The organism is Waltera acetigignens (genome assembly GCF_025567015.1).
Taxonomy (GTDB): domain Bacteria; phylum Bacillota; class Clostridia; order Lachnospirales; family Lachnospiraceae; genus Acetatifactor; species Acetatifactor acetigignens.
Genome location: NZ_JAOQJO010000027.1, coordinates 1 through 43,791 on the forward strand (window position 1 = coordinate 1; position 43,791 = coordinate 43,791).

Genomic DNA, 43,791 nt, shown 5'->3' on the forward strand with positions numbered 1-43,791 from the left:
CTTATATGCTTGTAAGTACATAATTTTTGCAGTCATGACACAAGAAAAGCTCCCTCACAGGAAGGAGCTTTGTCTACAGTCTGAGGCCAGTGGATCAAAATCCACTGACCTTCTTGTATTCCTGTAATTTTTCTTTTGCTGCCGGGGTCAGATTCTTAGGCACCTGAATCTGGATCACGACATACTGATCGCCGTGGGCATTTTTATCCTTCATGGATACCACACCCTTGCCTTTCAGACGGATCTTACTTCCGGACTGCGTACCTTCCTTCACTTTGCACATGACATCGCCGTACAACGTGGGTACACGGATCTCGCCACCCAGGGCTGCGGTAGTATAGGGGATATTGACCGTGGTATACAGATCCTGTCCTCTACGCTCCCAGCCCGGCTTCTCCTGTACCGTCACCTTCAGATACAGGTCACCGCTCTCACCGCCGGAGTAACCTTCACCACCCTTACCTTTCAGGCGGATACTTTTACCGGTATCGATACCTGCCGGAATGTGCACCTGCACGGATTCGGACTTGCCGGTAACCGGATCTCTTAAGGTAAAGGTCTTGTCGCAACCATGCATTGCTTCGTCAAAGCTGATGGTGATGCCGGATTCCACATCCTGACCTTTGCTGCGGTAGTTCGCCCGGCTGCCCCGTCCGGAGCCTTTCTGTCCCTTGAAATACTGACCGAACAGATTGTCAAAAATATCCTCATCCCCGCCGAAGCTGCCGAAATCACCGGTACCGAAACCGCTTCCTCCGGTGCTGTAATGGAACGTGCCGTTGCCAAAGCCGCCGAATCCATCGGTGCCGAAGCCGCCGGTACCTCCATTGTAGTGGAAACCTCCTCCGTTCTTAAACTGCTCCTGATACTGTCTGGCTGCCTCCTCGTTAAATCCCTCCTGGAAAGCAGCAAAACCGTAAGTATCATATAATTTCTTCTTTTTTTCATCCCCCAGCACATCGTAAGCCTCATTGACTTCCTTCAGCTTCTCCTCTGCCACAGGGTCTCCTGCATTGGTATCCGGATGGTATTTTTTCGCCAGCTTCCGGTATGCTTTTTTTATCGCTGCGGCGTCCGCTGTCTTGCTGACACCCAGTACTTCATAATAATCTCTTTTTGTTGTCTTCGTCATATTCCCTCCATTCTGCCCAACCGGTGAGCCACACAACCAAGACGTTTTCCATGTAAAAATCAGCCACACAGTTTCCTGCGCGGCTGACCACTTCACATCTCTTTTCAAACAATTGTCTGCTGTTGCAGTCGCTTGTTCCTCTTACAGAGATTATATTATCACTACTGCTTAGCACTCGCAAGATGTGAGTGCTAAAAAATATATTAAATAATCATAAAATCCATAAACCGGCTATTACAGTTTACCACCCTTAGAACCGCCAAAGCTTGCGGAATTCAAGATGTTGGTATCAAAAGTAAAGGTCAGTCTCTCTTCGGTGCGGGCTCTCTTCAAAGACAGCTGGATCATACGGTCCAAAAGCTCTTTGTAAGGAACGCCCACCGGATCCCACAGATAGAAAGCCAGAGATCCGGGAATGGTATTGATCTCGTTAAAATACAGCTTGCCGTTGTCCTCGTCGATCATAAAGTCGATACGGGACACACCGTTACAGCCCAGTGCCTTGAAAGATCTGACTGCCAGCTCGCGCACCTCTTCTCTCTTCTCGGGAGACAGCTCTGCGGGGATCTTGCGGGATACGCTGGCCATGCCCTTGGAACCGCTGCCTTTGGCATTGCTGACATATTTGTCTTCATAGCTTAAGATATCTTTGGTATGCAGGGGTTCTTCACACTCAGAGGCGATGGCATCATTCTCATCTCCCAGTACGGAGCAGTTGATCTCACGTAAATTGGTGATGGCGTGCTCCACCAGCACTTTGGTCGCATACTTGAACGCATCATCGACGGAGTGGGTCAGTTCCACGCGGTTCTTTGCCACGCTGATACCTACGCTGGAGCCTAAGTTGACAGGTTTTACGATCACCGGATATCCCAGTCCTTTTTCCACTTTGTCGAGCAGAATCTCTATCTGCGCATAATCCGACAGCGTATACAGCTGCGCATCCAGTACCGGAACATCACACTCCTTTAATACAGCTTTCATGATGTATTTGTCCATGCCGATGGCAGATGCGGTCACATCACAGCCCACGAAGGGGATACCCATGGTCTTCAGGTAACCCTGGAAAGCGCCGTCCTCTACGTTGGTACCATGCACTACCGGGAAAGCCACATCGATCTCCACGGCTTTCTTTCCGCCGAACATCTTCACCGGGAACGGAGTCAGGAATACCTTGCCGTCCTCGTTGGTCATGATGACTCTCTGGGACTTTTTCAACAGTTCATCGATATTTTTGTAGGATTCGATCTTGCCGATCTCCTCACCGATGTACATTTCATTGCGCTTGGTCATATAGACCGGGATTACTTCGTATTTGTCAGTATCCATGTTCATGACAGCCTGGATACCGGAGATCACGGATACTTCGTGTTCTACACTCTTGCCGCCAAACAGCATTGCTACTCTTGTCTTCATTTATTTTCCCTCCTGAATTTTCCTACTCTCTGCCAACTATCCGGAACCTCTTTCACAAAATTGCCTCTGAATCTTCTAATAGTTATCCGTCAGGTCATTCTCTAATAAAATATACTTATGTCCCTGCCCTTTAATGGCATAGGCGTAAGATACAGCTTCCTCCAGCTTGTCGAATACCAGGCATTTCTCTTCCGGAAATCCCTTCTCCAGCACGCCCTCCCTGATGGGCTCGGTATGTCGTCTGCCCACTAACAGGATGTAATCGCAGCAATCCGCTGCGTAGTTACCGAATTTATGATTGTATTCCGCTTCCTTATCACCCAGCTCCACCATGCCCGGCGTGATCAGGATCCGGATACCGTCAAACATAGCCAGCGTCTCGACCGCTGCCCTGGAACCTACAGGGTTGGAATTGTAAGCATCATCGATGATCGTCACCAGACCGTGCTCCCGCATCTGCATACGATGGGGTACCGGCTCGATCCGGCGTACCGGGATCCGCAGTTCCTGCAGCGTCATACCCATTTTATGAGCGACCGCGATAGCCCCCACCACATTGATGACATTGTGGGCACCGATGAGACGCATCTGGAATCTCTCGCTCTCGCCGTCCGGGGTCACTACGGTGAACTCCGTACCTAACTGGGATACCTTCACATCTTTGGCACAGTATCCTGTCCCTTCCGTCTCGGAATAATAGAAGATCTTCTCCGGGGTCTGATCATACGCGGGAGAAGCTGCCTGCTGCTGAATATAATCGTTGTCACCGTTCAAGAACAGCATGCCGCCTTCCGGCAGGGCATCCGCCAGCTCGAACTTCGTCTTCTGAATATTCTCCATGTTAAAAAAGGTCTCTAAATGCTGTGGTCCGATAGATGTGATCACACCGTGATCGGGATGCACCATATCGCAGATCTCCTTGATATCGCCCACATGGCGGGCACCCATCTCACAGACAAAAATCTCTGTGGTAGGCTTCAGGGAACCGCGGATGGTCCGCACCACACCCATAGGCGTATTGAAACTCTCCGGTGTCACCAGTACATTATATTTTTCCTGCAATAATGTCTGCAAATAGAACTTTACACTGGTCTTGCCGTAGCTGCCGGTCACACCGATGACGGTAAGTTCCGGGACGCTTTTCAGCTTTCTCACAGCATCATTGATATAATGCTGATTGATCCCCGCCTCCATGGGATGATTGATGACATTCGCCACAATATCCAGAAACAGATTCACAGATACCAGAATCAGGCACAGTCCCGGGATCCGCTTCATTCCGCCCAATCCACACACCAGAGCGAATACCGCAGCCGTAAGGATCAGCTCCGTAGTGAGCAATCTCTTGACCCGGGCAGTATACACCAGCTTTTTCTTCGTATTCATCCGCTTCATGGCACGATATACCACGATGATCACGAACAGTACCAGATACTCGAAGATTTCAAGGGCAAGGTACGGAAACACACAGGTTACAATGCCCAGTGCCAGACCAAAATAGAGAATCCATTGCAGCCGGAACTTCTTCTTCAGCCAGTGAAGGTGTTCTTTATTCTTATAGCCGTTCTGCTGGAACATATGCATATTATACCGCATGGTATAAAAATATGCCGGAACAGCAAGCACGACCGCTATCAGCACACGTATGATCATTGCAAATATGCCTCCATAATTCCCCGGAACTGTGCCGGCTTCTCAAGGAAAGAAAAATGACCGGTTCCCGGGATCACTGCCAGGCCGCAGTTGGGTATCTTCTCTTCCATAATATGTGCATCCCGGATAGGAGTTGCCGTATCCTGATCTCCCCAGATCAGCAGCACTTCCTGACGGATCTTCGGAAGCAGCTCCGTCAGATCCTCATTCACCGCCTTCACCATACACTGACGCATCATGGGTGTCGCATTGCGGTAGTCTGCCGATCCCTGTCGGCTCCTCCAGTCATCGATCACCTCCGGGAACATAGCATAGATCAGCTTCATGTTCAGGAATTTCTTCAGGATCTTGTACTTGCGGATCTTCCATTTCTGTGCAGTAGTCCGCACCGGCAGGACACCGGCACTGTCGATCAGGATAATGTTAGTGATCTCAAAAGGGATGCTCTCTCTGGCTGCCAGCTTGATGATCACTCGTCCGCCGTAGGAATGCCCGATGAGGGTGGCCTGCTTTACCTGCATTACTTCCATAAATCTGCAGAAAAAATCCGCAAATCCGTCCACATCCCAGGGTTCCTTCGGTTCATCGCTGCCGCCGAAGCCCGGGAAATCAAACTGGATCACACGGTACCTGCTGCCGTCTATCACACCGGCTACGGAATCATACACTCCCAGATCCGTCCCCCAGCCCTGTAAGATCACGACTGTCTTATCGCCGGTACCGGTTGTTTTATAACATATATTATATCCGTCTACTACTATATTCATTGAAAACCTCAATTCAGTGTCATTGCTGTTACAATCTTTTATTATAATCGGAATCTGCTACAATGGCAACCGAAAACAAATCCGTTTATTTCCTCAGGTTTCGTCCTCCGTGTCCAGTCCCTGCATCAGAATACGATTCCATTCCGCATTATTACTTTCCAGTTCTTTCTTCTGCATAATACGATTGCGGTCACTTAAGATCGCCAGCATTTCGTCCGCGATCTCCTCCGGCGGCAGATCAGAATAATGACACAGATAACCGATCATACGGCTCGCCGTAAAATCCGTATTCAGATTCTTCGTCACCAGATCACAGAAGGACTCCGGATACCCGCGGGATAGGAGCATTTTATATAATTGCATACTTTGGGGAGATCTTGGTTTCATATTTATTCTACGCCTTCTTAATATGGAAGATCACGCCGCTCTTGGGGTAGATCCACTCGTCCTTGATCGCAATGTCATAGAGTCCGGCTCTCTGGATGCAGGCTCCGACATTGGCAGTGCTTTCCTTATTGAGATAGGAATACATAGTGACATCCATTCCATTCTTGTATTTCAGCTTGATATGGGGCTCCTTGGTCGGATCCACCAGAGTCACCTCGAAAATAGAGTTCCATACCCGGGGCATCTTGAAATAGATGCTGACTAGATGCTCCCCGCTTGCCTCGTTGCGGTCAAAATCCAACTTGAATTTCAGGATAAATCCGTTGCTCTTGCGTTCTACTTCAAACTGCGCTTCGTCGTCATTATCTCCGCTGTTGTCAATTCGCAAAATCGGCATGAACAGATCATTGATCACATCCCGGACCTTGTCCGCGGGAATACTGTTGATGAAGTCCACAGCCTCCGGTTTCACCACCAGATCCTCATTGAAAATGCTCTTGGTAAAATCCGCATCCTGTCCGGTCTCCAGCAATCCACCGTCCAGACTCTTTTTATCATAGGCAAATCCAAGTCTGATCACATCGCCCGTGTAGTTCTCGTCTGTTCCTCCCAGACATTTTACGCTGAACTTCAATTCCTCATCGATCAGGTAATACTTTCCGTCTGTGGCTCCGGGGAAACCGGCTTTCACATATTCCTCTGTCAGATTCGGCTCCAGATTGATCGTGTAATCGAACATTTTCCGGATCCTGGCGCCTCTTGCCCTGTCAAAATATTTCTCCATATTGGTAGAAAGCATATCCACCGCATCTTCATCCTTTATCATGGAGGTAATGGTGGATTTCAGGAAAGTCTTTTTATCTTCATCGCTGAAGGAATCCAGGATCTCCGGCTCCCCCATCAGCGTCTTGGTGATCTGCTGGGAGGTCTCTCTGGCGTAGGCATCCTGGGTCAGCTTGTTATTCAGTATATCGAATAACAGAAATGCCGCCAGCACACCGATGAGATTCCCCACGATATTGTCAATCAGGTCATCCAGCGTGTAACCGTTCTTCAGTGCCAGATAGGTATATCCCACAAACACCAGCAACAGTGCGATCAACACCAGTACCATAGTGGCGGACAAGGTGTCCATCACACTTTTTTTCTTCTTTTGTTTCTGATTATCCATGAATTTCCTCCCTCGTAAATACACCCTCATAGATGGCCGGCTGTTTCCTGTAATATGCCCAGAACCGGTCACCGTAATCATAATGCCACCATTCCGACGGCAGATTGGTAAATCCCGCATCTATCATAGCATAATAAAGCAGACGGCGATTTTCACGGACCTGCTCGTCCTCTGCCCCCTGTACATGCTCCGGTGCCTCAAAATACGCTGCACAGGTCTTATCCGTAAAAGCATCGAATCCACATCCCATAGGAAGCTCTCTGCCCTCCGGATCCAGAAGCGTCAGATCAATGGCTCCTCCGGTGGTATGGGCGGGAGGCACCTTTGTATCCGGTACCGGGTCCGAGACAAATTTGCAGATCGCAGCTCTCCTTTTTGCCTCCGGCAACTCTTCTAAACGAAAATCCCGGATGATGTCCACAGAATACTTTTCAAACAATTCATGCTGCAGCGCAAAGGGGCGCCAGGCATCCCAGATGCGGAACCGGTAACCATCCGGCAGATTCCCCGCCGCCTTCACCAGCCTCTCATACATCTCCTTACGGACGAAGCACTTCTCTTCCGCATGGTCCATATGCAGGATCGGATACAGCATTTTCACATCCCACAGATCACAACTTTTCAATTCTATAAACGCGGAATCCACAAACGCACTGTCTATATAGCGCTCCGGATCCCCGATCACCGGTATCGGCCTCATGGGATCAGCCTCCTTATTATTTATATTTATCATAATACCCCTTTTCCACTAAATATGGCAAGTGTCTGGTGCATCAAAAAAGAGACTGCATATCAAAATAGCAGTCTCTTTTTTATTTTCGTTTACAGATTTTCACCGTTCGATTCAATCACCTCGCGGTACCAGTATGCGGAGTCCTTAAGGATCCTCTTTTGAGTGGTGTAATCCACATAGATTAGTCCGAATCTCTCCGTATAACCGTTGTTCCACTCCATGTTATCGATAGCTGACCAGGCAAAATAACCCCAGATATCAGTTCCCTCCTCTGCCGCTTTTTTCAGGCAGCTTAAATAGCGGTGCATAAAGTCGATTCGCATAGGATCATGAACCTTACCGTCCAGGAATACCCAGTCGGGACAGGACAGTCCGTTCTCCGTAATTACGATGGGAAGTTTGTATTTTTCCTGCAGGAACTTCGGTACATAATACAGACTCTCCGGTGTCACCTGCCACTTCATTGCAGTCACCGGTGCTCCGCAGGGATTCTTCGCCTCGCGATATCCCCCCTGACCATCCGATTCCACTCGTCCGCTCTGGTAGACATTGATTCCCAGGAAATCCAACGGTTCCGAGATCAGTTTCAGGTCTTCCGGATTCCGTAACTCCTCCGGGCAATTCTCGCCATAGGCTTCCATGCCTTTCTCCGGATAATGTCCTAAAATGACGGGATCCAGCCACCAGGAGACTGCCCACAGGTCCTTCGTATCTTCCCACAGGGTGGCAATTCTTGCTGCTTTCACATCCTCAGGTTGGTCGCTTACAGGCACCGAACTTCCGAAGCAGAATGCCACACCGATCTCAGGCTTTTTCTTCGCATATTTTCGGATGACCTGCACCGCTCTGCCGTGGGCTTTCAGGTGATTATGGATTGCCAGCAGATACTCCGGCTCGGTGAGCCGTAACTTCGGAGCACAGTTTCCCTGCACATGTCCGATAATCAGATGGCACTGGGGCTCATTTAATGTCATCCAGTGGGACACTCTGTCGGAGAGTCTGTCCACGATTACCTTCGTATATTCTGCAAACCACTCGGGGCTCTCGGGATTCTGCCATCCCCCGCGAATCTGTAATTGCTGGGGAAAATCCCAGTGGAATAAAGTAACCCAGGGTTCAATTTCCGCCTCTAGCAAAGCATCCACCAAATCACTGTAAAACTGCAGTCCTTTTTCATTCACCCGTCCCGTACCGTCTGGCAATACTCTGGACCAGCTGATGGAAAAGCGGAATGCTTTCAGTCCCATATTCTTCATTCTCTGAATGTCTTCCTCATAATGATGGTAAAAATCACAAGACACATCACCTGTCTCTCCGTCTAAAATATTCTGTTTTCCTTCAGGGTTCTTACGCGTGTCATGGCAATGCACATCCCAAACGGATTCTCCTCTGCCGTCCTCATAAGCGGCTCCTTCAATCTGGTAAGCTGCTGTTGCCGCGCCCCAAGCAAAATCTTTGCGAAAGCTCATTCCGTTTCCTCCTTATTTATCCTTTTACTGCTCCGATGACAATACCTTTGACAAAGTACTTCTGGAAGAATGGGTAGACACACATGATAGGCAGTGCTCCCATAACCGCCACTGCCATACGAATGGAAATGGAGGGCATCTTCATGGTACTTGCTCCGGCTGCGGAAGCCTTTTTTATCATCTCAATATCATCCATCATCTTCTTCAGCAATACCTGAATACTGTACAGATTATCCCGGTTCACATAGTACAGACCATTCAGCCAGTCATTCCAGTAAGACAGTCCGATCAGCAGTACCAACGTCACGATAATGGGTTTCGACATAGGAAGTACTACTTTAGTGAGGATGTAGAGTTCTCCACCACCGTCGATCCTTGCCGCTTCGAGGACTTCCTCCGGGATGTTTGTCGTAAAGTATGTGCGCATCATAATGACATTAAATGCGTTTAACAACAAACCGGGAACGATCAGAGCAAATATCGTATTTTTAATATGGAACATCTGTGTCCACATCATGTAGCCAGGCACTAGTCCACCGTTGAACAACATGGTAAAGAAAATATAAAAGGCAAAAATATTTCTTCCTGGCAGATTTTTTCTGGACAGCGGGTAAGCGTATAAAGTAGTCAGCATCAGGCTCGTCAGTGTTCCCACAATTGTCACGAAAAAGGATATTGCGTAGCCTCTGACAATGGAGGTACTGTCCATCAGCAAATATTTATAGGCGGACAGGTCGATCTCCGTGGGCCAGAACCGGTAGCCTGTCTTCACCAGTGCCGTCTCTGAAGTGATGGAAGAACTGAGCAACAGTATAAACGGCATGACACACATCAGAGACAATATAATTAATACGGTATTGATTACAACCTGGTATTTTGTATCTTTTATGACCATAATCTCATCTCCTTAAAACAGTGCATTTTCACGGCTGACCTTGCGGACGATCATATTGGCGGTCAGTACCAGAATGAATCCAACGATGGACTGATAGAAGCCTGCTGCCGCAGACATACCCACGTTGTTCAGTGTTGTTAGTCCGCGATATACATAAGTGTCGATCGTATTGGTCACATCGATCAAGGCTCCGCTGTTCATGGGTACCTGATAAAACAGGCCGAAGTCTGAATAGAAAATACGTCCGATGGACATCAGCACCAGCGTGATGATTGTGGGTTTCAGACTGGATAGTGTCACATATCTGACCTGCTGCCATCTGGTAGCTCCGTCAATCACCGCCGCTTCATAATAGGTCTTGTCGATTCCCACCACCGTTGCGAAATAGATGATGCTGCTGTAGCCGAAATTTTTCCATAGATAGACAAATGTAATAATTAAAGGCCAATACTTTGGCTGTGAATACCAGGCGATGCCATTCTTGCCCAAAGGCTCCAAAATAGAGTTATTAATGAATCCGTTCTGTGTATTTAAAAAGCCATATACAATATAACTGACGATGACTGTGGAGATCAGATAAGGGATCAGAATCAGCGTCTGATATAGTTTTTTCTTCGTCTTGGATCTCACGTCATTTAACAGAATTGCTACCGTAATGGCCAGGATATTCCCCAGGATAATAAATATTGCATTATATAATAATGTGTTTCTGGTAATATTCAGTGCATCTTTTGTGGCAAATAGATAAGTAAAGTTGTCAAGTCCGATCTTCGGGCTCTTAAACATTCCCAGTTTGTAATCATATTTTTCAAATGCCATGATCAGTCCCGCCATGGGGATATAGTTGTTGATAAAAATGTATACAGCACCGGGGATCAACATGAGATATAAAGGAAGATAACGTCTCCATTTTACGAAAGTACTCTTCTTATTCATGAGTATTACCTGTTCCTTTCTTTTGAAAGAGGTCCCACCAAAGAACTGGCGGGACCTCTTTTGGCTTCAAAGCTTATATTTTAGGTTTGGACGATTATTTTTATGATTTGTAGTGCTTTAGTTCTGCTCTGCAAGCCATGCATCCAGCTGTGCCTGCTTAGCTTCGATAATGGTGTTGATACCTGCTGCATCCAGTTCCTGATTCATCTGGGGGATAGCTGTCTCAGGATCCAAACATCCGGTCAACAGACCTGCACGATATTTCTCTACTACATTGTTACATGCAGTTACTTCATTCAGTACTTCCGAATTATCCCATACAAATCCTTTTGCAGGAGAGGGCTGTGCATTCTTATTGAACTCACCCAGTTGCTCCCATACATCAGGATCATCACCTTCCCATACATAGGTAATCTGTTCATTAGGCCAAGCCCAACCTACGGAAGAGTATGAAGTATTGGAAGAATCCACACCTTCCGGATAGGTGATCACACCCTTGCTCTCATCTGCGAATACCCAGTTGTCGCCTTCGATACCGTTAACTAACAGGTTGGATACTTCAGGGTTGGTGTACATCAAATTCAGCATCTGCATTGCCTTTTCAGGGTTCTTGCTGTTATTAGCAATGCACCAGCTTGCATTTACCATGCTTGTGGTAGAATGGGGTGCACCGTTCTCCATCTGTACTACTACGATGTCTTTACCGCATTTTCTTGTCTCTTCTGCTTCAAATCCTGCCTTGAAGGAAGTGAAAGTACCAAAACCGACACCTGAGTTGAAGAATTCCTGATACCCTTCTGTGGTATTGACTGCATCCGGCATCATCAGACCTTCCTGTGCCCATTGGTATACCCACTTGCAATATTCCTTGAAGGAATCTGTATCGTAGAAATTCACTACTTGGGTACTGTCGGAAAGTGCATTTTCCAGTACGCCCAGATCATCACTCAGCACGTCACATGCCCATGCCGGATAGATCATTGTTCCGGTGTTGGGAACCAGGGGATACATATCCGGATATGCTTCTTTTACTTTTCTTAGATTGGCATCCAAATCTTCGTAAGTCCATGGAGTGGAGTAGTCGATTCCCAATTCATCCGCAATGGATTTTACCATTTCAAAGCCACGCCCCTGTGCCTTATCCTTGTTCATCGGTACTCCGTAGATACTTCCGGATACGGTAGAGCACCGCCAGTCATCCTCGGAGATACCGGACAATACATCCGGTGCATATTCTGCCAGCAGATCATCCATGGCAACAATCTGGTTTGTAGTTGCCATGGTGGACATGGATACCTGCCAAGGCATTGCGAAGAACAAATCCAGATCTTCTCCGGAAGCCAGTGCCAGATTCAGCTGCTCTGAGTTTACACCAGTCAGAAGGTTTACTTTTACACCTATGGCGGGCTCTGTGATCTCGCTTACTGCTGCCGCAACCTTTTCTGCAGCCTCCGTGGTGGAATTATTGAACGCGTAGATGGTAATGGTGGTCACATCATCATTTGACGCTGCCGTCTGTGTGCTTCCTGCCACACTGTCTGCGCCTGCACTCTGTGAAGCGTTGTTATCTGCGGTAGATCCGCATCCTGCAAGAGTCGTTACTGCCATCGCGGTAGCAAGTCCTGTTGCCAATAACTTTTTGATTTTCATAAGTTTCTTCTCCCTTCGTAGGTCTTCATTGATGATGAGTTCATTATAAAAAAATCCCACAATCGTATCTATCTGTTAAAAATGTTGTTTGTGTCAAAAAAATAAGTTTTTTTACTTTCCGCATTCCGGAATATCAAAAATGTCACATTCTATTGTAAAAAATGTGACATTTTGAAAATACTATTCGTTTGTGCGCCCGATCTCTTCCCGATCCTCCGTAGGCGAAACCCCGTTGATTTTCTTATAGCTTTGGGAAAAATGGGAAAAGTTGGTATATCCCACTTTCATGGCGATCACACTGATGGGTAACACCGTCTCTCGGACCATGTTCCGGGCAAGTGTCATTTTCTCTGAGATAATATATTCTTTTAATGACATTCCCGTTTTGTTTTTAAACAACACAGAAATATAATTGGCGTTCAGGTGCACCGCATCGGCAATATCATCCCTCTTGATATCCTCATCCATGTGGCTTCGGATGTATTGGAATATCTCATCGATCTGGGTCTCCTTCCCCGACTCCGTATTCCGCAGTTCATGCAGTCTCGCCGTCACATATTTTACCAGCCATAGCGTATCTTCCGTGTAAGCATAGGCAGACATGGCACGTTGCATGATCTCTTCCTCCGGGAACAACTGCTCCATATCCATATTTAATTTCTGGAGTACCAGATAGATTACACCCATAATCTTCTGGTAAAACCGCATCAAATTTTTGGAATTCAGTTGATCCTCCGCCGCCAATCTCTGCAAGGTATCCGAAGCGTCTTTTACCACGGTATCATACAGTTCATTTTCCAGAAGTTGTACCCAGTTCTCGCAGTAGTGTTCCTCTGCTTTCCGTTCCTTCTGCTTGCTCTCCTGCACATTGTAGATTCCTTCTTTGCGTCCAACATTGTTCTGGTCGGCTTTTTTCAGAATCCGCACTAGTTCCCAGACCGCCTGCCGATCCTCCAATGCACCGTAATATATGGCAACTCCACAGTCGAAAAATTTCTGAAAGGTAATCTGAAAACGCTCCATCTGATGATACATGGATTCTTCATTCAGTTCTGCTGCACTGTCGGTGCACAGAAGTACATAATAGATTCCCTTTTCCTGCTGGCAGAGAAGTGCTTTCCAGGCGTAAGGGTAGAACAGTTCTTCCAGCACATTGGAAATCGTATCATATAACAGCGTCTGATCCCAGTTCTCCAGTCCCTTTCCCCAACGAACCACATCCAGCAGGCTCAGTCTGGAATTTTCCGTCACACAGATTCCTATTTCTTCGAGGTTGTGCATGGCTATTTCCTTGTCATTCTTCTCCTCCGAGAACAGATCCGCCAACATTGCCCCCAGGACAACCCCCTTTTTATTCTTCAGCAGCTGTCCGTAGCGGGAATCCTCGTTGACCCGCTGTTTCATCCGGATCTTCTCCGTCGCTCTTCCCACGGCATCCTCGATCTCTTCATATCTCGCAGGCTGTAAAATATAGTCAAAGCTTCCCAGCGCCACAGCCTCTTTGGCATACAGGAAGTCCGCATGTGCCGTCAGGAAGATCGTCTCCACATCTATTTCCTGCTTTCTACACCATGCCAACAGGCTCAGCCCGTTTTCCACCGGCATTTCAATGTCGCACAGCATGATATCCACCGGCTTCTCCAACAGGACCTGTTTTGCTTCATAGGCATTATATGCCTTGTATATCTGCGAAATCCCCAGACGATCCCAATGCACCCCAAACATGACACCGCTTACCACATTGATCTGATCATCTACTATTAATACATTAATATTTTCCATAGGGTAAATACATCTCCACACAAGCTCCGTTCGAGTTGCTATATAATATTGTTGCTTTTTCCTCATAACGTATTTTAATACGTTTCCAGACATTCTGGATACCGATCCCCACGGTCTTCTCTTCTGCGAATTCTTCCTTGTTCAGAAAATGCAGTACATCTTCCGGAAAACCGGGACCGTTGTCCAGAATCGTAATACACACATAAGTATCCTCCGGCGTCTCTCCAGGGAGTAACGATACCCGAATACTGATGAGCAGTGTTTTTTGGGACTGTACACCGTATTTCACTGCATTCTCCACGAAAGTCAGCACCGACAACGGCAGGATCTGAAATTCTTCCAGTTTTTCGTCCACGGCAATGTTGTAATTCACCGGTACGGACAACCCCAGCTGTGACAGTTTCAGGTAGGATTCCACACTCTCCATCTCTTTCCGGACACTAATGGTATCTTCCTCATAAGTAATCACTTTTCTGAGGTAAGAAGACAGCGCCAGCGTCAGTTCCTGAATGGAGTGGTATTCCTTCTGCTCCGCCAGCGCATAGAAATTCTTCAGGCAGTTCAGAAAAAAGTGGGGGCGGATCTGAATCTGTAAATACTGAATCGTTGCATTCTGAATCCTGCGCTCCTGCTCATAGGCATCGATCTTCAGCTTCTGGATCTGATCCATCATGTGATTAAAGGTAGTCGCCATCAGACGGAATTCCTCCACATCACTGTTTTCCTCCGCATAGGCATTCAGATCACCCTCAGCGATCTCTTCCATGGTTGCTTTCAATCCCTCTAAGGGTGCCACGAAGAAACGATACATATAAAAATACAGAATCGGGATCAGCAGAATAAAAATAAAGCTGCAAAACAGCAGAAACCACTGCAAAGCTCCCATATAGTTCCAGAAGCTTCCGTAGGGACTGATGTAATACTGCACCAGATCACCGTAGGGCAGTTGCTCATGCACCACAAGGTATCGCTCCATTCCTTTCCCCGTGATGTAATAACCCTTGGAATTCTGTTTCAGTTCGATCTGTTTCTCTTCCAACAGATTTTTCTGATTCAGCGCCTGTCCGTCCTGCGTTGCATAGACCAGATAAGACGATCTTCCCTCAACTTCCGAGGAGGGCTTCATAAACTGGTCGAAATCCATGACCGCACCGATATACATCGAGCCGTATTTCAGAATCCGGATCAGGAAATAGTCATCCCCCACCGGAATCACATACCAGTCACTATTCAGTTCCCCCTGCTTCATCTCCTCATAAACAGCCCGACATATTCCAGACTGTTTGGTCTGCACATAGCGAGTACCCGTGGCATGTTTGATCCGGACCAGATCGTTACTCTCCGAATAAAATTCCAGTGCCACCAGTCCATCCACATCCGAAGTCAGATATTTTGTAAAATCTTCCAGAATGTTCTGCCCGCACAGATAAGCCTGTAATGACTCCAACGGATAATTGAGTCTCCTGAAATCATTTCCTACCATTTCCGAGATCATATAAGACTGGACCGTTTTAATACTTTTCTCATAAAATTGTTCGTAAATATAGCCGGTACCGGCTGCGCTCTGGGCAGCCTGCCGGTTCAGCGCTGTCATAGAATAAATATTATATATGATCAGTGTCACCGCAAGAGGCAGCACCATAGCGCATACGGTCAGCAATAAACGTTTTCTTACTCTTTTCATTTCTTTATAATGTTATACTTTCAGATTCTTATTACGGTCTGACCGGCGTACCAGCCGGCAGACGGCTGAACAGCCAACCCCGCTTCCTCAAAACCGGAGAATTCCTGGATGCCAAATATAGTCCAGCACCAGTTTAGCATAAGACCACACAAATAACAAATAAAATATTCCTGTTTGCCATTTCCCGCAAGGCTTGTTAAAATGAGGATATGAAAAAGAAAAATTTATGTAAAACGTTAGTAAAAACCATGTGTATCGTGCTGGGGATCCTCATCCTCGCACTGTTGGCTTACATCGTCTACCTCTATGCCAGTTATTACAGGATCGAGGACAATCAGGAACTGGTGGTGGAGGCACCGGTCGACGATACTACCACAGGTGCGGCTGCGGTGCTGGCTACGGATACGGAATATTCCGCAGTGACCTACAACATCGGTTTCGGTGCTTATCTGCCGGATTACAGCTTCTTCATGGACGGCGGTACCTCCTCCTGGGCGGAGAGCCCGGAGACCGTACAGTATGCCATAAACGGTGCGGGAGAGCTGGTGAAGTCATTAGACCCGGATTTTGCGCTGATCCAGGAGATCGATCTGGATGCCACCAGAAGCTATCATACGAATGAATACGAAATGCTGCGTCAGAGTCTGTCCGGGTACACTACGGTATTTGCACAGAATTATGATTCCGCTTTCCTGTTTTATCCGTTTACCCAGCCCCACGGTAGCAGCAAATCCGGTCTCGGCCTGTTTTCCAAGTACCCGGTGTCTTCTGCTCTGCGCCGAAGCTTCCCCATCTCCACTTCCTTCAGCAAGTTCTTCGATCTGGACCGCTGCTACAGCGTCTCCCGGATCCCGGTGGATAACGGGAAAGAACTGGTGATTTTCAATCTGCACATGTCCGCCTACGGCAACAGCGATGCCATCCGCCAGGGACAGATTGAGATGCTGTGCAATGATATGGCAAAAGAATACGAAGCCGGCAATTATATGCTCTGCGGCGGCGACTTTAACCACGACCTGAAGGCTTCCGAGGAAGATGCGGAAAACTGTGAGTCCTGGGCTTTTCCTTTTCCCAGAACCGAACTGCCGGAGCATTTTGCCTTCTGTCTGGATCTATTGAGTTCTGAGGAACAGGCGGCACTTTGGAACAGTGCCAGAAACGCAGATATGGAATATGTCCCCGGTGTAACTTATACCGTAACTTTGGACGGATTTATTATCTCCGACAATATCGAGTGCCTGTCCTATGAGAATGTAAACACCGGCTATTCCTACTCCGACCATGATCCCGTGAAGATGGAGTTCATGTTAAAATAGTGTCAAGATTTACAAAGTCTGTTGACAGTGCTTGTCCTTTTTTGTAGAATGAGGGCACAGTTAAGAGGGAGTAGTTCCCGGATGGTTTCTGATAGAATGGTAACCCAGAATGGTAACCGAATGATACATGAAGCTGTCCGGAATGATAATCGTCATCACGTCCGTCGGACCGGTTATTATTGTAAGTAACGAGACTTTTATCGATCATTTTTGATGCGGTAAAAGTCTCTATTTTTATACTTTTTTCTAAGAATACAGACGCTTGCTGCAGGAAAGGACAGCTTATGGAATACATATTGTTACTCGTAGGATTTATACTTCTGATCAAAGGTGCAGACTTTTTCGTGGAGGGAAGCTCCTCCCTGGCGGGGATCCTGAAGGTCCCCAGCGTCATCATCGGACTGACCATCGTGGCCATGGGCACCAGCGCGCCGGAGGCTTCCGTCAGCATCAATGCTGCCCTGGCTGGCAGTAATGATATCGCCATCAGTAATGTCGTCGGATCAAATATCTTCAATGGTCTGGTGGTGGTAGGTATCTGTGCATTCCTGCACAGCTTTATGCCCCACGGAGAGATCCTGAAGCGGGATATGCCGTTAAATATCCTGGTAACTGTCGTATTATGTCTGATGTTTTTCGATGGCAGCTTAAGCCGCATTGAAGGTGCTGTCCTGTTGCTGGGCATGATCGTATATCTGGGATTTATGATCTATTCTGCCCGGAAAAACAGAGAAGAGGGCGAACCCGGCAAGATTCTCTCTCTTCCCCGCAGCCTTTTGTATATTGCCGGAGGTCTGGCTGCCGTTATCTTCGGTGGGGATCTGGTGGTAGATAAAGCCTGCATCATAGCTACGAATTTTGGTGTCAGTCAGAATTTCATCGGACTGACCATTATCGCCATCGGCACCTCCCTGCCTGAGCTGGTGACCTCCATCGTTGCCACGAAAAAGGGAGACAGCGGGCTGGCGCTGGGCAATGCCATCGGCTCCAACCTGTTCAACATCCTGTTTATCCTCGGAATGTCCGCGGTAATCAGCCCTCTGCATGTCCTCGGAGAGTCCGTCATCGACACCGTACTGCTCCTTGGCAGTGCCATTCTGCTTTTCGTATTCGCCCGTACCGGCAGACGCATGACCCGCAGTGAGGGGGCTGTGTGCGTTCTTCTGTATGTTGCATATACGGCTTACCTCTTCGTGAGATAACAGTGTGGCTATAGACGCACTAAAAAAGCGCACCTGGGGGAGGTGCGCTTTTTTATCCTATTCAGGCTATTTGTGGCAGATATCTCTCCACTGGCAGTCTCCGCAGATGACCTTGCCATATCCCGGCTGCAGAATCTTCTCTTCCACGATCCGCTCAAATTCCGCAAAAGTCATTTCCTGCCCTGCCTTTAATCCGGTGTATTTCAATACACCCGCATCATACCGGTCTACCTTCTCCGCAGACTCGCAGCTGCCACCCTTATTATGGGGGCAGGCGCTGCAGATCTCATCCGTCGCTCCGACCAGCTGCAGGGATGCCAGTCCATTTTTCCCCAGAAGCCATTCCTTCACCTCCGCCATATGCTTAGTGAACCCTTCACTGTATCCCTTCCCTTCGAAAAAATACAGGCACATGCCGTGATGCGGACGGATCCGGTAAGTTGTTGTCACTTCCATATCCAGTGTATCCTTTATTCCTGTCCGTTCAGCTTCAGGGCCTTAGACAGTCTCTTGCTCAGTGTCAGTGCCAGTGCGATCTTCACCAGATCCGGAATGATGAAAGGAATAACGCACCAGCCCAGAACGGTAGCAAGGCCGACTGCACCGGAGTTCTGTGCGTATACCACCATGAACCACACCGTTCCGATAGCATAGCACACGATCAGACCCAGTACCATGGACACACCAAGCACCCATGTCTTACGTCCGAACAGCTTCTCGATCAGCCACATTACTAATGCAGAGAATAAAAATCCGACAATGTAACCACCGGTGTTACCCAGCAGAACACCGATACCACCGGAGAACCCGGCGAATACAGGAATACCTACTGCACCCAGTAAAATATAGATCAATACCGCAAGGCTTCCTCTCTTACCACCCAGTACGCCGACTGCCAGGAATACTGCGAAGGTCTGTAATGTAAAAGGAACCGTCATCGGGATGGAGATCCAGGAGCAGATCGCGATCAGAACCGCAAATACCGCAATGTACACCATGTCATAAGTCTTGCTACGAGTTGTTGTCTGTGTTGTCATAATAAAAAACCATGCCTTTCTGTCAGATGTCTTTTATAAAAACCTCTGTTAGAATAGCATGGTGTTTTTCAATTGTCAACCTTTTTATAATATGGTTAACAATTGAGTAGATTCTCTGGTCAGGACTGCTTCATCGCCTTCTTATTCCGGTACATATCCTCATCTGCACGCTCACGCACCTTCTCCGGATCCGTATCATCCGCCGTGAATACAGCATACCCATAGGCAATTCCCACAGGAACGGGAATGATGTTCTTATGATTCAAGATCTCTACATCCTGATCGATCTTATGCATCACACGTTCTATCTTAAAATATCTTCCCTTCGGAATGATACAGCAGAATTCATCTCCGCCAATGCGATAACATTTCCCATAGCGTTCACAATTGTCCTCTATGATATGTGCCGCGTTGATAATATACTCATCCCCTACCCTATGGCCATATTGATCGTTACACTGCTTAAGATTATTCAGGTCAAAGGTCACTATGACATACCCTTCAAAATCCTTCTCATTTTTCACAAAATAATCATAAGCATTTCGATTGTACATGCCGGTCATGGAATCATTCAGGGCAAACTGTTCCAGCTCCTCCACCCTGCGACCTTTTTTCAGCCGGGCAACCGTCTGTCTGGCGGATTCTATTCCCAGCACCACAATAAAGATCAAGAAAGAGATTCTGCCAAAGACACCTACATCATTGCTGGTTTTATAATAACCACTCACATCTACAATGGTAGCAAAAAATACAAGCAGCAGTGCCCCTACACATGCCTTCAGCCTCTGATCCAGCTGCCTTCTGGCAATTTTGCTACAGATGACCACCAGCAGGTATAGAATCATCAGAATGATCAACGCATGCGTCATCCACAGGCTTCTCCGGAACTCATATATCTCTGTTGCATTCAGTATATGCGTCAGGACGATCAATGCCAGATTAGCATTACAGATAATTCTACAAAACCGGTCATCCCTGATCTCCAGAAAGCTCTTCACAAACAGGATAAAGGACATCGGCAACAGCATGAGCGTAGCAAATGCCAGATAAGAGCATCCCTGCCTGTTGGCCAGGAGCAGCGTTGCCACATCCGTCTCATTGGCCGACCATGTTCCAAGCAGGATCGAAAAAATACCCAGATACAATAAGGTTCCGTCGATCCGGCTTCCGCAGCGGATAACGATCCAATAAATACTAATATACAATCCTATCAGTATCACCATCATGCTGATGAGAAAGGCAGGCATTGCCCGGCGCATCACCCAACGATAGATATTATAGCCGCCACCGATATAAAACGTCTTCTGCTGGCCTGCCGTTTCCGGATAACAAGGGGTGAACTGTACCTGCAAGCTGCTCACATTACTTGAAAACCTGACAATATTCCAAGTCCAGCCCGGAGTATTTCCCCATATGCCGGGTACAGCATCCAGCTGATAGATCAGCTTCCCATCTGCATACACCACAATCTCCTGATGTGTCGAATAAAACACGATCGAGTTCGTCTCATCATCGTTTTGATCCAATATAAAATCGTACAGCTCCCTGCCGTCATCCAAGACGCTGACTGCGTCCGGCGTACATGCCTGTAATGGCTTTACCTCCGGCACACTGTCTGAGGTGCAGATCATGCACAGAAGCACCATAGCAAATACGACTGATACAATTATAATAAGCTTTCCCTGTTCCTTCTCCATTACTTCCCTCAATATCCAACGATCCGTTTGGTACTATAGTACTAATTTTCTTATTATTTGTCAACACAGTATCGTATCTATCTCACGTTTGAAAATATTATAATTCTGCTCATCCCGGAGGGAACAATATATGGCCAGTTCTATGGTTTTAAAACATTTTCTGTAACGAGCGATCACATTGGAAAACGCAGCTGCCACAGCCTCCGGATCATTCTCAAAAGCTCCGCATCCGAACGCCCCCAGAATGACCACTTCATTGCCTCCCGCCACGGCCACATCCAGAATTCTGGTCAGACGCTTCTCATGCAATGCCTGCTGCTGTGCTCTCGTCATCTTCACGGTCTTATTACCGTCTCCGAGATTCATCCCATTGGCCGGGAGCAGACGCAGATTCGGTGCTGCACAGGTGATCACATTCACAGAATACCAATCTGATTCCGGAAGTGGTGCCGGTGACGCAGTATCGGATTTGAATACAATGACTTCCGGCGTATAGATGCAGTCATCATTGTGGATCGGATCCTGCGCATATCTGTGTGGAGAATAAAAGCCTGCCCACATTTCCTTCGTATTCAGACAAAAATACAGGGTGGAGCAGCGGCACAGGCATTCCTCCTGGGCAGAGCTTCCCTTGGTCACACCACCTCCGGGATTCGTCGCTGATGCAAAATTGTGAACACATACCCTTTCTCCCGGATACCCGGCAGCTGCCTCATAGCTTCGCTTCTTCGACACTATGATTTCCGCATCCTTCTCATATCTGTCACGATTCTGTGCAAGCTCCGGCATCAGGTCCGTGACTTCCATCATCTCCGGGATCAGCACCTGTTCTGCCACAGAGCGCTTCACTGCCTCTTGCAGCCCCGGATCTTCCTTTACCCGTTTTTCTGTATCCTGAAAAATTCTAACATTCTCATCCCTTGCCATGATCCGTTTCTCCTCCCATCTGTCCCGGCACTGGCACTGCAACTGCACTTTCCTTCTGTTCCAGCGGCAGTATCGCATAGTATACCAGCGTGTGCTTGTCATCCGGCTGACAGTCCCGGTGATAATGGCCGAAATACCAATGCCTGTAATGCAGCTTCTGTTCCAAAGACCCCAGATAGTCCGTCAGCAGATCCGGGGCACAGGAGCGTCCCGTCCCGGCATTGATCCGGTCCTGCAGCGTGCTGGCACAACAGTGTGTGATCACATAATCTACCTCGTAGTGATATCGTTCCAGATTGCGCAGGCCCTCCTGCAGTTCTCCCTCTGTCGGCAGCTCCTGGGGCCACCAGCTTTCCTGAAGGATCCGGTAGGGAAGATAATTCCGGTCTGCCCTGCGCTTCTGTTCTGCGAAATCCACCGTCTGACGATCCAGAATTCCTCCCTGAATGTCATGGGAAGATGCCCCTCCGAAAGTGAAAAAGGTCTTGCCGTCAATCTCGAAGACCTGTCCCCGTTCCAGCAATATCACCTTGTCCCGGATAATGTGCCGCGCTTTCCCGCCATGCCATTCTTCCAGCGGATATTCCCCGATCATATCATAGTTTTCATGGTTTCCCTGTACCCACAGAATGGTGTAAGGTTTCTCCGCAAAATTTTTACAATGATACTCAAAAGTTTTATCCTTCGCCCAGCACAGTCCAAAATCTCCGCAGATAATGATGTAATCTTCTTTTGTCAGTTCCATGCCGGTTCTCCGTAATCTTTTCGCGGAAAATTTTGTGAAATCCCCGTGGGTATCTCCCGTTATGTAAATCATACTGCTCTCCCTGTGCACCTTCTCTTCCATTCCGCACTATGCGGCATTTCCCCAGATATGACTAGAAGAGGGCACCAGGTCCTCTTCTACCAAAAGCTCCATCGGGCTTACACGATACAAAATAGCTAAAGCAATCAAATTGTCGGCCTGGGGAAAGCACTTTCCGGCTTCCCATTTATACACGGCCTGCGTAGATTCAAAGCCCATGTATTCCATGACCTGCTTCACGGAGATCTTCCGCTCCTGACGGATTGCTCTCATCCGTGCGCCGCTGGCCACAATGTCAAAATGCGGTCTTCCCATCATACGCCTCCTTCCGATGCCGTACAGCATCCAGTTGCATATCCGTCTTTCCGTAGACTTTTACTATAACACAAAGAATCTCTTTTGCCTATTAACCGTTGGTTAAATTATCACAAAATTTCCTACCAGTACTGTTCTCCCCAGTATCTGGTCAGAATCCTCTCCATGTTGGCTCTCCCACCGGGTTGGCCGTATGGATCTCCACCGGATAAAAGGTCTCACGTTCTGCCAGCCATAATTTCATAGTCCTCTCTCCCACATCATTTCCAGGTTATCTTCCGTTCCTGGCAACACTGCGCGTATCCTGTCCGGTAACAATATCACGCGTTTCCCGCACTGAGGGCATACTGCCGCATGGAATGTCTCTCCGGTCTCTACAGACCGGTATTTTTTGATCGTCGGTCCCTCTTCGACATCCATCCACATGAAACGATGGCTGCAGGAAGGACAAATCACTTCACGTACCTGCATTTTTGTTCCTCATCCTATGGGCTCTCTTGCTCTCTCCTTGCTGTAGGATAATATTAGCATACTGCATGGAAAGAAATACCGTTTCAGGTAAAGTTTACAGGAGTTATTCCAATCATTGTGTGTGATAAACTTCCATACCTGACTTGCCAATGTTATATCACCACACCACAACAATGATCTACTTCATGTTGGATGATCTGGGCTGTCCAGCCGGTGTATTTGCCATGCTGTTTCCTGAAATTGCTATCCAGGTAATCCACTTCAATCTCTTCGTATCTCGTGCAGGGTCTCACACCTTCCAGTGACAGACATCCTTCCTCTGTCTGGTACGGACGCAGCTTTTTCGTGATCACCGGATTGATCATGGCAAATTGAAACGGGCCTGCTGCCACTGCAATAATATTTTTCCGAACCCCTATCATATTTGCCGCCATTCCGACACAATGATCCAGATTCGCTCTCAGAGTATCCAGCAGATCTGTCACTACCTGTGCGTCCACCTCCGTGGCATTCTCGGATTTCTGTGTTAAAAACATTGGATCGCGTGTGATTTTCTTTATCATTTGTTTTACACTCCTTCCATATAAGCTTTACATTCCCATTTCTTCTATCTCTTTTAACATAAATTCTTCTAGCCTCTTCTTGTCCGGCAAATGCAACATATAAGTTGAAACAAATAATTGATTATCCATGCCAGATAATGCATACTCTACCATCTGAGAACCTTTCTCCGTACATAATAGTATTCCCACCGGGGGATTATCTCCTTCCGTCATTTCATTTTTCTTATAATACCCCACATAAGCATTAAGCTGTCCTAAATCCTCATGTTTGAACTCATCATTTTTAAGTTCAATAATAACATTACAGTGTAAAAGTCGATTATAAAAAACAAGGTCTATAAAATAGTATTTATCGTCTATTACAATTCGCTTTTGTCTGGCCTCAAAGCAGAACCCCTCTCCGAGTTCAAGAATAAATTCCTTTAAATGCTCCATAAGAGCTTGTTCTAAATCAGATTCTGACACGACATCCTTTGCATCAAGTCCTAGAAATTCAAATGTAAATGGATCTTTAATTGATAACATTGTGCCATTTGCATTTCCAACAGACTTTTTCAATAAAATTTCCGGATTTTTGCTTATTTCTGCTCTTACATAAAGATTTGTTTTTATCTGTCTGCGAAGTTCTCTTACATTCCAATTACACTTCATGCATTCTGTTTCATAAAAAAATCTTTCAAACGCATCATTCAGTACCATAATTTCTCGAATATGTGAAAACGACAAGTTATTAACTAATACATCCGGATTTGTCACAAATTCGTTCGACACCGTCGAACTTTTTCCCAAATCCGGTAATTTAAATTTGCTCGACACTGTCGAACCAATTTGTGGATATACCTTATAAAACTGCCTGCAAACCTTAAATAACGTTTCGTTCAGTCCCTTATAATCAATCTTTTTCTCCAGATTTTTCAAAAGATGAGAACCATATTCAGCTCTATCACTGCCATCCTGTTCATATTCAACTATATAATAACCAATCGCCCAATTTCGCAATGTCATAAGTTGGTTAACGGCACTTTTTGCTGCTGAACTTGCTTTTTCATTTATCTGCTTAATGCTATCTGCAAGAAGTTCAAATTTCATTGTCCTTTTCCTTCCGTCTGTAGGTATCTATTGTTGTCATTGGGTAACTAAGCAGGACTCTCTCTGAAATCACAGACATCAACTCTCACTGATATAGAAATTTTGAAATAGAAAAACTGCTTATGCATAGAGGATAGCAAACTGTGCCGGGATTGTCAACGTAGCATAATAGCCAAATTCAGACGGTTCGAATTTGGCTATTATTTTACGCTGTTTTAGAACTTTACAACTTCCGGTGCATGGGTGAAAGAGGAAAACGTAGATCTCTGCTTTCGGATTCGCATGCAGCTGCTTCGAAACCTCTTTTACTTTGCCGGAACATTCCGGTCTGTTCCATTATAAAACACCAGAAAGCTCGGGGTCGGAATCTTTTGAATTCCGGAGGAATATAGGGACTTTTCATCTACCAGATCCTGATATTCACTGGCTATGTAAAACAAATCTCGCAATGGAATATTGGGGTTATACGTAGACTGATGTTCATACAGGTACAATCCCATTTCCAGTACAAATGCCAGATCGTTCTTCATGCCCATATAAATGGCATTTTCCAGAGTCACGATCTCCAACTCTTCCGGGTTCTGATAATGTTTCCCTGTCACAGCATTATACAGAGATAACAAATTTTCGATTTGGGAAAATATCCATCGAAAAATAGTATCCTTGTATTTGCGGTTAGCAATAAGCAATTCGTAGCTGCATTTCTTCATAGTGTCCTCCTGTTCCCATAGCACTTGAAATCAAGAAGGTACACTTCGCCTGTCCTATCCACTTGTCATTCAACGTACTATGCTGTGCATGCATGGTTAATGTGGTATAAAAGCATAGAATTCATTGAAATGATATAGATGTGTGGATCAGCTCTCGCTGCCGGAATCGTAAGAATATATGCTTTGAGATTATAGTACTAACAATTCCGGCACTTGTCAACACAGCGCTTCCTATATATGTGAAAACAACAGACGTTGCAAATCCAGTTCTTTCCTGCCAATCTCCGATAAATGGCTGTACGCCTACTCCATGCACTTTCTGATCTTATCAATCAGTGTCACATCCGCCGGAAGCCACTGTACGGAATCCAGTTCTTCCTTCGTCAGCCACCTGGCGGCTTCCGCCTCAAGAAGCTTCAGTTCTCCCGACGCAACCTCACACCAGAAACAATCCATGGATAAATGGAATGCCGGGTAATCGTACTCTATGGTGTCTATCAGGTCTCCGACTCTGACCGTAGCATCCAGTTCCTCCCGGATCTCTCTGACAACCGCCTGCTGTGGAGTTTCTCCGGCTTCGATCTTCCCGCCGGGGAATTCCCAGCCACCTTTGAATTCTCCGTAACCTCTTGCGGTGGAAAATATTTTTGTTTTGTGCTCTATGGAATCGCAGATTACGGCTGCGACTACGCGAATGGTTTTCATACTGCTTTGTTCTCCTTTGAAATATTGCTCTGTAAATACCTTAACAAATCCTCGCGCACAGGATGATGCATCTTCATGGTCACCTTCGCGATCGGTTTCATTTTACCACTGTTGTCTTCTTTCTGGCTATCTACAGATTCTATAATATCAAATTGTCCCATATAATAAAAGCTTGATTCCGCATCACTCTTTTTCACCAATAGATGTTTTCTCGGTGCTGTCAGTACTTTCTGCATGTAAGGACTGCTATTATCCTTACCAATCTGGGAATCCCATTTAAAAATCAGATTATCCTCGAAAGCATCCGCATAATCAGGTTTTCCATCCGCGTAGTTCTTGCCCTCTTCGGCCTCTTCCTTATGATATGTAATAAAAATGAATACATCATCACCAATTCGACTCATTCCATACATTGTAGAAGACATATCTTTCCCACAATTCATCAAAAGGCTCACGTCTCTTCTGGAATATTTCTCATATAAGACAAACGGTGTTTGCTCTACTTTTCCATGAGCATACTTGTCCCGGTATCTTGCAAGTCCCACATTTATGATATCTTTAACCTGCGTATTAAATTCATTGTCCAACAGGCAATTTGCGTAGCTCGCAAAGCAACGCACACCCTGCTTTTCGTCATAATCCATAATCTCTATGGTATTATACTTCTGATATTCCTCGTCCTTACTAGTAAAACATCCCTGTAGAATTTTTACTGATTCACGCATTTCCAGATCCGTTATATTATAATCCAAGAGTCGTTTCAGTTCTTTTTGTACTTCATTCACAGAAAATGTCTTCTTTGTCAGTAATTTCTGCAAGAGGAACAACTCACTGGGTCTGACACCGCTTAAAATCGTTTTAGACAAGTAATCTAAGATCAGCTTTTCATGATCCGTTAATTTGCTGAAATACTTGCCCTTTTCCACCGCTTCCAGAAATTGCCAATACGTCTTATATTCTCTTATAATTACCAGCGGATCAATCTCTCCCTGTTCATAAAAATCAAACAATAACGGCGTCCTTCCAATGCGATTTTTCAGAGAAATATAGCTTTCCTTTATAATAGATCTCATTCCTTTGATTTTATCAATAGAATTGAAAATCTTCTCCTTAGCAATCTCATCAAAATGAACTGTTGATGCTCCAGGAATCGTATTGTTCCCCGAAATCACATATTTCCGAATGGTATCCGCATTATAAGTTCTATCTCCGGACAATGCCACTGGAATCATAAAATTATTATTGTAATTGCCGATGAAATCAAGAATTACCACATATTCCTTGTTCTCAGCTTTTCTAAGTCCTCTGCCAAGCTGCTGTATAAATACAATAGGAGACTGCGTAGGTCGCAGCATGATCACCTAGTTCACTTCTACGATATCTACACCTTCATTCAAAATATCTACTGAAAAAATGTAGTCCAAAGGCTGCATTTCATCTGTTGTATCCGCTTCATTCATTGCCAGACGTTCAAATGCTGCTTCTCGTTCACGATCGGTATTCTTGCCGCTTAGTGCTACGGTACGGTATCCCAGTCTATTGAACTTTGCAGACAGCTCCTCACATTCCCTATTCCTACTGCAGAAAATAAGTCCCTTAACACGATCACCGCTATATCCATAATATCTCGCCTGTTCGATGACATGTCTTACACGCTCGTCACTGGTTAATCTTCCAAAATATTCCTCCGAAACATTTCTCGCCTTCGTTTGTTCGTCCGTTATCATGGAAATATCACTAATTCCAAAATAATGAAATGGACATAGCAAATCCTCTTCCATTGCCTGCTGCAGCCTGATCTCGTAAGCGATTTGATAATGGAACAATTCGTATACATTCCTGGAAGCATCCCCATCATCCCTCTTATCCGGCGTTGCTGTCATACCCAGGAATAATTTCGGTTTGAAATACTCCATGACCTTCTGATAAGTATTCGCCGGGCTATGATGGGCCTCATCCAAAACAATACAATCAAACTCTTCCGGTGCAAACTTTCTCAGATTATCCTCTTTGTGAAGAGTCTCCACCATAGCAAAAATATAATCTGCCTCATAATCTGAATATCCTGCCCCAACAATGCCCATTGACTTCTTATCTTCAAATACTTTTCGGAATGATGTCAACGCCTGTTTCGCGAGGGTAGATCTATGTACCAGAATCAGAACACGCTTAAATCCTAACTCTCGCATGGCAAAGGCCGATGCATACGTCTTGCCTGTACCCGCTCGTGTCAAGGGTGTGAAGAGGATTTTTTTGTATTTTTTTCGGATAGGTTTTTATTCAGTTTTGGGATTCCGGATGGAATCGAATGCGGTGGTGGGTTATGACTCCCGCTTTGCAATCACCTAGGTTACACCGCAGTTTTATATTTTTAATAATTTATATTTTAACCCGAGATATATTCAATAGATGCATTAAATATAATATTAAATATTCTTCTTGCTCTAACAGGGCCAATTCCATATGCACGCTGCAAGTCATTTTCATTTCCTCTTAAAACATCGCCAACAGTAACAAAACCACTATTCTTTAATGTTTCCATTTGAAATCTTGTCAAATCCAACTTCTCTATTTTACTATCCAAAATACTAGCTAAAACGGAAGAAGATTTTTCATTATTACCATTTAAAACAATCCCCGTCACATTACCATATGCTGGTGAATTTTCTCCATATTCTGTATATAATTTCACTGATAAATGTTCAACAATTTCCTTATATCTTTTAACAGGTGTATCCTTGGATTCAGAAGCCAAAACTATACCAAAATTCAATTGATATCTATCAAGAATTTCTGTTCTAACCTTTGTTCCCTCAGTATGTAATGTAACGATTCCAGAATACTCAAGAATTTTCATTGCTTTCTTAACAGCTTCCGGAGCCTTCCGATTAATAGCAAAGAATATTGTCTGAGAATAATCGTCAGAACCAAGTCTTTTTTCATTCTTGCTATATGTTTCTTCTAAAACCTTATTCTCAATAAAATCTCTTCCCCAATCTATAAGCGGCTTGTAACCGGTATATATTTCCCCTAATTTTGTATGTTCATTCCATATATTAGTTCTATAAAATTGCTTAATTGTATTATTCGTATTTAACATATTTAAGCTTTTCAATTCATTACTTGCAACATATATGCTTTTTAACATCAATCGAGGATTTCCTGACGCCGCATAAATTAATGCATTAAAATTATCACCATTACTTTCAAATATTTTATATACATCTTCTCCGAGCTGATTTTTAACCATCTCGCGCATATTAGCTATATAATCTTTGTCCGATATATCTCTTTCTACTTTTCTTATTTCAGCATCATGAAATGCCTGAAACGTACCATATGATGTAATACCTGGATAAACTGCTGCCTTACAACTAATATAAGGTGTTCTCAAATCTCTAAAAAAAGTAAAAAATTCTCTTTGTTGAATAGGAATAAAGTTATGACATGCCTCGTCAAACAAAAGCACAACTCTCTCTATATCATAATATTCACACAACTCTTCAATTAACTTTTTAAAATAATCCACATCTGAAATCACACCTATTCGTTCTGGCTCAATTCCAAATACTTTTCGTAATCTCTCATTGGATTCATCGTCCTTCTTTCTCCACGTCTCTTCCATAACCGTAATAAAGGAACTCAGCTTATCCGATAACTCATCAACTTCATCACTACAGCCAAAGAGACTTCCAAAAATACTTGGTTGGCTCATTCCTATACCATGTTTTTTTAGTTTTACTCTCAATTCAAACAATATTTTAGAAAGCATCCACTGTTTAAAAAACAATATATCTTTATCTATATCTACAAATATTGCTTTACTAAAGCTAATAAATACTGGCAAAACTTTATTCTTTTCATAAGAATCGTCCATTTCTTTTTCTGCCATTTTCAATAACATTGTCTTTCCTGTTCCACGACTTCCAGATAATATTATTGGTGTTTTCTTTTTTAAATACTCTATATTCTCCCTATCTTTCTTTGTCTCAACAAATTTAATCCCTATTTCTTTTAATTTCAAGTCTTCCGTTCTAAAAATAATCTCATCATCAATTAATAAATTTTCAGTCATTGAAAACACCTCTCAATTCAAAATCTTTTGCATCTTCTAATAATTGTTTCTTGGTTTCACCATCTAAATCATCAACTCTTTTGCACAATCTTACAGCAAACAACAGTATAATAACTTTTACTTCTTCAACCCAATCTTCGCTCCATGCTTTAAAAACCGAAGGCTCATATTTTATTGCTGTATTCATACAATTAGTTTGCATAAAAGAGAATTTTCCATGAACATATTCCGAGCAATTATGATATATATTTTCTACCCTTTCAATAAAATCTGTAAAATCAGCTTCGGTTTCACAAAACAAATTAAAATATTTGTTAGACAAAACGCCCAGTTCTCTATTATTTAGCACGGACCATTTTACATCATACTTATTTTGTTTCCATAACAAAAAATCAAAATTATGATCCAAAAAATATAACACCGCCAATGCTAATTCAATCGCACTTCTAAGACAAATATATGCGTTTCTGTACATTCCGTTCGACGCCATATAAACTGAAGATATCAGATCATGACATACTTCCTTCATAACCAATACAATTTGTTCATCTTCTACTAAAGCACAAAATTTCTCAACAGAATTTAGATACATAATTACTTGCATATATACTTCTTCATTTTCACTAATCGCGGTCCGATAATTAGTCTCTAATGAAGAAAACATTCTTTGCATTATTACATTAGTCGTATTTTCCAAAGTTCAATCCTCTCTTATAATTGTTTTGTTCATTATACCACTATAAGTTTTTATTCTCCACCTAATTTCTACAAATTTCGCCCTTTTCCGCCGTCTGAAACTCATCCCGAAACTTCCACTTTATCTCCACCCTATCCTTAGCATGTACAACAATCTCCGCCACGAAAGCATCTACAATTTCCTTATCCAATTTTTGCAACTTCATCTGCTCTTTCAGCATTTCAAAACCGGCTACTTCCGGCAGGTCCATAGCTGCCATTTTGCTGATTGCAGCTTTCTGCTTTTCAATATTTTCCTGCATGCACACAAGCAACTGCTCGTAGGTCTTTCTCTACTCCAAATAGTTTTCTCTGTCGGTCATGCCAAGCTTATAACTTTCATAAGCGTCACGCAAATCCTTATTGATGCGGTCATAGCTTTTCTCCATATCAAGCAGATGCTTTTCTGCCAGTTTTAATCGCTGTGCCTGCTTCTCACGTTGCATATCCACAATCTTTCTGGAATCCACCCACATATCAATGAACAACTGCAGTGACTTCATCACCACCTCTTCCATAGTCGAATCGAGGACGCTTATATTGCACTTGCCATCTGCTTTATCAAGGTAATGCTTGGCACAGTAATACTTCGGGCGTCCGGAATAGGAATGTGACAAACAGTGCCCGCACTTTCCGCATATCATTTTACCTGTCAGACAGTGTGTTTCATGTTTTCGCTCAGCTCCGGCACATTTATTTCCTTTTCTCATGGCAGCCACTCTTTCAAAATCCTCTCTACAGATAATAGCAACATGACAATTCTCCACGCGCTTCCATGCTTCCTCTGGCAAAGCCTTGGCGTGCTTGTCGACAACATTTTCACTCTTAAATCGGTTATATACCATCGTTCCGGTATACTGCTCATTTGCAAGGATCCTGCCCACCGCCACATTGTTCCAAAGAGCCTTTTTCTCACGATATTTTGCAAGTTGCTTTTCATTGTTTTCCTGGATTGCAATATACACTCCCGGCGAATCAATTCCATCCCGGTTCAAGCCCTCTGCAATTTTGTACATGGACTTACCGTCCAAGAACTCTCTGAAAATCCTTTTTACAATCTCACTTGCAACTTCATCCACCACCAGCTTATGCTTATCCTCCGGACTTTTTACATATCCATAAGGAGCAAAGGCGGCAATATATTTTCCGTTGCTACGCTTGGCATCCAATGTGGAAGAAACCTTCTGAGACTGCTCCTCACTGAAGAAATCATAGAGGATTCCTTTAAAAGCAACATCAATCTCACCGATACCGCCTACATAATCATTGCTGTCGTAATGATCGTTAATAGCAATAAATCGCACACCCATAAAAGGAAATATCTGCTCGATATATTTTCCCTGCTCAATGCGATCTCTGGAAAATCTAGAGAAATCCTTCACGATAACACAGCTAATGGCAGAAATAGTTTTGAATTATTGGTAAACGTCAAATCCTGCGCCTTGGCTAATTGATCTTTTTGTGCCACGCTCTAAATAACACGAAAAAAATATTAGTTTTTTAGATGAGGCTAAAGCGCATGGATCAATTAACTCACACTGTCCGCAGGTCGAACTGGATAAACATCATTCGACAGTGCCAGGACAGACCGGCAGGCACTACAGCAAAACAGTGGCTTGCTGAAAACGATATTTCTGAAAAATCTTACTATTACTGGCTCCGAAAGATCCGCCGGGAAGTCTGTGAACAGGAGGGACTTCAGGAAGCCGCCAACCCGTCTGCCCTCTCTTTTGTAGAAATCCCGGTAAAAACTGCTCTGGACACAGCACCGGTGCCAACCGTCCCGGCAGCAATGACTCCGGTTGCAGTGATCAGATCAGGCCGCCTGACTCTGGAATTATCAAACGATATTTCAGAGTCCCTGCTTTGCAGGCTGTTGCAGGAGGTGCTTCATGCTTGAAGATGCTGCCGGTATCCGCAGAGTCGTGATTGTCTGCGGATGTGTGGATCTGCGCAAAGGGATCGATGGGCTGTCCATGATCATCGGAGACAGATACCATCAGAATCCTTTTGAAAAGGGAACTTTATTCCTGTTCTGTGGCAGACGGTCCGACCGCATCAAGGGACTTCTATGGATGGCGGTTTCCTTCAGCTCTACAAACGGCTGGAGGCAGGTTCCCTGTCCTGGCCGAGAACCAGCGAAGAGGCCGCAGACCTTACAGAGGAACAGTTCCGTTATCTTATGATGGGGCTGAATCCCCTGAACCCCAGAGTCAGGGAAGTAACACCGCAAAAGCCCACCTGATCTTTGTGCAAAACATAGATTTTTTATGCCTGTCATCCGGTCAGATCCATTCCCAGTGTTACAGCCTCTCTGAAGGCTGTTTCATGGTCTGTGACGTATCCACAGGAGGATCCGGATAAAATTTCAGCACCTTGAAAACTTTATATTTCCCTGGCTCTATGACCATCACACCGCCATACAGGCATAGGCAGAATGACGAAACCTGCGGGGTTGCTGGTTCGCAATCCTTTGTGTTTTCTGGTATAATGAAAACAGTTTAAGAAGCGGGACAATGGCAGACAGACATACACTGGAAGAACTGAATAACTGCAGCAGGGAAGAACTGATCACCATCGTTCTTATGATGCAGGGACAGCCGGATACCCTGAATGAGAACATCGAGCGGCTGATCGAGCAGGTACGCATAGCGAACAGCTATCGTTTCGGAAAACACACAGAAACGCTGGATTCCATAGATGGTCAGCTGTCCTTCTTTGATGAGGCAGAAAACTGCTGCAATCTGTCTGTCCCAGAGCCTGCTACGGAGGAAGTACTTCCATCCCGACGTAACCATAAGAAAAAAAGACAACGGGAAATGGATCTGAAAGATTTCCCGGAAGAGATCCTTCCTCCTTATCAGGTATCCACAGAAGAACTGGATCATCCGGTGTGCTGAGAAATATTTCGCACCGTTTGTGGATCGTATGAAGGAGGAACTGCTGTCCCTGCAGGTGACGCAGTCAGACGAAACACCGACACAGGTGATCGGTGACAGTGACCGTCCGAACAGTAAATGCTACATGTGGGTACACCGTTCCGGGGAGTTCTATAAGAAACATCCTGTGGTGATCTACGAATACCAGAAAGGCAGGGATCACGAAAAGCCGCTGGAGTTTTACCGGAACTACAAAGGAGTTTTGGTCACGGACAGTCTGGAGCAGTATCATCTGCTAGACAAAAAACTGCCGGGAGTGACAAACGCAAACTGTTGGGCACATGCAAGAAGAGCCTTTGCAGCTGCCGTAAAGGCAGCGGATAAAAAGGATCCCCTGTCAGTAAAAAATTCCGTGGCATATCAGGCATTACAAAAGATCGCAGAATTCTACCGGATCGATACCGAACTGAAAGAACTTCCGGCAACGGATTGCCTTGCACAGCGGCAGACAAGGATAAAGCCGCTGGTTGAGGATTTCTTTGCGTGGGCAAAACAACAGGCTGCAGAATGTGCGGTGCCTCCGAAATCCAGGACCGGACAGGGACTAAATTTCGTCATCCATCAGGAAAACTATTTAAAGGTATTTCTGACCGACGGGGATATCCCAATCGATAACTCTGCTTCCGAGCGGGCTATCCGGACTTTCTGTATCGGCAAGAAGAACTGGCTGTTCCATAACACAGCAAAAGGTGCCGGAGCCAGCGCTCTTGTTTACAGTATTTCAGAAACAGCAAAGCTGAACAATCTGCGCCCGTACTACTACTTCAGGTATATCCTCACGGAGCTGCCTAAGTATTGTGACAAAAAAGGAAATATAGATCCGGCAAAACTAGATCAGCTGATGCCCTGGGCAGAGGAGCTTCCCGAGGAATGCCGGAAACCACGCCGCTCATAAAAGCGGCGTTAAATTTAAGGGTAGGCGCAGGATTTGACGTTTACGATTTTCGGTTTAATATTGCAGCGCTGCCCTATCTTTACCGCTAAAATGGTATAAAAATAAGGACTAAATTAGTGCTACCCCTTGATTTTACTGGGTTTCTCTAACTTTGTCCTTATTATAACGCGCTCATCATCTAAAAGGAAATAATATGTCCCTCATCCACTCCGCTTTCGATGAGATGGTTCTTAAATATGGTACGTAGCAGATAAGATTTTCCACATCTCCTGATGCCGGTCACTATTTTTATCAGTCCGTTATTTTTTCTCTTTATCAGCTGGTCCAGATAATAGTCTCTTTTTATCTCCTTTTCCATAATGTTTTTCGCTCCTAAAAGATATTATCCCTTTATATGACAATTCCATTGCAATGGTCAATCTCATGCTGAATAATCTGTGCTATCCAACCTGAATACTTTCCATGCTGTTTCTTAAAGTTCTGATCAAGATAGTCCACCTCTATTTCCTGATATCTCGTACACAGTCTTACACCTTCCAGAGAAAGACATCCTTCCTCAGTCTGATATGCTCCGGATTTCTTTGTTATTACCGGATTTATCATTGCAAACTGAAATGGTCCGGCTGCTACTACAATGATATTCTTTTTTACTCCAATCATATTAGCAGCCATACCAACACAGTGTTCTAAATTTGCCTTAAGTGTATCAAACAAATCTGTCACAATCTGTTTATCTGCCTCTGTTGCATCCACTGACTTCTGTGCCAGAAACAGCGGATCATGCATTATCTTCTTTACCATTAATTCCATCCCTTCCATACATCAGGCTGATATCCAAGTGTAGATTGCTTTCCGTTTCTTACTACCGGTGTTTTAATTACCTGCGGATTCTCAAGTACCTTTTCCAGTTTATCTTCATCTGCAATATACTTAATAAGAGCAAGTATATCCTGGTCTTTTCCATCCCAGTTAATCATATTTTCAAGACCGCCATTAGCCTGTGCAACAGAAGTAAACTCGCCCTTGCTCATGCCTTTTTCTTTCATATCAATGAACTGATACTTTATGCTGCGCTCCTTGAAAAAACGTTCTGCTTTCTTTGTATCATTGCATTTCTTAGTTCCAAAAATCTGTATATTCATCTGCTTCACCTACTGCAAATCATAGAGTTTCATTTTACCATTATTGTCTCCTATCATAAATCTGTCTGACAATCTGCCCCATATTTACGCCGTGCAGATAAGAAAATGGTATCTTTCGTTCTCTTGCAATTCCAATGAATTTTCCATATGCCGCATGGCTGATATAATCTGTGAAGAAGAAAATCATATCCTTATGGTCAAGACTACCCGCATCCACTGTTTTAAATGTACTTGGAAGTATGTATGTCCATCCTGGAAATTCTGCCTTCAATTTATTTACCCAGTTCACATGACCGCCCACTATGACATATTTCTTAGTGGCTATCGCTTCCTTCATCACGTCCAAAGACAGTGTTTCTATCTCCGGTGCTTCCTGTTCGAGATGATATACAAATTCTCTGAGTGCAATCAGTTCTTCCCTATCATTTTGGTATTTGGAAAGAAGAGCTTCTGATTCCTTTCTTGCGAAATTTGCTGCGGCATATTGCATTTTGAGATTCTTATATTCCATTTCCCGCTGACTAAGTCTACTTCGTAATGCATCAATTTCTGCCAGATAATCTTCTTTCGTTACGGTATCTGTCTCAACCTGTGCAACCTTTGTAAGAACGTGAGGTTCGTTCTTCGGTGTCTCCGATTTATGAACAACTATGTTCTCCGGATGAAAAAAAGTATCTTCCTCCCATGTGGCATACCCTGTTTCAAGACCAAGCATCTCCCGATTCACATTATCCAGTTCCTCACTGACATCTACAAGGGCGGAGATTGCACTATACAGATGCGCATATCTTTGAATTTCATCAAAAGCAATTTCCCTTTTCGGATAAACTGTACGCAGTACTGCCAATGTCCTCGTAAATTGAATCGGAAGTCCCATGTGATTCTGCATACAACGGTACAGATAATCTCCCGGATATCCCAGATGCTTCAGGCAGCCTGCCACATACTCATCTTCCTTCCAGTAATCTTTCAGTTGTCTGGCATAATTGGGGTGTGCCTTTTCATCTTCTTCCACCCACTTGTCCACCTGCTCGCGACATTCTTCAAATAAACCATCTGCGAACTCCATATACTGGGTATCTTCCTCATCCTCTGCTTCGTACTCCTGCCTTATCTTTTCCAGGTGGGTAAAAAGCACAGAACAGCTATTGCCAAGAACAATATTATTGATAGAACACATTGTTAAAATAATGGCCAGATTTCCCAAATCCATGCGTTCGTCTATCTCACTTAGGCTTATGATTTCATCCGCAGAAATCTTATTGAATCTCTTCAACTGTTTGCATAGAGACTTGTAGTAGGTCTTAAACAAGTAGCGAAGCAGTGCCTTACAATACTCGTCTTCCGCCTTGGCACCATTCAATATAAGTCCCATAACCATATATCGGTGAGATTCTTCGGGGGAAGAAAACCTGATTGAATTTTGCTCATACCACTGAACCTTTGCAAAATCACGAAGTTTATCATAACAGTGTTTCATGAAATCCTCTTCAATCCTGTCGAAATCCCATCTCATATCTTCTGTAATAAAATTTCGGATAAAGAAGTAATCTGCCCCTGAGGTCTCCGGGACAAGGCTCCCACTCTCATGGTTTTTCAAATCACGAATGAAAGCATCCATCAATTCCAGACTCGGCACAGGCATATCATTAGTATTTAATTGCTTAAAATCTATATCATTTATTGATGGTAAAATCGGTTTCATTATTTCTGTTCTCCTGCTCATTCCTTTGTCTTTTCTAGGGTTATTCCTCCACCTCTCTTCTAGCTCTTCTAATATTACGTGATGCCTCTCTTCGGTATTGCTCTGCAATCCCTCTAAGCAACTCCGCAAATCTGGAATATCCTTTTTTCTCAGCCAAATCAGCTCTCATTTCATAATCGGCAGCCAATTCAAGTTCAGGTTTTCCCTCCGGGTCTATAAAATGAACACCTCTCTGGTTCACTACTCCGAGGTCATATCCCCGACGAAGTTCTTCATTTTCCACTTTATTTAATTCTTCTATAATCACTTTTTGCGGAAGCTTTTCATCGTCAAGTTGTGCATATGCAAACCCAGCGCCAACCGTCTCCATTGTTACTTCGTAACGATCATTCTCTAAACTCCATGCTTTTACAAAATCCATCCAGCTTCGAAATACATTTTCGTGAAATTTACCATTCCAGTCTACTCCCGGCGTAACTTTGTATTCAAGCAGAATTTCACATAAACGCTCACCCATGCCCTCATTCAATTTGATTTGGTGTTTCTCTTCGGAATGTTTTTTGTAAAACAATTCAATTAAACTGCAAAAGTAATCTGGATCATTACTCAATCTAGTATTTAAAGCATGTGGCCGCACCTCAGAATACTCATCCAATATAGGTAAATAAATAAATTCGATGTCGCATTTTATTTCCAAGGCAACATCATCCTGTTTCTGTAACCAGCCAATCAACTTACGTGCCGCATAATCATCCACTTTCTCTGCCCCAATTGATTTTTCGGTTCCTGCCAGCCACAACATATCATGTACACGTTGTGCAGTAAATAGCTTTCCTAACTCAGACCTCCCGACAATGTTGACTACATCAACATACCTTTTACATTTGGTAAAATTTTCAACGATTAATTCTAATTCTTCACTCTCGTCCTCATTATAAGCATACGGCACGGTCGCAATTTCCCAATATGCAGTTTCATTCGGCAGCAATTGTTTTACTACGTTATAAAGGTCTAATGAAAAAGGAATTTTTGAAAGTGTTTCTAAAATCTCCTTTGTATCCTTTTGCACCAGTGATGTTTCCATCAATTTCTCTGATCCCTGGTTATAAACATACGCACTGACACAGGGAATATAAAACTGTAACGATAATTGACCTGCATAATATCCATCAATTACGCTTGATATTTCTCCCTGATTTAAAGAACTACCAAGTTTTTGTGCAACATCATACATATTTTTTACTTCATGTCCAAATTTTTCGGTTTCCTCAGCTCCAAATTGATCAAATATGTTTTTAACCGCTATGGCTTTTTTATGTTCCAATGTTTTCCAGTATGTTCTAAAATCCTCATCGGGTACGTATTTGTTTTCCAAATATAATTTCTGATACTTCACCCTGATGTCCTTGGGTTCTATTAACTGTATCAAAGACTGTATTCTGTCAATCTGACTATAGACAACCGTCCCTTCTTTTAAATTTGGTTGTGCTATTTGCTTACGCAGATTTAACCATAGGGTAAAGAGTTCCTTTTCATTAGCAAATTCTATATTTCGATCAATACAATCTAAATATTCCAGCAATGTTGATTCTTTCATATATCCGATTTGCTTAGCAAGAAACGCCAGCTTTTCTATTTCATTTTCAGAAACCTCTACAGCTAATTCCAAGTTAAAATCATACTGTTCATATACTTCTGCATCCGTTATTTCTATTTTTTCAGGAATCTCCAATAATAAATACTCCGGCTTAGAGTTTCCAGATGTTGTTCGTGTCTGATTCGGCAACAGTTTTACTAACACCTTCCAAAATACCGATGGATTGTCATTTTTTAAACACCGCAATGCATTTTTTCTCTTTTCCGCATCGGCAAGTGTCTGTGGATGCCAAGGAAGTAAAATAGATACTATAGAATTAATAGGTGTATTCGCCCAATTTGTTTTCTCATAGGGAAGCGCCGCCAAAAGCCCCAACGCATTAATAGCCGGAATCAAATAATCCGGTGCCCAAGCTAATGCTTCTATTGCCCATAGTATATGAGTAATATAATTAGGCCGCATAATACTATCACCGCTCTTAGGAAACAAGCGTAATATCTCTTGTGGTTTGTAAATCGTGCTCCATTCAATCTTTTTCAAAAATTCGTCCGGCAAAAGTTCTGCTATATTCTGCAGGCAGTCCTGAAGGCTTGCCCACATTATCCAATCTCCATCCTTCAATATGGCTCGTACTAATTCGTATATTGAATCCTCTATGTCATTTCGATTACATCTTGACAATTCTGACAGAGATTTTTTTATCCAGCACAAACTTTTTGCCAGGCTTTTCCGAAGTATCTTAGAATTATCGTACTCACCGTCAGTCTCGATATAATACGGATTTTGGCTTATTACTCTTTGACTCCTCTGGGAAAATACAATTTGTGCTGCTTGCAACAAACGATTCACACAATCGTCAAAAATCATGTTTTTACATTGCTCAAGTAATTCCTCTTTATGTAGTACTTTCCAAATTCCGTTCTCTAATTTTAAATATTCAGAGTTTTGACAAAGCATGCTTCTTGCTCTTGATTCAAATTCCGAATATCCCATATTTGATATTTTCTCTACTATCTGCCGGTCAAATTCATTCTTTTCATTCCAGGAACCAATAAGTGCCAGCATTGGAATGAACAAATCAACTTTTTCAAGAGGCAACGGCAGCGATTGTATACTCTCTTGATTCGAAAAAAGATCTAGAATTTCTCTATCAATATTTTGCAGACTTATATTTGCTGCTGTCTGGTTACAGCAACCAGCATATTCCACCAGTCGGGACCATACAAGATCTGCTTTTTCTGTTGAATTGCATTTTATTAAGGATATAGATAAGGCCCTGTTAATACTTTCCTTACAATCCACATCAAATAAAAGTAATATAAAACATTTACAGAATTTCCATAGTTCTAAATCCGTAGGCTTCCCATCATTCGCCTTTTCGATACACGACGCTATTGCTGCCAGTGCTTTTTTGTTGTCATCATTCGAAGAATTGGTATGATATACTCTGTCAGCAAATTGCTTTTCATCACCGGATGCTTCCGCCTGGGCATGTAAAAATCTCAAAGCCTGTTGTGATTTGTAAGCAATCTGAGCAGTTACTAACGCTATTCTATCATTGTCTCTATCGAAATCATCTTTTTGAAAATCGCTCCAAGCAGCTGTAATAACTTCTTGAAATGTTTGGTTTGTTTCACTTATCGTAATACTATGTTTTATTTGACATAGTAATTTTCCCTCTGCCTGTCCCCTATAAGTAAACACAGCCAGGTCATCAACATCATATCGCATTTTTGCCTGAAACCAGACACTCTTTGTCTGCTCATTCATCGCAGGGCAAAAACCATCCACCAACAATGAAAGAAGAAACATTGCCTGTACCTGCTGCTCAAAATTTACTCCTCCACCACCTGTGGAAAAGGCATTACTTATTTTGCTGACTGTGTTTTTGGACATATACTTCCCCTATACCTGTTCTGCTACATCGCCTTCGGATTACTATTACTACCCCTTATCTATTATATCCTATCAAGCATGCAACCCCTAATCTTATCAATCAACGTCACATCCGCCGGAAGCCACTGCACGGAATCCAGTTTCTCACGGATCACTCTGACAACTGTCTGCTGCTTGGTCTCTCCGGCTTCAATCTTCCCACCGGAAAATTACCAACCGCCCTAGAATTGAATTCCTCATAGCCTCTCGCAATGGAAAATATTTTGGTTTTGTGCTCTATGGAATCACAGATTACGGCTGCGACTACGCGGATAGCTTTCAAACAATCTTGCTCTTCTTATAAATTAAATTCTTTTTTCAACAGATCCACAAGAAATTTTGCGCTTACCCTATCAAATTGAATGGACTGACTTGCCTTTCCAGGTATTTCTCTGTCGTTTTTTCCATAAGTATCAATCTGCACATAATGCTCTCCATCCACTGTATCGAATACCGTATAAGTGGCTACTACTGGTGTATGAACTGTGTTTCTATCTTTATTGAGCTTTTTTATTGTATCTAAATTTATTCTTGCCATTTCACTCAAATTCCCTTATGGAATCAATATTTGAATGTGATCCATTACTTTACCATAAATATCGTCATACCTATTCGATAATATTTTTCTGCACATCTCTTCTGTGGATGTATCAAATTCTCCTATTAGCCCTAATAAAGATTTAGATGCATAATTAGTTATTCTTTTTGTGTAATCAGCAATTTTTTCATCTAAAATAGCAATATTTTCATCTTTAGTAACATATATAAAATTTACCGGAGAATTAAGAAAATACTCCCTTTTTTTCCTTAGCTGCTTATCTCCTTTCGAAATTTTTTCATCAGGCATTTTTAATGAGCCTAACGGTATTACATGATGTTTCTCTAAAACTTCCTCTGTAAATGGTTGAACAAGTACATTTGCATCATATAACCCTTTGTATGTATTTATCATAAAAAACTGACATATCACATCGCGTAAAAATTCCTTTGGATATATGCCAGTCCCATCATTTTTGTTTAATAACAAGAATTCCTTTTCTGTAAAATAATCGACTTTAAAAACATTCTGTTCCAATCCCTTAATCCATGTCTTATCATCTGTCTCAAATAATAGAATCAAATTTTTTATACATACAATTGCTCTTTCCGTTTGGTCTGTATTGAAATATCCTGAAAAAATAATAATCCAATACCAAGCATCTAGATAATCATATATTTTTGCGACTTTTTTATATGATGGATTCAGCAACAAATATGCTAACACAACTAAAATTAAGTTATAATTCATTTCTTTAATACTTCTTACACCACAGCGCATTTGTAAAAAAAACATTGCAAGATCTAATGCCTCGCAAACTTCATCACATTTATTTTTCAAATCATGTGCTGAAACAGCTAATATTTTATCTCTTTTCACAAGATTTACATTAAGTTTTGAGATATCAAAGTCCGGACAATGCGAATATAAGCTTATAACATCTAGATATGCATCTAGATATGCACTAGCTATCACGTCATTGTCTAAATCAACGCTTCGTAATTTTAAAGACGCATTATACTCCTCTGAATATATATATTTTTTTATATCATCATTATTTTTTAACTTCGAACTAAACACTTCCTCTGGGTAACTGTGTCTTCTTTTAATATTATTTAATATTTTGTCGTTATAATTTTCATCACTAATACTAGCAAATTTAGCCATAACAAGTTCAAAAGTGCCTAATGGTACGCCACCTTTATTTAGGTTCTCATATATATTTATCGCCCGTGCTCTTTTATGATTATCCACAATTATCTGATTTAACTGTATATTATTTAAGCAAGAATTTAAATATGCTATTAATGCTGTTGCCCAATTATCCCCTTGTTTACGTAGTTCTTTTTCAAACTCCGTTTTATCATCTATATTATCTGGATTTTCTGCTAACTCTTGAATTTCTTCTGTCAAAACACTTTTTACGAAAAGTAGTTTATCCTCTTTTCCATCATAATCATCTAAAATATCTAATATGACGTTCTCAGCTATCCTTTTTACGATAGAAGTCAACCATGCACTATTATTTTTCCCAGTTAATAAATATAATGGAACTAAATACTCTTTTCCAGTTGAGCAATAACCAATCAGTTCAGATTTTGCATGCTTTTTGGTATCAAACGGATTAAAGCAGTCTTCACCTCCTGGTATGATGTAGTCATAGACCAATAGCAGTCTTCTACATCATTATTTAATCTATATCAAGGTTGGTAGGAGGA

At 43.5% G+C, this 43,791-nt stretch carries 40 protein-coding genes and 3 pseudogenes; 6 read left to right on the top strand and 37 right to left on the bottom strand.

Features of this window, described 5'->3' with window-relative positions:
* Positions 1-94: 94 nt before the first annotated feature.
* The 13 genes from OCV96_RS18415 to OCV96_RS18475 all read right to left on the bottom strand — a co-directional run bounded on the left by OCV96_RS18415 (position 95) and on the right by OCV96_RS18475 (position 15,675).
* On the bottom strand, positions 95-1,132 hold the full coding sequence (locus OCV96_RS18415) for a DnaJ C-terminal domain-containing protein (RefSeq protein ID WP_227733513.1): 1,038 nt from the start codon (positions 1,130-1,132) through the stop codon (positions 95-97).
* A gap of 234 nt (positions 1,133-1,366) precedes the next feature.
* Positions 1,367-2,548: a D-alanine--D-alanine ligase family protein gene (locus OCV96_RS18420; RefSeq protein WP_227733512.1), complete on the bottom strand. Its 1,182-nt coding sequence runs from the start codon at positions 2,546-2,548 to the stop codon at positions 1,367-1,369.
* Positions 2,549-2,623: 75 nt separating this feature from the next.
* Complete coding sequence (locus OCV96_RS18425) at positions 2,624-4,201, bottom strand: UDP-N-acetylmuramoyl-tripeptide--D-alanyl-D-alanine ligase (RefSeq protein ID WP_227733511.1); 1,578 nt, start codon at positions 4,199-4,201, stop codon at positions 2,624-2,626.
* Entirely contained in the window at positions 4,198-4,968 is a 771-nt protein-coding gene (locus OCV96_RS18430; RefSeq protein ID WP_118502165.1) for an alpha/beta fold hydrolase, read from the bottom strand. The genes OCV96_RS18425 and OCV96_RS18430 overlap by 4 nt, the downstream gene beginning before the upstream one ends.
* Before the next feature lie 93 nt (positions 4,969-5,061).
* Positions 5,062-5,355 carry a hypothetical protein gene (locus OCV96_RS18435; protein WP_022312961.1) on the bottom strand — a complete coding sequence of 98 codons (294 nt, stop codon included), beginning with the start codon at positions 5,353-5,355 and terminating at the stop codon, positions 5,062-5,064.
* 7 nt (positions 5,356-5,362) lie between these two features.
* A complete protein-coding gene (locus OCV96_RS18440) occupies positions 5,363-6,526 on the bottom strand; it encodes a hypothetical protein (protein WP_022312960.1) in 1,164 nt (387 codons plus the stop codon).
* Entirely contained in the window at positions 6,519-7,226 is a 708-nt protein-coding gene (locus OCV96_RS18445; RefSeq protein WP_262595113.1) for a M15 family metallopeptidase, read from the bottom strand. Before OCV96_RS18445 ends, OCV96_RS18440 begins: the two co-directional genes overlap by 8 nt.
* Before the next feature lie 122 nt (positions 7,227-7,348).
* A complete protein-coding gene (locus OCV96_RS18450) occupies positions 7,349-8,728 on the bottom strand; it encodes a GH1 family beta-glucosidase (protein WP_262595114.1) in 1,380 nt (459 codons plus the stop codon).
* Between the two features lie 16 nt (positions 8,729-8,744).
* Positions 8,745-9,623: a carbohydrate ABC transporter permease gene (locus OCV96_RS18455; RefSeq protein WP_118537447.1), complete on the bottom strand. Its 879-nt coding sequence runs from the start codon at positions 9,621-9,623 to the stop codon at positions 8,745-8,747.
* Positions 9,624-9,635: 12 nt separating this feature from the next.
* The gene (locus tag OCV96_RS18460) at positions 9,636-10,559 is read right to left on the bottom strand and encodes an ABC transporter permease (protein ID WP_262595115.1); all 924 of its coding nucleotides are present in this window, start codon (positions 10,557-10,559) and stop codon (positions 9,636-9,638) included.
* Positions 10,560-10,676: 117 nt separating this feature from the next.
* Positions 10,677-12,209 (bottom strand): ABC transporter substrate-binding protein, encoded by a 1,533-nt coding sequence (locus OCV96_RS18465; protein ID WP_262595116.1) that lies wholly within the window; start codon positions 12,207-12,209, stop codon positions 10,677-10,679.
* Between the two features lie 180 nt (positions 12,210-12,389).
* A complete protein-coding gene (locus OCV96_RS18470) occupies positions 12,390-13,991 on the bottom strand; it encodes a response regulator transcription factor (protein WP_262595117.1) in 1,602 nt (533 codons plus the stop codon).
* Positions 13,978-15,675: a sensor histidine kinase gene (locus OCV96_RS18475; protein WP_262595118.1), complete on the bottom strand. Its 1,698-nt coding sequence runs from the start codon at positions 15,673-15,675 to the stop codon at positions 13,978-13,980. The genes OCV96_RS18470 and OCV96_RS18475 overlap by 14 nt, the downstream gene beginning before the upstream one ends.
* A 209-nt stretch (positions 15,676-15,884) precedes the next feature.
* Here OCV96_RS18475 and OCV96_RS18480 point away from each other — a divergent pair, with 209 nt between their 5' ends.
* Positions 15,885-16,991: an endonuclease/exonuclease/phosphatase family protein gene (locus OCV96_RS18480; protein WP_262595119.1), complete on the top strand. Its 1,107-nt coding sequence runs from the start codon at positions 15,885-15,887 to the stop codon at positions 16,989-16,991.
* A gap of 284 nt (positions 16,992-17,275) precedes the next feature.
* Positions 17,276-18,193, top strand: coding sequence for a calcium/sodium antiporter (locus OCV96_RS18485; RefSeq protein ID WP_262595120.1), 918 nt, complete (start codon positions 17,276-17,278; stop codon positions 18,191-18,193).
* 66 nt (positions 18,194-18,259) lie between these two features.
* On the opposite strand, the gene OCV96_RS18490 is transcribed toward OCV96_RS18485, so the two are convergent.
* The 17 genes and pseudogenes from OCV96_RS18490 to OCV96_RS18570 form a co-directional block, all read right to left on the bottom strand.
* Complete coding sequence (locus OCV96_RS18490; protein ID WP_262595121.1) at positions 18,260-18,649, bottom strand: DUF1284 domain-containing protein; 390 nt, start codon at positions 18,647-18,649, stop codon at positions 18,260-18,262.
* Between the two features lie 14 nt (positions 18,650-18,663).
* Complete coding sequence (locus OCV96_RS18495) at positions 18,664-19,230, bottom strand: biotin transporter BioY (protein WP_022312952.1); 567 nt, start codon at positions 19,228-19,230, stop codon at positions 18,664-18,666.
* A 119-nt stretch (positions 19,231-19,349) separates the two neighbouring features.
* On the bottom strand, positions 19,350-20,927 hold the full coding sequence (locus tag OCV96_RS18500) for a GGDEF domain-containing protein (RefSeq protein ID WP_262595122.1): 1,578 nt from the start codon (positions 20,925-20,927) through the stop codon (positions 19,350-19,352).
* 60 nt (positions 20,928-20,987) lie between these two features.
* Positions 20,988-21,854, bottom strand: a complete 867-nt coding sequence (locus OCV96_RS18505; protein WP_262595123.1) for a TIGR02452 family protein — start codon at positions 21,852-21,854, stop codon at positions 20,988-20,990.
* Positions 21,841-22,671: a metallophosphoesterase gene (locus OCV96_RS18510; RefSeq protein ID WP_262595124.1), complete on the bottom strand. Its 831-nt coding sequence runs from the start codon at positions 22,669-22,671 to the stop codon at positions 21,841-21,843. Before OCV96_RS18510 ends, OCV96_RS18505 begins: the two co-directional genes overlap by 14 nt.
* Before the next feature lie 36 nt (positions 22,672-22,707).
* The gene (locus tag OCV96_RS18515) at positions 22,708-22,977 is read right to left on the bottom strand and encodes a helix-turn-helix domain-containing protein (protein ID WP_262595125.1); all 270 of its coding nucleotides are present in this window, start codon (positions 22,975-22,977) and stop codon (positions 22,708-22,710) included.
* Positions 22,978-23,214: 237 nt separating this feature from the next.
* A complete protein-coding gene (locus tag OCV96_RS18520) occupies positions 23,215-23,445 on the bottom strand; it encodes a CpXC domain-containing protein (protein WP_262595126.1) in 231 nt (76 codons plus the stop codon).
* A gap of 152 nt (positions 23,446-23,597) precedes the next feature.
* Positions 23,598-24,008 (bottom strand): peptide deformylase, encoded by a 411-nt coding sequence (locus OCV96_RS18525; RefSeq protein ID WP_262595127.1) that lies wholly within the window; start codon positions 24,006-24,008, stop codon positions 23,598-23,600.
* A gap of 27 nt (positions 24,009-24,035) precedes the next feature.
* A complete protein-coding gene (locus OCV96_RS18530; protein WP_262595128.1) occupies positions 24,036-25,097 on the bottom strand; it encodes a PDDEXK nuclease domain-containing protein in 1,062 nt (353 codons plus the stop codon).
* Between the two features lie 326 nt (positions 25,098-25,423).
* A pseudogene (locus OCV96_RS18535) lies at positions 25,424-25,807 on the bottom strand (hypothetical protein); the annotation flags it as partial.
* A gap of 303 nt (positions 25,808-26,110) precedes the next feature.
* Positions 26,111-26,512, bottom strand: coding sequence for an 8-oxo-dGTP diphosphatase MutT (gene mutT / locus OCV96_RS18540; protein ID WP_262595129.1), 402 nt, complete (start codon positions 26,510-26,512; stop codon positions 26,111-26,113).
* Entirely contained in the window at positions 26,509-27,867 is a 1,359-nt protein-coding gene (locus OCV96_RS18545) for a DUF3427 domain-containing protein (protein WP_262595130.1), read from the bottom strand. The genes mutT and OCV96_RS18545 overlap by 4 nt, the downstream gene beginning before the upstream one ends.
* 6 nt (positions 27,868-27,873) lie before the next feature.
* Positions 27,874-28,746, bottom strand: a complete 873-nt coding sequence (locus OCV96_RS18550; RefSeq protein ID WP_262595131.1) for a DEAD/DEAH box helicase — start codon at positions 28,744-28,746, stop codon at positions 27,874-27,876.
* Positions 28,747-28,898: 152 nt separating this feature from the next.
* Entirely contained in the window at positions 28,899-30,587 is a 1,689-nt protein-coding gene (locus tag OCV96_RS18555; RefSeq protein WP_262595132.1) for an ORC-CDC6 family AAA ATPase, read from the bottom strand.
* The gene (locus OCV96_RS18560) at positions 30,580-31,284 is read right to left on the bottom strand and encodes a hypothetical protein (RefSeq protein ID WP_262595133.1); all 705 of its coding nucleotides are present in this window, start codon (positions 31,282-31,284) and stop codon (positions 30,580-30,582) included. The genes OCV96_RS18555 and OCV96_RS18560 overlap by 8 nt, the downstream gene beginning before the upstream one ends.
* 61 nt (positions 31,285-31,345) lie before the next feature.
* Complete coding sequence (locus OCV96_RS18565; protein ID WP_262595134.1) at positions 31,346-31,585, bottom strand: hypothetical protein; 240 nt, start codon at positions 31,583-31,585, stop codon at positions 31,346-31,348.
* A gap of 30 nt (positions 31,586-31,615) precedes the next feature.
* A complete protein-coding gene (locus tag OCV96_RS18570) occupies positions 31,616-32,632 on the bottom strand; it encodes a recombinase family protein (protein ID WP_262595135.1) in 1,017 nt (338 codons plus the stop codon).
* 209 nt (positions 32,633-32,841) lie between these two features.
* Between OCV96_RS18570 and OCV96_RS18575 the strand changes: the two genes are divergently transcribed.
* The 4 genes and pseudogenes from OCV96_RS18575 (at position 32,842) to tnpC (ending at position 35,156) form a co-directional block, all read left to right on the top strand.
* Complete coding sequence (locus OCV96_RS18575; RefSeq protein ID WP_262595136.1) at positions 32,842-33,222, top strand: IS66 family insertion sequence element accessory protein TnpB; 381 nt, start codon at positions 32,842-32,844, stop codon at positions 33,220-33,222.
* Positions 33,223-33,298: 76 nt separating this feature from the next.
* Positions 33,299-33,567 (top strand): annotated as a pseudogene (tnpB, locus tag OCV96_RS18580) (IS66 family insertion sequence element accessory protein TnpB).
* A 271-nt stretch (positions 33,568-33,838) separates the two neighbouring features.
* Entirely contained in the window at positions 33,839-34,222 is a 384-nt protein-coding gene (locus OCV96_RS18585) for a transposase (protein WP_262595138.1), read from the top strand.
* 28 nt (positions 34,223-34,250) lie between these two features.
* Positions 34,251-35,156, top strand: a complete 906-nt coding sequence (tnpC, locus tag OCV96_RS18590; RefSeq protein WP_262595139.1) for an IS66 family transposase — start codon at positions 34,251-34,253, stop codon at positions 35,154-35,156.
* 187 nt (positions 35,157-35,343) lie between these two features.
* Here the strand turns inward: tnpC and OCV96_RS18595 are convergent.
* From OCV96_RS18595 to OCV96_RS18630, 7 genes and pseudogenes are all read right to left on the bottom strand, one after another.
* Positions 35,344-35,514 (bottom strand): annotated as a pseudogene (locus OCV96_RS18595) (ATP-binding protein); the annotation flags it as partial.
* A 32-nt stretch (positions 35,515-35,546) separates the two neighbouring features.
* On the bottom strand, positions 35,547-35,957 hold the full coding sequence (locus tag OCV96_RS18600) for a peptide deformylase (protein WP_262595140.1): 411 nt from the start codon (positions 35,955-35,957) through the stop codon (positions 35,547-35,549).
* A complete protein-coding gene (locus tag OCV96_RS18605; protein ID WP_262595141.1) occupies positions 35,957-36,298 on the bottom strand; it encodes an arsenate reductase family protein in 342 nt (113 codons plus the stop codon). The genes OCV96_RS18600 and OCV96_RS18605 overlap by 1 nt, the downstream gene beginning before the upstream one ends.
* Before the next feature lie 40 nt (positions 36,299-36,338).
* On the bottom strand, positions 36,339-38,003 hold the full coding sequence (locus OCV96_RS18610; protein ID WP_262595142.1) for a DUF2325 domain-containing protein: 1,665 nt from the start codon (positions 38,001-38,003) through the stop codon (positions 36,339-36,341).
* Between the two features lie 40 nt (positions 38,004-38,043).
* Positions 38,044-41,496 (bottom strand): hypothetical protein, encoded by a 3,453-nt coding sequence (locus OCV96_RS18615; RefSeq protein ID WP_262595143.1) that lies wholly within the window; start codon positions 41,494-41,496, stop codon positions 38,044-38,046.
* A gap of 337 nt (positions 41,497-41,833) precedes the next feature.
* On the bottom strand, positions 41,834-42,082 hold the full coding sequence (locus tag OCV96_RS18625) for a hypothetical protein (protein WP_330672258.1): 249 nt from the start codon (positions 42,080-42,082) through the stop codon (positions 41,834-41,836).
* Between the two features lie 6 nt (positions 42,083-42,088).
* Positions 42,089-43,741, bottom strand: coding sequence for a hypothetical protein (locus tag OCV96_RS18630; protein ID WP_262595144.1), 1,653 nt, complete (start codon positions 43,739-43,741; stop codon positions 42,089-42,091).
* Between the last annotated feature and the right edge of the window lie 50 nt (positions 43,742-43,791).

Coding starts and splice junctions, on each gene's coding strand:
- OCV96_RS18415 (WP_227733513.1), bottom strand. CDS start 1,132: ATGACGAAGACAACAAAAAGAGATTATTATGAAGTACTGGGTGTCAGC.
- OCV96_RS18420 (WP_227733512.1), bottom strand. CDS start 2,548: ATGAAGACAAGAGTAGCAATGCTGTTTGGCGGCAAGAGTGTAGAACAC.
- OCV96_RS18425 (WP_227733511.1), bottom strand. CDS start 4,201: ATGATCATACGTGTGCTGATAGCGGTCGTGCTTGCTGTTCCGGCATAT.
- OCV96_RS18430 (WP_118502165.1), bottom strand. CDS start 4,968: ATGAATATAGTAGTAGACGGATATAATATATGTTATAAAACAACCGGT.
- OCV96_RS18435 (WP_022312961.1), bottom strand. CDS start 5,355: ATGAAACCAAGATCTCCCCAAAGTATGCAATTATATAAAATGCTCCTA.
- OCV96_RS18440 (WP_022312960.1), bottom strand. CDS start 6,526: ATGGATAATCAGAAACAAAAGAAGAAAAAAAGTGTGATGGACACCTTG.
- OCV96_RS18445 (WP_262595113.1), bottom strand. CDS start 7,226: ATGAGGCCGATACCGGTGATCGGGGATCCGGAGCGCTATATAGACAGT.
- OCV96_RS18450 (WP_262595114.1), bottom strand. CDS start 8,728: ATGAGCTTTCGCAAAGATTTTGCTTGGGGCGCGGCAACAGCAGCTTAC.
- OCV96_RS18455 (WP_118537447.1), bottom strand. CDS start 9,623: ATGGTCATAAAAGATACAAAATACCAGGTTGTAATCAATACCGTATTA.
- OCV96_RS18460 (WP_262595115.1), bottom strand. CDS start 10,559: ATGAATAAGAAGAGTACTTTCGTAAAATGGAGACGTTATCTTCCTTTA.
- OCV96_RS18465 (WP_262595116.1), bottom strand. CDS start 12,209: ATGAAAATCAAAAAGTTATTGGCAACAGGACTTGCTACCGCGATGGCA.
- OCV96_RS18470 (WP_262595117.1), bottom strand. CDS start 13,991: ATGGAAAATATTAATGTATTAATAGTAGATGATCAGATCAATGTGGTA.
- OCV96_RS18475 (WP_262595118.1), bottom strand. CDS start 15,675: ATGAAAAGAGTAAGAAAACGTTTATTGCTGACCGTATGCGCTATGGTG.
- OCV96_RS18480 (WP_262595119.1), top strand. CDS start 15,885: ATGAAAAAGAAAAATTTATGTAAAACGTTAGTAAAAACCATGTGTATC.
- OCV96_RS18485 (WP_262595120.1), top strand. CDS start 17,276: ATGGAATACATATTGTTACTCGTAGGATTTATACTTCTGATCAAAGGT.
- OCV96_RS18490 (WP_262595121.1), bottom strand. CDS start 18,649: ATGGAAGTGACAACAACTTACCGGATCCGTCCGCATCACGGCATGTGC.
- OCV96_RS18495 (WP_022312952.1), bottom strand. CDS start 19,230: ATGACAACACAGACAACAACTCGTAGCAAGACTTATGACATGGTGTAC.
- OCV96_RS18500 (WP_262595122.1), bottom strand. CDS start 20,927: ATGGAGAAGGAACAGGGAAAGCTTATTATAATTGTATCAGTCGTATTT.
- OCV96_RS18505 (WP_262595123.1), bottom strand. CDS start 21,854: ATGGCAAGGGATGAGAATGTTAGAATTTTTCAGGATACAGAAAAACGG.
- OCV96_RS18510 (WP_262595124.1), bottom strand. CDS start 22,671: ATGATTTACATAACGGGAGATACCCACGGGGATTTCACAAAATTTTCC.
- OCV96_RS18515 (WP_262595125.1), bottom strand. CDS start 22,977: ATGATGGGAAGACCGCATTTTGACATTGTGGCCAGCGGCGCACGGATG.
- OCV96_RS18520 (WP_262595126.1), bottom strand. CDS start 23,445: ATGCAGGTACGTGAAGTGATTTGTCCTTCCTGCAGCCATCGTTTCATG.
- OCV96_RS18525 (WP_262595127.1), bottom strand. CDS start 24,008: ATGATAAAGAAAATCACACGCGATCCAATGTTTTTAACACAGAAATCC.
- OCV96_RS18530 (WP_262595128.1), bottom strand. CDS start 25,097: ATGAAATTTGAACTTCTTGCAGATAGCATTAAGCAGATAAATGAAAAA.
- mutT (WP_262595129.1), bottom strand. CDS start 26,512: ATGAAAACCATTCGCGTAGTCGCAGCCGTAATCTGCGATTCCATAGAG.
- OCV96_RS18545 (WP_262595130.1), bottom strand. CDS start 27,867: ATGCTGCGACCTACGCAGTCTCCTATTGTATTTATACAGCAGCTTGGC.
- OCV96_RS18555 (WP_262595132.1), bottom strand. CDS start 30,587: ATGACTGAAAATTTATTAATTGATGATGAGATTATTTTTAGAACGGAA.
- OCV96_RS18565 (WP_262595134.1), bottom strand. CDS start 31,585: ATGCAGGAAAATATTGAAAAGCAGAAAGCTGCAATCAGCAAAATGGCA.
- OCV96_RS18570 (WP_262595135.1), bottom strand. CDS start 32,632: ATGGGTGTGCGATTTATTGCTATTAACGATCATTACGACAGCAATGAT.
- OCV96_RS18575 (WP_262595136.1), top strand. CDS start 32,842: ATGGATCAATTAACTCACACTGTCCGCAGGTCGAACTGGATAAACATC.
- OCV96_RS18585 (WP_262595138.1), top strand. CDS start 33,839: ATGGCAGACAGACATACACTGGAAGAACTGAATAACTGCAGCAGGGAA.
- tnpC (WP_262595139.1), top strand. CDS start 34,251: ATGAAGGAGGAACTGCTGTCCCTGCAGGTGACGCAGTCAGACGAAACA.
- OCV96_RS18600 (WP_262595140.1), bottom strand. CDS start 35,957: ATGGTAAAGAAGATAATGCATGATCCGCTGTTTCTGGCACAGAAGTCA.
- OCV96_RS18605 (WP_262595141.1), bottom strand. CDS start 36,298: ATGAATATACAGATTTTTGGAACTAAGAAATGCAATGATACAAAGAAA.
- OCV96_RS18610 (WP_262595142.1), bottom strand. CDS start 38,003: ATGAAACCGATTTTACCATCAATAAATGATATAGATTTTAAGCAATTA.
- OCV96_RS18615 (WP_262595143.1), bottom strand. CDS start 41,496: ATGTCCAAAAACACAGTCAGCAAAATAAGTAATGCCTTTTCCACAGGT.